Source organism: Chondromyces apiculatus DSM 436 (genome assembly GCF_000601485.1).
GTDB lineage: Bacteria > Myxococcota_A > Polyangia > Polyangiales > Polyangiaceae > Chondromyces > Chondromyces apiculatus.
Window position 1 is genome coordinate 1 of the sequence record NZ_ASRX01000092.1, and the last position, 49,710, is coordinate 49,710.

General features: G+C 71.6%; 38 protein-coding genes. 9 read left to right on the plus strand and 29 right to left on the minus strand.

What is annotated here, in order from left to right:
- The 6 genes from CAP_RS38120 to CAP_RS38140 all read right to left on the minus strand — a co-directional run.
- On the minus strand, window positions 1-5,477 hold a 5,477-nt coding region (locus tag CAP_RS38120), incomplete at its 3' end, for an FG-GAP-like repeat-containing protein (protein WP_052376710.1).
- Between the two features lie 227 nt (window positions 5,478-5,704).
- Window positions 5,705-6,493, minus strand: a complete 789-nt coding sequence (locus CAP_RS38125; RefSeq protein WP_081865697.1) for a phytanoyl-CoA dioxygenase family protein — start codon at window positions 6,491-6,493, stop codon at window positions 5,705-5,707.
- A complete protein-coding gene (locus CAP_RS38130) occupies window positions 6,483-7,463 on the minus strand; it encodes an aldo/keto reductase (protein WP_044250108.1) in 981 nt (326 codons plus the stop codon). The genes CAP_RS38125 and CAP_RS38130 overlap by 11 nt, the downstream gene beginning before the upstream one ends.
- A gap of 35 nt (window positions 7,464-7,498) precedes the next feature.
- A complete protein-coding gene (locus CAP_RS38135; protein WP_044250109.1) occupies window positions 7,499-9,247 on the minus strand; it encodes a proteasome accessory factor PafA2 family protein in 1,749 nt (582 codons plus the stop codon).
- Window positions 9,248-9,257: 10 nt separating this feature from the next.
- Window positions 9,258-9,425 (minus strand): hypothetical protein, encoded by a 168-nt coding sequence (locus tag CAP_RS51440; RefSeq protein ID WP_156041511.1) that lies wholly within the window; start codon window positions 9,423-9,425, stop codon window positions 9,258-9,260.
- A 122-nt stretch (window positions 9,426-9,547) separates the two neighbouring features.
- Window positions 9,548-10,243, minus strand: coding sequence for a glutathione S-transferase family protein (locus CAP_RS38140; RefSeq protein WP_044250110.1), 696 nt, complete (start codon window positions 10,241-10,243; stop codon window positions 9,548-9,550).
- 164 nt (window positions 10,244-10,407) lie between these two features.
- Here CAP_RS38140 and CAP_RS38145 point away from each other — a divergent pair, with 164 nt between their 5' ends.
- From CAP_RS38145 to CAP_RS38160, 4 genes are all read left to right on the plus strand, one after another.
- Window positions 10,408-11,151: a diacylglycerol/polyprenol kinase family protein gene (locus CAP_RS38145; RefSeq protein WP_052376711.1), complete on the plus strand. Its 744-nt coding sequence runs from the start codon at window positions 10,408-10,410 to the stop codon at window positions 11,149-11,151.
- Between the two features lie 379 nt (window positions 11,152-11,530).
- Window positions 11,531-12,310, plus strand: a complete 780-nt coding sequence (locus CAP_RS38150) for a sensor histidine kinase (RefSeq protein WP_197041534.1) — start codon at window positions 11,531-11,533, stop codon at window positions 12,308-12,310.
- Window positions 12,311-12,323: 13 nt separating this feature from the next.
- Window positions 12,324-12,701 carry a response regulator transcription factor gene (locus CAP_RS38155; protein ID WP_044250112.1) on the plus strand — a complete coding sequence of 126 codons (378 nt, stop codon included), beginning with the start codon at window positions 12,324-12,326 and terminating at the stop codon, window positions 12,699-12,701.
- A 5-nt stretch (window positions 12,702-12,706) separates the two neighbouring features.
- Window positions 12,707-13,192, plus strand: coding sequence for a response regulator (locus CAP_RS38160; RefSeq protein ID WP_197041535.1), 486 nt, complete (start codon window positions 12,707-12,709; stop codon window positions 13,190-13,192).
- Here the strand turns inward: CAP_RS38160 and CAP_RS38165 are convergent.
- Window positions 13,155-13,772 (minus strand): glutathione S-transferase family protein, encoded by a 618-nt coding sequence (locus tag CAP_RS38165; RefSeq protein WP_044250113.1) that lies wholly within the window; start codon window positions 13,770-13,772, stop codon window positions 13,155-13,157. The two genes, CAP_RS38160 and CAP_RS38165, sit on opposite strands and share 38 nt — an antisense overlap.
- A 127-nt stretch (window positions 13,773-13,899) precedes the next feature.
- On the opposite strand from CAP_RS38165, the gene CAP_RS38170 reads away from it, so the two are divergent.
- Entirely contained in the window at window positions 13,900-15,294 is a 1,395-nt protein-coding gene (locus CAP_RS38170; RefSeq protein ID WP_044250114.1) for a CehA/McbA family metallohydrolase domain-containing protein, read from the plus strand.
- A gap of 35 nt (window positions 15,295-15,329) precedes the next feature.
- Here the strand turns inward: CAP_RS38170 and CAP_RS38175 are convergent, their stop codons facing one another.
- From CAP_RS38175 to CAP_RS38225, 11 genes are all read right to left on the minus strand, one after another.
- Entirely contained in the window at window positions 15,330-16,751 is a 1,422-nt protein-coding gene (locus CAP_RS38175; RefSeq protein ID WP_044250116.1) for an MATE family efflux transporter, read from the minus strand.
- Between the two features lie 3 nt (window positions 16,752-16,754).
- Complete coding sequence (locus CAP_RS38180) at window positions 16,755-17,615, minus strand: phytanoyl-CoA dioxygenase family protein (RefSeq protein WP_044250117.1); 861 nt, start codon at window positions 17,613-17,615, stop codon at window positions 16,755-16,757.
- Entirely contained in the window at window positions 17,612-18,928 is a 1,317-nt protein-coding gene (locus CAP_RS38185; protein ID WP_044250118.1) for a glycosyltransferase, read from the minus strand. The genes CAP_RS38180 and CAP_RS38185 overlap by 4 nt, the downstream gene beginning before the upstream one ends.
- Window positions 18,925-19,599, minus strand: coding sequence for an HAD family hydrolase (locus tag CAP_RS38190; protein WP_197041536.1), 675 nt, complete (start codon window positions 19,597-19,599; stop codon window positions 18,925-18,927). The genes CAP_RS38185 and CAP_RS38190 overlap by 4 nt, the downstream gene beginning before the upstream one ends.
- Window positions 19,596-20,762 (minus strand): sedoheptulose 7-phosphate cyclase, encoded by a 1,167-nt coding sequence (locus CAP_RS38195; protein ID WP_044250119.1) that lies wholly within the window; start codon window positions 20,760-20,762, stop codon window positions 19,596-19,598. Before CAP_RS38195 ends, CAP_RS38190 begins: the two co-directional genes overlap by 4 nt.
- Window positions 20,759-21,166, minus strand: a complete 408-nt coding sequence (locus CAP_RS38200) for a cupin domain-containing protein (RefSeq protein ID WP_052376712.1) — start codon at window positions 21,164-21,166, stop codon at window positions 20,759-20,761. The genes CAP_RS38195 and CAP_RS38200 overlap by 4 nt, the downstream gene beginning before the upstream one ends.
- The gene (locus CAP_RS38205; protein WP_052376713.1) at window positions 21,163-22,473 is read right to left on the minus strand and encodes a family 4 glycosyl hydrolase; all 1,311 of its coding nucleotides are present in this window, start codon (window positions 22,471-22,473) and stop codon (window positions 21,163-21,165) included. Before CAP_RS38205 ends, CAP_RS38200 begins: the two co-directional genes overlap by 4 nt.
- Window positions 22,473-23,555 carry an ROK family protein gene (locus CAP_RS38210; protein ID WP_052376714.1) on the minus strand — a complete coding sequence of 361 codons (1,083 nt, stop codon included), beginning with the start codon at window positions 23,553-23,555 and terminating at the stop codon, window positions 22,473-22,475. The genes CAP_RS38205 and CAP_RS38210 overlap by 1 nt, the downstream gene beginning before the upstream one ends.
- Window positions 23,556-24,150: 595 nt before the next feature.
- On the minus strand, window positions 24,151-25,971 hold the full coding sequence (locus tag CAP_RS38215) for a fatty acyl-AMP ligase (RefSeq protein ID WP_044250121.1): 1,821 nt from the start codon (window positions 25,969-25,971) through the stop codon (window positions 24,151-24,153).
- Window positions 25,968-26,234, minus strand: coding sequence for an acyl carrier protein (locus CAP_RS38220; RefSeq protein WP_044250122.1), 267 nt, complete (start codon window positions 26,232-26,234; stop codon window positions 25,968-25,970). Before CAP_RS38220 ends, CAP_RS38215 begins: the two co-directional genes overlap by 4 nt.
- Before the next feature lie 115 nt (window positions 26,235-26,349).
- On the minus strand, window positions 26,350-27,315 hold the full coding sequence (locus tag CAP_RS38225; RefSeq protein ID WP_063748820.1) for a helical backbone metal receptor: 966 nt from the start codon (window positions 27,313-27,315) through the stop codon (window positions 26,350-26,352).
- Window positions 27,316-27,490: 175 nt separating this feature from the next.
- Here CAP_RS38225 and CAP_RS38230 point away from each other — a divergent pair, with 175 nt between their 5' ends.
- The 4 genes from CAP_RS38230 (at window position 27,491) to CAP_RS38245 (ending at window position 33,479) form a co-directional block, all read left to right on the plus strand.
- Window positions 27,491-29,170 (plus strand): fumarate hydratase, encoded by a 1,680-nt coding sequence (locus tag CAP_RS38230; RefSeq protein WP_052376715.1) that lies wholly within the window; start codon window positions 27,491-27,493, stop codon window positions 29,168-29,170.
- 63 nt (window positions 29,171-29,233) lie between these two features.
- Entirely contained in the window at window positions 29,234-30,784 is a 1,551-nt protein-coding gene (locus tag CAP_RS38235; protein ID WP_044250123.1) for a PP2C family protein-serine/threonine phosphatase, read from the plus strand.
- Between the two features lie 34 nt (window positions 30,785-30,818).
- The gene (locus CAP_RS38240; RefSeq protein ID WP_044250124.1) at window positions 30,819-32,111 is read left to right on the plus strand and encodes a WD40 repeat domain-containing protein; all 1,293 of its coding nucleotides are present in this window, start codon (window positions 30,819-30,821) and stop codon (window positions 32,109-32,111) included.
- 78 nt (window positions 32,112-32,189) lie between these two features.
- Window positions 32,190-33,479: a serine/threonine-protein kinase gene (locus tag CAP_RS38245; RefSeq protein ID WP_044250126.1), complete on the plus strand. Its 1,290-nt coding sequence runs from the start codon at window positions 32,190-32,192 to the stop codon at window positions 33,477-33,479.
- Between the two features lie 52 nt (window positions 33,480-33,531).
- On the opposite strand, the gene CAP_RS38250 is transcribed toward CAP_RS38245, so the two are convergent.
- The 11 genes from CAP_RS38250 to CAP_RS38305 form a co-directional block, all read right to left on the minus strand.
- On the minus strand, window positions 33,532-34,845 hold the full coding sequence (locus CAP_RS38250; RefSeq protein ID WP_044250128.1) for an ArsB/NhaD family transporter: 1,314 nt from the start codon (window positions 34,843-34,845) through the stop codon (window positions 33,532-33,534).
- 72 nt (window positions 34,846-34,917) lie between these two features.
- Window positions 34,918-35,934 (minus strand): NADP-dependent oxidoreductase, encoded by a 1,017-nt coding sequence (locus tag CAP_RS38255; RefSeq protein ID WP_044250129.1) that lies wholly within the window; start codon window positions 35,932-35,934, stop codon window positions 34,918-34,920.
- 113 nt (window positions 35,935-36,047) lie between these two features.
- Entirely contained in the window at window positions 36,048-37,115 is a 1,068-nt protein-coding gene (locus CAP_RS46500; protein ID WP_052376716.1) for a response regulator, read from the minus strand.
- A gap of 18 nt (window positions 37,116-37,133) precedes the next feature.
- Window positions 37,134-37,787, minus strand: coding sequence for a CheB methylesterase domain-containing protein (locus CAP_RS38265; RefSeq protein ID WP_052376717.1), 654 nt, complete (start codon window positions 37,785-37,787; stop codon window positions 37,134-37,136).
- A complete protein-coding gene (locus CAP_RS38270) occupies window positions 37,784-39,883 on the minus strand; it encodes a hybrid sensor histidine kinase/response regulator (RefSeq protein WP_044250130.1) in 2,100 nt (699 codons plus the stop codon). Before CAP_RS38270 ends, CAP_RS38265 begins: the two co-directional genes overlap by 4 nt.
- On the minus strand, window positions 39,884-41,356 hold the full coding sequence (locus tag CAP_RS38275) for a CHASE3 domain-containing protein (RefSeq protein WP_044250131.1): 1,473 nt from the start codon (window positions 41,354-41,356) through the stop codon (window positions 39,884-39,886). It abuts the gene before it with no gap.
- A gap of 8 nt (window positions 41,357-41,364) precedes the next feature.
- Entirely contained in the window at window positions 41,365-41,904 is a 540-nt protein-coding gene (locus tag CAP_RS46505; protein ID WP_052376719.1) for a chemotaxis protein CheW, read from the minus strand.
- Window positions 41,901-43,427: a CheR family methyltransferase gene (locus CAP_RS38285; RefSeq protein ID WP_156041512.1), complete on the minus strand. Its 1,527-nt coding sequence runs from the start codon at window positions 43,425-43,427 to the stop codon at window positions 41,901-41,903. The genes CAP_RS46505 and CAP_RS38285 overlap by 4 nt, the downstream gene beginning before the upstream one ends.
- Window positions 43,428-43,431: 4 nt before the next feature.
- The gene (locus CAP_RS38290; RefSeq protein ID WP_052376721.1) at window positions 43,432-43,872 is read right to left on the minus strand and encodes a chemotaxis protein CheW; all 441 of its coding nucleotides are present in this window, start codon (window positions 43,870-43,872) and stop codon (window positions 43,432-43,434) included.
- Between the two features lie 200 nt (window positions 43,873-44,072).
- On the minus strand, window positions 44,073-48,740 hold the full coding sequence (locus CAP_RS54525) for a serine/threonine-protein kinase (protein WP_231511943.1): 4,668 nt from the start codon (window positions 48,738-48,740) through the stop codon (window positions 44,073-44,075).
- A 185-nt stretch (window positions 48,741-48,925) separates the two neighbouring features.
- Window positions 48,926-49,507 carry a M48 family metalloprotease gene (locus CAP_RS38305; protein ID WP_044250132.1) on the minus strand — a complete coding sequence of 194 codons (582 nt, stop codon included), beginning with the start codon at window positions 49,505-49,507 and terminating at the stop codon, window positions 48,926-48,928.
- Between the last annotated feature and the right edge of the window lie 203 nt (window positions 49,508-49,710).

Here is a 49,710-nt window from a genome sequence, read left to right on the forward strand (position 1 = left end):
TGGGTGGACCAGGGCTGGGCCACGACCGGATCGGGGGTGAGGAAGCGGCCGAGCTTGGGGTCGTAGATGCGGCCCTTCATGTTCACGAGGCCGAGCTCGTCGTCGTCCTCGTGTCCGGTGAAGCCGAGGTTGGTCAGCCAGGTGAAGGGCGCTGACGTGGTACCCGGGACCTGACGCCGGATGCCGAAGGCGCTGTAGCTGCGTCGCTCCTGCTCCACGCCCGCGTCATCGGTGACCACGTCGACCGAGCCGAGGGCGTCGGTGTGCAGGAAGCGGAGCTGCTCGGGTCCGGTGCTCCTCCGGGTGAGGATGGCGATCACCCGCTCCGAGGAGGAGATCTTGTAACGGTGCTCGACGCCGCCGCTCGGGGTGGCGGTCACCCGTTCGTACAGGTCGCCGACGTAGATCGTCTCCTTGGTGGGCGTGGTCTTGCGAATGCGCTGTCCCAGGCCGTCGTAGGCGAAGCTCACGTTGCCGCCCTGCGCGCGGACGATCGTCTTTGGCAGGTTGAACGCGGTGTAGGTGATGTCCGCGCCTGGGCGCTCGATCTGGTTCCCCACGGCGTCGTAGACGAAGCTGTCGTTGCCGGCAGTGAGGGCGGCGTGTGGCTGGCCTTGCGGGTCGTACGTGATCTCTCCGACCGTCGGGTGATGCAGCAGGTTTCCGCTATCCGAGTAGCGGTAAGGAGCGGTGCAGGTGGGGATCTGGATAAATTGCGCGCACGTCAGCCGATCGAGATCGTCATAGCGGAAGGACTCGGTCGCGCCTTGCCGGTTGTCGATGCGGCGTTCGAGGTTCTGGCGGTCGTCGTACAGGTAAGCGAGCTCCTGCAGCACGCCGCTACCGGCGTCGGTCCTGATGGTCGCGACGCGGTCTCTCTCGTCGTCGTAGGTGCGGGTGGTGGTGGCCACGCCGGAGCCCATGGATTCGATCTCGATGCGCCCCACCTGGTCGACCTGCTCCAGCAGCCAGAACAGGTTGCCTGTCGCGGGCTCGTGCACCGCGAGCAGATGGCCGTAGGCGTCGTACTCGTTCTGCACCGTGAAGCCGCCCAGGCCAGGCGTGCTGGGGTATGTGGTGGTCTTCAGGCGTCCGTAGGCGTCGTAGCCGAAGCCCGTCACGAACTGCTCGCTGCCGACCGTGAGCGTCGTCTGGTCCAGGCGACCGACGGTGTCGTACCGGTACGTGGTCTGGTGCCCGTCCGGGCTCTCGACCTCGGCGAGCTGGCCCTTTCCGTGGGCAGCCGTGTCCCAGCGGAACAGGGTCACGCCATCATCGTCCGTGCGGCGCACCACGCGGCCGAGCGGATCATGCTGCAACTCGATCTCTCGACCGAGCGCGTCGCGCGAGCCAGTCTGATCGCCGAAGCCATTGTAGGAGAAGATCGTCTCGCCGCGATCCGGATCGACGCTGCGGCGCACACGACCGTAAGCATCGCGTTCGGTCGTGGTTTTGTGGCCTTCGGGATCGGTGACGTCCCGCAGGCCACCGAAGGGACCGTAGGCGTAGGTCGTGGTCCCATCCGCATTGTCACGGATCTCCGCAGGCCTACCGAGAGCGTCGTTCCGGGTGATCGTGGTCACGTCACCGGGGCGGGTGACCGTGGTGCGGGAGCCCTCGTACGCGTAGGTCGTCTCCGCCCCCCAGGGCGTGATGTGACGGACCACGCGGCCCGTGCCGTCGTGGAAGTAGGTGTCACCGCTGGGCGGGGGGCCCGGTGGCGCGGGATCCGCGTGAGGGATGCTCTTCCAGGCGACGTTCTCGCCGAAGGCATCGAAGTGGATCTCCTCGAAGATGCGCGGCACGCTGGGCGTGGCGAGCTGGACGCCCTCCTTCCACCAGCGCACGGCGCGCCCCAGGCTGTCGTACTGGACCTTGTCCCTGCGGCGGCCTTGCTCGAAGGTGGTGAGCTCAAGGCTCCACTCGTCGTGCAGAGGTCCGCCACTCTGGACGCGGCTGAGCGTGTACGTGGTGTCGGTGCCATCCGACCGCATCTCACGCGTGAGCCGGCCGAAGCCGTCGCGGATGAAGCGGGTGAGGCGGCCCTCGGCGTCGAGGCGTCCCGTGAGCAGACCCATCTTGTCGACGTTGAACCGGGTCACGTGCTGCGCCGGGTTGCGCTCCACGGCAGGGAACAGACCCTCGGCGTCGTACCTCGTGCACCCTTCACGCACCGTGCCGTCCGCCACCCTCGCCCGCGTGGCCACGATGTTGCCGAAGGAGTCGCGCCAGTAAAGCAGCCTGATCCAGGTCTCCGGGTCGTCATCGGCGCTGCTGGCCACCTGTGCCAGCACGTCTCCCGTGACGGCATTGTGCCACCGAGCGGTTTTGCGGCACTGGGTCATGCTTCCGGCGGTGCTGCACTCCGTGAGGAGCCCGACCTTGCCAATGAGCCATCGCGCATCGTCGTTGGAGACCGTGCGGGTGATCGTCAGCTCCTCCGCTCCAGGCGTGGAGGTGAACTCCGAGAGCACGTTCCCGAAGGCGTCGTAGTCGGTGATTCCACGGCGCGTGAACCCCAGCGCGACCAGGTTTCCTGAGGGCTGGAGCGCGGCGGCTTCAAGGGTCAGGCCACCCGATGCGTTGTACTGATCCTGCGCGCGCTGCTCGGTGCTGAGGGCTGGGACGGTGTAAAAACTCCGCCCCCCGAACGTCGGAGCAGGGAGGCGGAGGACCGTCTTGTGGCGCAGCTCGAGCGCTCCATCGCCGGGGTTCCCGTCGAACGAGAGGCTGGGCGTGTAGCGCACCTCGTTGACGATCTGCCCCGCGAAAGGGAAGGCGTGCAGGCCGCCGTCGTAGGTGCGGTTGTCGTAGGTCTCGACGATGCCGGAGCCTTTGTCGAGATCGCGGACGATGCGCGTGCGGAAGCCGAGGAAGCCAAGACCAAGGCGGTGGTAACGGCCGTCGCGGTAGACGACCTGGAAATGGCGAGGCTCGGCCACGCCAGCGTCGAGCTGGTAACCGGTGACCACCTGCTTCGGACCCACCACGCAGCGGACCGGGTATTCGCAGGGCGCCGACGACGTCCTCCCTGCGAGGTAGCTCCTCGACTCGGCCGGGGGCGCGCTGGTGCTGGATGCCGTCGTCGCGTGGAGGTCGACGAGGCTCCCGTACTCGATGGCCACCCGTGGCCTGAAATCCGGGTCCGTCAGGTTGCGTGGTGCGAGCCCGTCCACGACGCCGACCAGCAGATCCTCGTTGTGGAGCGCGTTCTTGAAGGCGCGGATCTTGTCATTGATGACGAGGAGCAGGTCCTGGACGCCATCGCCGTCGAGGTCCGTGAGCCTGGGGCTGTGCGGATCCCAGAGGGTGGGAGCGGCGCCATCGAAGAGCACGACCTCCGTGGGGAGGTTCGGGTTGAACAGCGAGAACGTGCCATCCCCTCGGGAGCGAAGCACCGTCCAGGAAGGCAGGCCACTCGCGCCCCCCATGGGAATGAGCAGGTCCTGGCGACCATCGACGTCGATGTCGATCGGCACCGCCACGTTGATGTAGCGGTTGGGCTCCACGACGGACGAGGGCAGTCCAAGGGTGGAGGGGAAGCTCGCCACCGGGAGGCTGAAGCCCGCGCCGGTGTTCATGAAGGTATACGGTTGAGAGTCGGTGTAGCCCCCCGCCAGCGCATCGGGGAGGCCGTCGGCGTTCAGGTCAAGAAAGATGAGCCGCCCCTCGCTCGGCGCCGGCAGGTCGAGCTCCATGTGCGACCAGTCATTGCTCCCCGTGTAGCTGAGCGCCTCCAGGTCATTGAGCTGCGCGACATCATCGCTTGTCCGGAGGAGTTCGTGCACCACCAGCTCCACCTTGCCGTCGGCGTCGATGTCGACGGTGTACAGCTCGGTGTTGCACTCGAGTCTCGCCAGATCCGCGATGGTCTGTCCGGTGGTCGAAAATCCCTGCGGGGAGGGTCTCCAGCGGTGGAGGGTCCAGACGTACTCGTTCGTGCCTTCGTCCTTGCACTGAATGAGATCGCTCACGCCGTCACCGTCGACGTCGGCGAGGTGTGCGGACGCCGTCGGATGCACCAGCGACGCGAGCGGGGGAAGGTAGAATGGATGCGCCACTCCGGTGTTCACGCTGGTGAAGCCGCCACTCGGATTCGTGAGCAACACACGCCAGTTGGCGTCGATCGCATACGTGTCATGGACGAGGATGTCCATGAGCCCATCCTGGTTGTAATCGATGGGCGTCCCCAGCTCGGGCTGGATCGGAACCGACGCGCCAGGATGACCGAGCTGGTAGATCTGGCTCCTCGCACCGTAGAATGCTGGAGCGATTTCCTGGCTGACGTTGGGCGCGAAGAGCCAGTTGGTGATGATGTCCTCTGCTGTGGTTCCGGCACCATCCGCGTCGGTCATGAGGATGTCGTCGAGCCCGTCGCCCGTCATGTCCAAGGTCATCACGCTGCCGCCCGGTGAAAGCGGTGCGTCGAGGCCTGTGTTGAGCGGCGTGAAGCTCGGGCTGCCCTCGCTGTGCCAGAAGAAGCGCGTGGGCGGCTTGCACGTCCCACCCGCGCATTCTTCGATGCTCTCGAGCAGCGCCCTGCCGGTGGCCGCTCCTGTCGTGTAGGAGAAGCCGATGGAGCGAACCGGCGTCGGCGCCAGCATGGTGATGCTCTCCAGCCGTCGCTGGCGGTCGAACTTCATCCCGCGCGCGTATCTGGGAGGCTTGTTGAAGGTGTTCTCGTAACTGAAGACGATGGAGCGCGAGGGCGGCGCGTTCGGGTGCCCGGTGTAGTCGATCTTCTCCACCTCATGGGCGATGGTGTAGCCCTCGGTTCCGTGGACGTCGTTGAGGTAGCTGTAGTCGACAGTGTTGCCGTGACGGTCGCTGATGCGGTTGAGCAGCCAGGAGCGCACCACGCCACCGCGCGCGAGCACCTGGCTGTTCGTGGTGCGGCCGTACTCCATGATCAGGCCCGCCTTCGTGTAGGCGGTGAAGGAGCGCGGCCCCTTGTCCAGGGCCCAGCCGTCTTCTCTGCCGACGTCGGTGACGATCTTCGTGAAGGTGTCGGGCCGGGTCCGGTACTCGGCTGCGTAGAGGCCGGCATCTGGATCACCAGGATCCGTCAAGCCCACGAGGCGCACGCCGTCGAGGCAGAGAGGGTCCTCGACCGTGTCCTCCACGCCTTCGACCACGCCATCGAGCTCCATGTTCCGCGGGCATCGGGTGATCGCCGACAGCCCACCGATGGTGAAGCCCATACCCAGCGAGCCCTCCCCGGAGCCGCTGTTGTATTCGATGGAGAGTGTCGGCTGCACTCCGGCGCGACCCGGGGGAATGGGCAGCGGTATGGAGTAGTGGGCCTCGCCCGTCTTCGATGCCGAGAACGTGCCGGCCAGGGTGCCTGCCTCCGCCGTAGCCATCTCGATGTGTTCAGGGAAGAGGCTTTCGTCCACCTCGGGGCACGCCTCCGGGGGAAGCTCGATGGTGGGTTCATCCTCGAGTTTCTGCGCCGATTCGATGGAGGGCTGGTCCATCAAGCTGTCCGAGCAGCTCGCGGCGAGGAGGCACAGCAGGGTGAGGAAAGAGGGGACGCGCCAGAGGTTGGCTGCGGGTGGCGTGGCGGGCCGGCGGTGGCCGGGCGCGGAAGCCGACGTTAACGCACCATGAGACGAACGCGTTGCACGCGAGAGGGGCATGACTGGCTCCGGTGAATGGATTGACGTCTCCTCTACGCCATTGCCTGCTGGAATCGCAAGCGGCTTCAGAACACCGGCGTGAACACCCGCGGCGCGCGCTTCTTGCGCAGGCAGCGCGTCGACGCGCTCATGTAGCAGACCGTGAACGCCCTTCGCGGGCGGCCCGTCTGGCTCGGCGCCGAGCGGTGCCACAGGTGGTTGTGAATGAGCAGCACCTCGCCTGCGCGCGCCGGCATTGCCACCGCCCGCGCCTCGGCTTCCCGGCCCTGCACGTGCCCGGCCGGGATCACCCCGCCGAGCGGTGTCGCCAGCCCGTCCAGGTGGCTGCCCTCCACCACCTCCAGGCAACCGCCGCCCTCGGGGGCGTCGTCGAGCGCGGTCCAGATCTGGAGCACGGGCTCCCGGTCGAGGCCCCAGAAGCTGCCGCCGTCCTGGTGCCAGGGGAGCGGTGAGCCGCCCCAGGCTGGCTTGTTGAACAGCACGGCGCGGTAGATCACCACGTCGTCGGCGATCACGGCGCGCGCGACCTGCTCGAACAGCGGGTTCTGGAGCCACGCGAAGAAGAGCGGGTCCTTCTCCAGCTTCTCGATCTTCCGGTAGTCGAGGGTCGGGCCCTCGTAGCCCTTTCCGTAGGGCAGGTCCTCGTAGCGACCGCTCCCCGCTTCGCGCTGGAAGAACAGGCCGGGGTACACCACCCGGCCGAGCATCAGGTCTTCGGCGCGCGTGCGCAGGGCTGCGAGGCCCTCGTCGGACAGGGCCCGCCCGAGGCGCGCCACGCCACGCGCCTTGAAGTCAGCGAGGGCGCCCTGGAGATCCCTGGTTGCGTCGTCGACGAGCCACGCCTCACCGCGCATACGTCGCGTCGGTCCCGATGTGCTCGGCGTGGATGCCCTCGATGCGGCGCTCCACCTCGTGGGGGAGGTCGCGCTCGCAGGCGTCGACGGCGGCGTCGAGGTGCTCCACCGTGGCGGGGCCGAGGAGGATGGCGTCGACCACCTCGCGGCGCGCGAGCCAGGCGTAGGACAGCTCCAGCAGGCTCATGCCCGACTCCACGGCGACGGCGCGGTAGGCGGCCACCAGCTCCAGCATGCGCTCGGTCCAGTAGCGGCGCTGGTAGAGGCGGTTGCCGCCGAGGCGAGAGCCGGAGGGGGGGACGGGCTGGCCCTCGTAGCGGCCCGTGAGCAGGCCGCCCGCGAGCGGGTTGTAGACTGCGGTGGGCACGGGGTAGCGCTTCGCGAAGGCGGCGTACTCGACGTCGAGCTGACGGATGAGGAGGTTGTAGAGCACCTGGGAGGCCGCCGCGCGCGGGCGGCCCGCGGCGTCCTGGCGCTGGATCATCTCCAGGATCTGCCACGAGGCGAAGTTGCTCACGCCGTAGCTGCGGATCTTGCCCTGATCGAGGAGGGTGTTCAGCGCGTCCAGCGTCTCGTCCACCGGGGTCGTGGGGTCGGGCGCGTGCAGGTAGTAGAGGTCGACGTAGTCCACGCCGAGGCGGGAGAGGCTCTCGTCGGCGGCTTGCAGCACGTGGGCGGGCTTCAGGCCCTCGGCCTTGCCGCGGGAGCGGCGCAGACCCACCTTCGTCGCCAGGTGCACGCCCTCGCGGCGGCCCCGCAGGGTGCGGCCCAGGATGCGCTCGCTCTCCCCGTCGTTGTAGGCGTTCGCGGTGTCGAAGGCGACGAGGCCTCGATCCAGCGCGCGGTTCACGATCCGCTCGGCCTCGGCCTGCGTCGTCCTCCCCCCGAAATTCATGGCCCCCACGATGAGAAGCGGCGGCTCTCCCGGCTGCCGCCGCGCCACCCCCCTGCCTGTTCCTGGCACGTTCATGGCCGCCGAGTGTACACGGCGACCGCGCTGGATGCTCAGCGTTCTGGCCGGATCCGTGGTCGCAAGGGGATGACTTTGCCGCCTATCCGACCTCCCACCCGCACCGAGTCCCACGACACGCGCACCGGCAGCCGCTCTCCCGCCAGCTCGCGCACGAGCTGCCCGCGCAGCCGCGCAGGTGTCGACGCAGGGGGCGTCCGGATCGCGGTCTCGATCTCCTCCTCGCTCACCACGCGCCGCGCCATGCCCGCTTGCTCCAGGCGCGCGAAGTAGCCGCTCCCCAGCTCGTGGTAGCGCAGGTCCACCTTCTTCTGCACCGGGAACGGGGCGTCTCCGGCCGCAGCCTCGATGAGGTAGCGCTTGGTCACCCAGTCGAGCGCCCCCACGAGGCGCGTGGGATCGGCCTCCAGGGCGTCCAGCGCGTCGCCCCACAGGGTGAGGAGCTGGCGCGCCCCGAGCGACATGGCCGGTGCATTCCGCACGAACTCCCGCGCCTTCGCCAGGTACGCGCGCTGGATCGCGAGGGCGCTCATCGGACCCTGGCCCTCGATCGCCACCTCGGCCTTCAGGGTGGGGTCGGCGCAGATCGTCCGCAGCGCGGCGATGGGATCGGCGGGCCTCGGCGCGTCGTCCAGCGCCCCGGCCTCGGCCATGTCCAGCACCAGCGAGGTCACGCCCACCTTGAGGAACTCCGCGGCCTGGGCCACGTTCGCGTCGGAGAGGCCGAGCTGCATCCGCTGCCGCGCCCTGAAGAGCGCGAGGTAGGGGCGCAGCCGGAACCGCGCGGGCGCGAACACGTCCTTCATCAGGTTGCCGGTGTCGAAGAGGGGTCGGTTCGCCGAGCCCGTGCCTCCTCGGGTGAGCTGCTGGATGGCCGGGCCCTTCTCGCTCAGCCCGAACTTCCCGTCGGCCTCCAGCGACCCGGTCCCGGTGAGGATCGGCCGCGATACCAGGAAACCGAGCGCCACCCGCCGCTCTCGCCGGAAGGCGATGGCGCGGATGACGAGCGCGGAGAGCAGCATGCCGGGGGCGCTGATCACCTGGTCGAGCACGTGCCCCACCTTGTTGATCCACCGGTCGCGTGTGGGGTGATCGTCGGCGAGCAGCCTGTCGAGGAGGCTGTGACCGCGGAGCCGGGGGACCACGAGCCCCACCAGCAAGAGCACCACCATCGCCACCGTCAGCAGCGCCACCAGGAGCAGCGCGACGCTCCAGAGCAGCAGCGCCTGCACCACCACGAGCGGGGCTCCGAGCGTGAGCCCCGCCCGGTACACCCAGAGCCAGGCGCCGCGGGCCACCTCGACCTCGTAGTTCTCCTGCGCGCCGTAGATGTGGCCCTCGGCGTCGCGGCAGTTCTTGAGCAGGGCGAGCTCTCCCTCGAACCCCAGGTCGCGCAGCCGCCGCGAGGCGCCGGGGATGGCGCGCAGGAGCAGCGCCTCGATGGCCCGCTGGTGACACACGAGCTGCCCGGCGTCGTCGCACTCGGGCGTGGCCACCTCGACGAGGCCTCCGTCGCGCGCCTGCGGCAGCGCCTCGTAGCAGACCGACGCCCCGCTCTCGGTGAAGAAGCGCGCCTGCTCGACGCCGTGGCTGTCGCCCGGCTGGGTATGGACCAGCTCTCCGACGGCGCCCGAGAGCGCCTCGTAGATCATCCGGTTGCCAGGGTGGGGATACCGCTTCCTGAGCGCCACCAGGGGCGCCGGCAGCGTGTCCAGGTTCTCTCCAGCGTCTGCCGAGGAGAACCGGATGGCGAGCTCCGTCTCCAGCCCGAGGAGGCGGGGCATCGTCTGCGCGTTACTCGCCGCCTTCCGGCACGATGCTGTCTTGCAGGTAGCGCTCCGGCTCCTGCCGCGCGTCCTTCGCGATCTCGCGGAGCAAGGCGTCGTGCAACGCGGTGCGATCGCTCTCGAACGCCTCGCTCGACTCGATCTTCCTCAGGACCTGGATCTTCGCGGACTGCATGAACGAGGAAGCTATCAGAACCCTGCCCCCGAAAGTCGAGCCCCCTGGATCAAGAATGGAGCATGGAGTTGCTGGACCTCCGGATGCGCAAGGTTCCGGTCCCAGCGTCCGGAAAGGCGACCTCAACCCACGAGGGCGTAGGTGGGGCTCGTCCGTCCTGCGCCGCCGTGCAGGTCCCGGAGGCGCTCGAACCAGTCGACCAGCGGGTCGCCCGCTTCGAGCAGCGGGAGCGTCCCGATCGAGGCGACCCAGTGCAGCGCGCCGCCGACGATGTAGTCCGCGTACCCTGCCTGCTCGCCCGAGAGAAACGGCTGCTTCTTGAGCGTCATCCGCGCCGGCTGCAGGCTCGCGCGCGCCGCGTCGCGCTTCTTTTCGCGGCCCGCGCTCGCCTCCTCCAGGGTGTGACCGAACATCTTCTCGCGCTTCGCGCGGAAGTACGCGCGGTCCCGCTCCAGGGTGTGGTCGTGGAGATCGAGCACGTACATGGGGAGGAGGAGGGGAAACACGGCGGTGAACAGCCACGCTTCCGTGAAGCGACACAGCCCTCGTTCTCCAGGGGATCCGAAGAGCGGACGCTCCGGGTAGCGCGCCTCCAGGTCGTCCGCGATGGCCCAGGAGTCGTGCACCGTGCGCTCTCCGTCGTCCAGGATGGGCACCGTCGGGTAGGCGCCACCGTGCAGATCGCGGATGCCCGTGAACGGCACCGGGTTGGTCTGGAAGGGCAGCCCCTTGTGGGCGAGGGCCATCTTGATGCGCCAGCAGAACGGGCTCGGACGCCGGTCCTCCTGGAAGACGAGATCATGAAGAACGAGGCTCATGGGCCGCAGTTCACACCGACCGACCCCTCCGAGGCGAGGTGCAATGCCTGACGCGACGCAGCACCGCGCGCCAGGACGCCGGAACGTCTGGATCCAGCCCAGGACCTGATGAAATGACAGAATCCTGAAGCTCGCCCACCGCCCGGGCGCTAGCTTGCGCGGCCGTGTCGTCGAAGTCCGCCTACGAGTTCTCCGCGCTTGGCACCGACGTGGTTTCTCTGCCCCCGAGCGCGAAGGCCACCCCCGCGACGACGACCACCGCTGCGCCGCACAGCCCATCCCGGCCGGTGCGCGCCGAGAACATCACGCGGAGCCTGTTCCACGTGGCCTCCGGCCTGGTGGCCCTGGCCATGCTCCGGCTCCTCCCCGAGCGCACCTGGCTCGTCGCCGTGAGCGGTAGCCTCGCCACGTGGGCCTGGAGCATGGAGTTCGCCCGCCGCCGCAGCGCCACGGTGAACCGCGTGCTGATGCGCGTCTTCTCGCCCGTCGCGCACCCCCACGAGCGCCACCAGGTGAACTCCTCCACCTGGTATCTCACCGCCCTCGTCGGCCTCTCTCTCCTCGCCCCCACCCGCGCCGCGGAGGTCGGGGTGGTGGTGCTGGCGTTCGCCGATCCCGCCGCCGGCTTCATCGGCCGCCGCTTCGGCCGCACCCGCATCCGGGAGAGCCGCTCCCTGGAGGGCACGCTGGCCTTCGTGGTGGCCGGCGCGCTGGTCGCCCTCGCGACCCTCGCCATCTTCCACGCCGAGGCGCTCTCCCTGCCCGCGATGCTGCTGCTCGCCCTCGCTGGCGCCACCGCCGGCGCCATCGCCGAGCTGGTCTCCACCCGCCTCGACGACAACTTCACCATCCCCGTCTCGGTCGCCGCCGCCGTCTCCGCCGCCAGCCTTGTGCTGCCGGCGGTGTGAGCCGCGACAGGAGACGCTGGTTTCGGGTGATCTCGCGGCCGATGGAGGCGCGAGGGTCACGGTGTGGTCAGGTGGAGTCGGAAGGCTGCGGACGAAGGCACAGGGCGCAGCTTCAGGCAGCTTCATGGAAGGTTTGCGGGCAGGACATGCGCGAGCGTTCACGACGCGCGCATGGCGGCACTCCTCGTCGTGTTGACGTCTGGCGGGATGGCGGCGCGCATAGCATCATCGGCGCTGCTGCATCACGCTCGGGGCGGCAGCACGCTCCCCGCGTGACGCGGCGGTAGAAGCCGACCAAGTGACCCATTCTTCACGTTCAGCGACCACAGCGAGCGAGGGTGGGTCGCCTCGCGCGAGCGGCTCTTCCAGCTCGGCCGTGGTGTCGCTCCTCTCCACGCTGGGGCACGACCTCCGCACGCCGCTCAACTCGATCATCGGGTACAGCGAGCTGCTCCAGGAGGAGCTGCGCGACGCGGGCCACGAGGACTGGGTGGACGACCTGGAGCAGGTCCGCGCGAGCGGCAGGGTGCTCCTCGATCTCATCAACCGCCTCGTCGATCTCGCGAAGGTGGAGGTAGGTCGGATCGCGCTCGCGCCAGTGCCGCTGTCGTTCGCGGCGGTGACTGCCGAGGTGGCGGCGGCGGTCGCGCCAGCGCTCGCGGCGCGGGGGCAGCGGCTGGAGCTGTGGTGCCCTGCCGACGCGGGCAGCGCGGTGCTGGATCCGGCGCGGCTCGCGCAGTGCCTGTCGTGCATGGTGCAGAGCGTGGCGGAGCTGAGCGGGCCCGGGGTCGTGGATCTCCGGGTCACGCCGCCGGAAGGGAGCACGGGCGCGCGGTTCGCCATCCAGATGCTGGCCCAGCCCGAAGGGGCCGCGGAGCCGGGCAGCATCCCGTCCGTGCCGGCGCACCCGTCGGCACAGAGCGCGCAGAACGCGCCGAGCTGGTCGGGCGCGCGCCTCCACGCGGGGGCGCAAGTGGGGCTCTTGCTGGCGCGGGAGCTCTGCGAGCTGCTCGGCGGCGAGTTCCAGGTGCAGGCCGGGGCGACCATCGTCCTCCGGCTTCCAGGCTCTCCTCCCCGCGCGCTGCACGAGGAGGGTGCAGCGCCGGGGAGCGCGGTGATCGAGCCCGAACCTCCGCCCGTGGTCGCGACGGGTGGGTAGCCAGGGAGACTGCATGGCGCGGATTCTCATCGTCGATGACGACCCCTCCTTCGGGCAGATCATGAAGCGCAAGCTGGAGCGCGCCGGGTTCGAGGTGACGATGCGGGATGGGCCGTTCGGGACCATCGGGGAGCTGAAGCGCGGGGGGTACGACGCGCTCCTGCTCGACGTGCTCATGCCGGCGCTCGACGGGGGCACGCTGGTGCAGCTCATCCGGGGCACGGAGAGCATCCGCGCGGTGCGGGTCCTCCTGTGCAGCAGCATGGATGCCCTGGAGCTGAAGGGGCTCGCGGAGAAGCTGCACGTGGAGGGGTACATCCCCAAGTCGACGCCGCTCGACGAGATGGTGGCGACGGTGCGCGCAGTCCTCAACCAGCCGGCGGCGAGCTGAGACCCGTGCACTGGGAGTCCATGCCGCCCTCCGACGGGCCTTGCTCCAGCGAGCCCCGCCCGGGAGACCCACCGCCCGAGGGCGCGGCGCAGCGGCCGTACCGTATCCTGCTCGTCGAGGATCACCTGATGAGCGGGGACATCCTGGTGCGCCGCCTGCGGCGCCGGGGCTACCAGGTGCTGTGGGCACAGGACGGCGCGGAGGGGGTGGCGATGGCCGCGTCGCTCCAGCCCGACCTGGTGCTGATGGACCTGAACCTGCCGGTGCTCGACGGCATCGAGGCGATGGAGCGGCTCAAGGCGATGCCAGCGACGCAGGGCATCCCGGTGATCGCGTTGACGGCGCACGTGACGCCGGAGGCGCAGCGGCGCTGCCTTCAGGCAGGGGCAGAGGCGTGGGAGGGGAAGCCGGTGAACTTCGAGCGGCTACTCGCGCGGATCGTGTCGATCCAGGTCAGCCAGCGACCTTGCGCCACGACGGACGGGAGCTGATCCGCTCCCACCAGGCAGCGACGCCGGGCCGCGAGGTCACGAGGTCGCCGGCCCCGGCGGGGAAGAGGTAGCCCAGGTACGGCATACAGCTCACGTCGGCGAGGGAGAAGCTGTTCCCCGCGAGGAACTCCTGCTTCGAGAGCGTCTGCTCCATGATGTCGAGCGTGCGGACCGTCTCCTTGCGGCCCACCTCGACGATCGCCTCGTCGGTCTGCCCGCCGCGCATGGGGACGAACAGCTTCTGCGCCACGATCTTCATCGCCGGGGGCGAGAGGTACGAGGTCTCGACGCTGATCCACTGCTCCATGAGCGCGCGCTCCTTGGGGTCACTCGGGGTGAGCGAGGTGCCGGAGAGCTTCTGGTCGAGGTAGCGGATGATCGCGCGCGACTCGTAGAGGATGAAGCCGTCGTCGTCGAGCACGGGGATCACCCCGAACGGCTGGAGCTTCAGGAACTCGGGCTTCTTCTGCTCGCCCTTCATCAGGTCGACCAGGACCATCTCGGCTTCGTGGCCCTTCTCGGCGAGGACGGTCAGCACCTTGCGTGCGCAGGTGCTCATGGGGTGTCCGTAAATCTTCATGGGATCTCCTGTGGGTGGTGGACCCTGTGCGCGGATCCGGGGCGGAGGCGTAATCCGGAACGGGCGGCGGGGGAATCGGGTGTCTGTCGTGTCGCGATCCCAGGCTCCGGCCATATACTCGCCGCCCATGCGTGCCCTCGTGACGATCGCCGCGGTGCTGCTCCTCGGGTGTGGGAGCGAGGCAGCGCCGCCCCCCGAAGCCCCCAAGCCGCGCCCCTGGGAGCGGCTCGGGAGCCCGAGCGATGCCCTCCAGGGCGCGCGCGGGCTCCGGCCGTTCCGGGGGATCATCCACAGCCACTCGCCCTACTCGCACGACGCCTGCGACGGGGAGGGGCTCACCGCCGAGGGCAAGCCCAACCCGGGCTGCGCGGCCGACCTGCGGCGGGGGGTGTGCGAGGCGGGGGTGGACTTCGTGTTCCTCACCGATCACCCCGACCACATGGCGGAGCAGCCGTTCGAGGATCTGTTCTTCGTCGGCGCGGGGGACGAGCCGGTCCTGTCCGACGCGGGGACCATCGCAGGCAACCAGCTCGGGTGCGACGACGGGCGGCGGGTGCTGATCACGGTGGGCCACGAGAACGCGCTGATGTCGGCGGGGCTGGAGCGGCACGTGCCCGGTGACGTGGAGGCGCGGCAGGCGATCTACCGCGGCTCCGACGAGGCCTCCGCGCAGGCGATGCGCGACGTGGGGGGGCTGGTGCTCTTGCCCCACACCGAGTCGCACACGCCCGAGCAGGTCACCGCGGCGCCGGTGGACGCCATCGAGGTCTTCAACCTGCACGCCTCGATCGATCCCGACATCCGGGCGGAGTGGCTCGGGCTCGACTCATTCACCGCGGTCGCGGAGGTGCTGGCGTTCAACGCGGGCGGGGAGGAGGGGCCGGAGCCCGACCTGTCATTCCTCGCGTTCTTCGAGGAGCTGCCCCGGTACTTCACGCTGTGGGACGAGCAGCTCGTCACCCGGCGGCTGCCCGGGACCGCGGGGACCGACGTGCACCAGAACGTGCTGGCAGGGACGATGCGCGACGGGGAGCGCGGCGACAGCTTCCGGCGGCTGATGCGGTGGTTCTCGAACGACGTGCTGCTGCCCGTGGAGACGGCGGAGCCCGACCCTTGGCAGATCAAGGACGCGGTGCGGGCGGGGCGGAGCTACGTGGCGTTCGACATCCTCGGGGTGCCTCAGGGCTTCGACTTCCACGCGATGCGCGGCGGCGCGGCGGTGGAGATGGGCGGCGTGGTGCCGGCAGGGTCGTCGCTGCACGCCGTGGCGCCGACGCTGCTCGATCCGGATCCGGTGGCGGACGCGCCGGAGATCACCATGCGCCTCCTGCGGGTGACGGGGGCAGGGACGGAGGTGGTGGCAGAAGGCGCCACCATCGACGTGGCCTCCGCGGAGCCGGGGGCGCACCGTGTGGAGGTGCGCATCGTGCCGCGCCACCTGCGGCCATACCTGGGGACGACGCCCGAGAAGTACATCCGCAACGTGCCGTGGGTGCTCTCGAACCCGATCTACGTGGAGTAGCTGGGTCGGGAGAGCCCGGCCGAGAGTTCCGCGCGCTAGGGCCTCGATGGGAGGGGCGCCGCGCCGAGGTCACGCATCCACCGGCGGGAGCGGAGGCGGTGGGTCCAGAGGAGCATCTTCAAGAACTCCTCGACGAGGGTGCAGGCGAACACCGCCTCGATGGGCAGGCCGAGGGCGAAGGCCGCGCAGGCGAGGGGGAGGCCGAGGAGCCAGGTGCCGCCGGTGTTGAAGAGCAGCATGAAGCGGGTGTCGCCGCCGGCGCGCATCACGCCCAGGCAGGAGATCATGGTGGAGACCTGGATCCAGAGGGTCGCCGCGAACATGAAGAGCATGGTCCGGGCGCCTCCGAGGGCGGCGGGGCCGACGCCGGAGAAGGGGGCGAGGAGGAGGCCCGAGGCGAAGGCGATCACCACGCCTCCGAGGGCGGCGAAGGCGGGACCGACGATGGAGATGCGGACGGCGAGGTCGTAAGCGCGCGCCTCGTTGCCAGCGCCCAGCTCCTGGCCGAGAAGGATGCCGGCGGCGGAGCCGAGGCCGACGAAGACGTCGATGCAGACCCACTGGATGGGGGTGAGCACGCCGATGGCCGCGAGCGGTCCGGTGCCCATGCGGGCGTAGATGGCGACGTAGGCGAAGGTGCCGAGGGCCCAGAGCAGCTCGTTGAGGACGAGGGGCCAGGTGGGCGCGAGGAAGCGGGAGAGGGTGCCGTCGCGAAAGGGGAGGGCCGGGAGGGGGACGGCGCGCGGGGTGGTGCGCGGGCCGAGGTAGAGGGCGCCGACGAGGAGCGCGGCTTCGAGGAGGCGCGAGAGGAGGGCGGCGACGCCGGCGCCGTGCACGCCGAGCGCGGGGAGGCCCAGGCGGCCGAGGACGAGGCCGTAGCTGAGGAGGGTGCTCACGGCGGCGCCGATGCCCGCGGTGACGAGGGGCAAGCGCGGGCGGCCGAGGCTGCGCGCGGCGGCGGAGAAGACGAGGATCACGGCGAGGAGGGGGTACTGCAGGGCGAGGAGCGGGAGGTAGGCGCTGCCCGCTTCGATGACGCCGGGGTCGCTGGAGAGGAGGTGCAGCACCGCGCCCGGGGCAAGCGCGGCAGCGAGGGCGAGGGGCAGGGTGAAGGCGCTGGTGACGAGGAGGCCGGCGCCGAGCACGCGCGCGATGTCGTCACGGTCGCCGCGGGCGCTGTGGTTGCCGCGATCGCCGCGGTCGCTGCGCGCGCCGAGCTGGGCGCAGAACATGCTCACCCCGCCGGCGATGCCGCCCAGCACCAGGCTGGCGATGCCGCCCATCCTCCCCACCAGGGAGACCGCGCCGAGGGCGGCCTCGCCGAGGTGGCTGAGCAGGATGGCGTTCACCAGGTGGAAGAGCGACGAGGTGACCAGTTGCTGGATCGAGATCGGCGCGGCCAGCCCGACGAGGCGCCGCAGGAAATCGCGATCGGTGCAGCGGGCGCGCAGGGACATGGCTCAGCCTTCCGGGAACTGCGGGGCGTGGAAGACGTCCTGGAAGGCGCCGGCGTCCTTGAGGCGCTGGTAGCGCCACTCCCAGGGGGACTCGGCGAGCCGGAGGGGGCCGTTCCTGGCGTCGAAGCCGAGGCCGGCGTCCGCGAGGTAGTGGCTGTAGATCATGAGGCGGCGGGGCCGCCCGGAGACGTTGGGGCGCGAGCTGTGGACCAGCATCGCGTGCCAGAGGATCATCGAGCCCGCGGGGGCGAGCACGTCCTCGCCGCCGTGGAGGTCGAGCAGGTGAGGGAGGACCTGGCGGCCGAAGGGGGTGCGCTCGTGCTCGCGGTGGACGAGGTGACTGCCGGGCCAGACGCGCAAGGGGCCCGAGGCCTCGGTGCAGTCGTCGAGGCACACGGCGGTGGAGATGAGGCCCTTCGGGTAGCCCTGGTCCTTGTAGTAGGCCCAGTCGCTGTGGACGACGAAGCGGTCGTCCATGTCCTCCTCGCAGGGGAGGCCCTGGACGGGCGTGGGGAGCGGCTCCTTGTAGGTGATCTTCTCCTCCATCAGCGCGACCTCGCCGCCGAGCAGGTGCCGGAGCGGGTCGAGCAGGCGCGGGTCGTGGCTGAACTGGTGGAGCGGGAGCGAGAGGTCGATGATGGGCTGGATGCGCCGCACCACCTGGGGGCCGCCGGGGCGCTGGATGATGTTGAGGCGGCCGCTCTTGCGCTGGTTGGCGAGCGAGGAGTTGATGCACAGCTCCAGGATGCGGTCCGCCTCGTCGCGCATGCGGCGGACGTCGTCCGCGCCGAAGCGGCAGGGGAGGACCAGGTAGCCGTGGTCGTGGAAGGACTGCACCTCTGCGTCGGTCGGCTCGAAGCTCATGGTGACCTCCTCGTGGCGAGAGCGGGGGTTTCGGCGAGCGCTTCGGCGAGTGCGTCCCGGTAGAGGGCCTCGTAGCGGCGGGCCATCACCGCGGCGGAGTGCGCCTCGACGCGCGCGGCGGCGGCCTCGCGCAGGGGATCGAGCGCGGTGGGGTCGGCCTCGGCGCGCCGGGCGAGATCGATCATGGCCTGGGCGAGGGCAGCGGTGTCGCCTGGCGGGAAGAGGCGCCCGAAGCCGGAGGGCGTGTCCATCTCGACCATGACCTCGGCGAGGCCGCCGGTGCGGGAGGCGAGGGGGATGGCGCCCATGGCCATGGCTTCGAGCTGGATCAGGCCGAAGGGCTCGTAGCGTGAGGGGATCAGCACCACGTCGATGGCGCCGAGCAGCGCGCGCACCTCGGCAGGGTCGCAATGGCGGTGGATGAAGCGGATGCGGTCCGCGGGGCCGGTGGCGACGGCGGCCTCGACCTGCACCCGCACGGGCTCTTCGCCCTCGCCGACCACGAGCAGGTTGAAGGCGGCCTCGTTGCGGGCGCGCTGCCAGGCGTCGAGGAGGACGTCGAGGCCCTTCTGCTCGCCGTCGAGGCGGCCGATGAAGGCGAAGGTCGGGCGCGGGGGGAGCCCGAGGCGGTCGAGGAGGTGCTGCTTCCGGGCTGGCCTGCCCTGGGTGACGGTCTCGCCGTCCGGCGGGTGCCAGAAGGCGAGGTCGACGCCGTTCGGGATGACGCGGGTGGCGCGCGCGGCGTTGAAGAACCCCGGGTTGTCGGCGAGGTAGGCGTGGCTCACCGTGGTCACGTGGTCCGCGAGGTGGACCGCGCACAGCTCCGCGAACGCGGACGGGGGCTCGTCGTCGTGGAGCCGGTGGATGGTGAGGATGACCGGCTTGCCGAGCTGCCGGGCGGCGAGGATGCACTTGTAGCCGAACACGTCCTGGAGGTGGACGAGGTCGACGTCGAGGCGCGGGAGCAGCTCGGCGATGCGCTCGCCATAGTCGTCGAACTTCTTGATGCAGGCGTAGCTGGCTGGCTCGGGGTAGATCACGCCGTCGTCGAGGCGCTCGCTCGCGAGCAGCCAGATCTCGCAGCCGTCGTGGCGGAACACCTCGGCCTCGCAGTGAGGGCCGGTGACGCGGTCGGCGCGGGGCCAGGGTGGGGTGAGGCCAGAGCGCGGCAGGACGATGACCGGCTCGAAGGACTGCCGGTCGAGGGCGCCGCAGAGCGCGTCCATGGCGGTGGCGAGGCCGCCGTTGCGCAGGGGCCCGTACTCGAAGGAGAGCACGAGGACGCGCACGCGGTTCGAGGCGCGGGGGCTCACGAGGGCACCCCGAGGCCGGCGAGGTAGCCGCGGAGAGGCACGGCGGCGAAGTCGGGGACGACGAGGGCGGCGCCGGCGGCGACGAGCTCCTCGGCCGGGTGGGTGGAGAGGACGCCCACGGTGGCGATGCCAGCGCCGCGCGCGGAGCGGATGCCGGAGGGCGAGTCCTCGAAGGCGATGGCCTCGGCAGGGGCGAGGCGGAGCGTCTCCAGGGCGACGCGGTAAGGGGTGGGGTCGGGCTTGCCGATGGCCACCTCGTCGCCGAGGACGATGCTCGCGAAGGCGTCGGTGAGGCCGAGCGCGGCGAGCATGTGGGTGGCGTTGTCGCGCGGGGCGTTGGTGACCAGGCCGAGGTGGAGGCCGCGGGCGCGGGCGAGGTCGAGGAGCGCGCCGAGGCCAGGCAGGGGCGTGAGCGCGGTGGCGGCGGCGCGGAAGCGGGCTTCCTTGCGGGCGATGAGGGCCTGGGCCTCGGCGTCGGGGAGGGCGGGCAAGAAGCCGCGGACGATGGCGGGGTTCTGGCGGCCGCAGACGCGGGCCTGGTAGCCGGCCTCGTCGAGGGTGACGTCGTGCTCGAGGAGCGTCGCGCGCCACGCCTGGAAGTGCAGGGGGTCGGTGACGGCGAGGGTGCCGTCGAGGTCGAAGAGCAGGCCCCGGATCGGCATGGCGCTCATGACCAGCCCTCCGCGATCTCGGCCGCTGCTTCCTGCGCGAGGCGGGCGACGGCGGCGTCGAGCGCTTCTGGCGGGAGGTCCTCGACGCGCTCCAGGAAGCTGGCCTTGCCGATCGCGACGGGCAAGACGAGGTTCAAGGCGCTGCCGCGGTGGCGCGCGGCCTCGCGCAGGGCCTCGCGGCACAGCTCGGAGGTGAGGAGGCGGGAGGTGGTGGGCAGGCCGCTCTGGCGGAGGAGGCGCACCACGCGGTCACGCTCGGCGCCGGAGAGGACGCCGAGGGCCTCGGCGAGGGTGACGGTGAGGGCGAGGTCGATGGCGACAGCTTGGCCATGGTGCATGGTGAAGTCGCAGGCGGCTTCGAGCAGGGGGCTGAAGGTGTGGCCGAGGTCGACGAGGCGCTGGTAGGTCTGGTCCTCGTAAGGGTTGGTCTGCAGCTCTTCGAGCATGCGCTTCGCCGAGAGCCAGATCACCCGCTCGCCCTCGTGGGGCGGCTCGGCGAAGTTCGAGCGGAGGAGCGCTGAGTGGTGGGCCTCGACCAGCTCGAACAGCTCGCGGTCGCGGACCAGGGCCATCTTGACGATCTCGGCGAGCCCGTAGCGCAGGAAGGCCTGGGGGAGGGTGGCGAGGAAGGCGGGGTCGATGAGCACGGCCTCGGGTGGGTAGAAGCAGCCGAAGAAGCTTTTCTTGCCGGCGAAGTTGACGGCGCCCTTCACGCCGATGCCGGCGTCGATCTGGCCGATGAGGGTGGTGGGGACGCGGATGCAGGCCACGCCGCGGCGGATGGCGGAGGCAGCGACGGAGACCACGTCGGTGCACACGCCGCCGCCGAGGCCCACGAGCACGGCCTTGCGGTCGAGGCCGCGCTGCTGCGCTTCGTGGCAGAGCCGGGCGACGAGGCGGAGGGACTTGTGGTCCTCGCTGCACTCCAGGGTGACGACGTCGGTGTCCGGGGCGTGGCGCGCGAGGTAGCCCTGGAGGGCTTCGCCGTGGAGCCGCGCCACGCTGGGCGTGGTCACGACGAGCGCGCGCCTGCCGCCGATGCGCCGGGCGAGGGCGTCGTTGTCGGGGTCGAGCACGCGGTGGGCGATCTGCACGTCGTAGGATCGCTTCGACGTGCAGCGCATGGTGTGGATGTCGGTGAGCTGCTCCTGGGTGGTGTTCACGGTTCCTCCTGTTGCTGCGGTGTTGGGGGGGACGCGGGGCCTCCGGGCGGGGGGACCCGCACGTCGACCACCACGAGCCGGAGATCGTCCTCGCCGACGTTGACGAGGGAGTGCGTGCCGCCCGGGCGGTTGACCACCACGTGCCCCGGGCCGACCTCGAAGGCGTGGGCGTCGAGGGTCATGCGTCCGCGGCCGGCGAGGATGACGTAGACCTCCTCGTCGCCGTCGCCGTGGGTGTGCAGGCCGATGTCGGCGCCGCGGGGGACGATGACGAGGTCGATCCAGTTGGCCGCGCCGCTGCGCGCGTCCGCCACCCGGTGGAAGAGGATGGGGGCGCCGCCGTGGTGGGCGAGGGCGCGCTGGAAGCCCGGGTCGTCGAAGCTGAAGACACGGGGCCGGGTCATGTCGGCCTCGCGTGCGCCGCGTTCGCTGCGCGCGAGAGCGCCTCGGTGAGCGGTGCGACGGCTGGACCGGGGACGAGGGGGTCGGCCAGGAGCGCGGCCTCGATGCGGGCGCGGTCTGGCGCGAGCGCGGCGTCCAGGGCTGCGCGTTCCTGGGCGGCGAAGGCCTGCAGCCAGGGAGCGGCGCGCGCGGCGCGTGCGGGGTGTCCAAGAGGTGGCTCCGGGAGGGGGTCGAGGCGATCGGGCAGGACGCGGGCCTGCACCTCCCGGACGATGCCGTCCGCGGCCAGGAGGTCGACCACCTCGACGCGCCCGTCGGCTGCGTGGAGGGCCTCCAGGAAAGGCACCACGGCGAGCGGGTACCACTCCATCACCCGCCCGGAGAGGCTGGGAGGGGCGACGCCGGGGGCGCGCTGGATCTCGTCGAGGATGCGCCCGCGCAGCCAGGTGAGGTAGGCGGCGCGCCCGGTCTGCGTCGTCGGGGGCGCAGCCTGGGGCGTCGGGGGCGCGGCGTGGGTGGTCGGGGGCGCGGCGTGGGTGGTCGGGGGCGCGGCGTGCGTCGTGGCGTGCGTCGCGGCACCCGAGCGGAGCAGGCGGAAATACTTGAGGGGGAGTGCGCCGGTCGCTTCGATGTCGGCGGCGGTGATGCCGTCGAGGTCGCCCTGACCGAGCGCGCGGGCGAGATCCGCAAGGCGATCGCGGCCGCCGGCGCGCAGCTCGACCAGGAAGCCGCGGTGGTTCAGGCCGGTGTAGCGGAACGATGCCTGGGCAGGATCGACGCCGAGGCGGGCGCAGGCGTGGCGGAAGGTGGCCACGGGCAGCTCGCAGAGGCCCACAGCCCGCAGGCCGGCCCGCGCGAGGACGGCGGTGGCGATGCTGAGGGGGTTGGTGAGGTTGACGATCCAGGCCCCCGGGCAGGTGCGCCGGGCGGTGTCGGCGAGCGCAATGAGCGCGGGTGTGGCTTGGATGGCGGCCAGCAGCGCGGCTGGGCCCAGGGTCTCGTCCGCAGGGAGGCCGTGGGCCTGCGCCAGCCGCTCTCCCTCGGCGCGCCCCTCCAGGCCTCCGTAACGGACCTGGTGAACCACGAGGTCTGCGTCTTCGAGGGCCTCGACGAGCGCCGTGGTGCTCCGGGCCGTCCAGCCGAGGGGGCCGAGACGGGCTTCGCCGTGGAGGCGCATCGCGTCCAGCGCGCCGGTGTCGCGGCCATGCAGCCAGAGCGCGGCGGGAGGGACGCGGGCGCTGCGGAGGGCCTCGACGAGGCCGGCTGTGAAGGGGGAGCTGCCGCCGAGCACGGTGATCTTCGCGGCCATCACGGAACCTCCTGCTGGGCCTGCGGCGCGGTGGATGCGGCTGGCGTGGTGGATGCGGTGGATGAACCGGCCGCCATGGCGAGCGCGTAGCGGCCGGCGCCGAGGAGGCCGATGGGCTCGTGGGCGTCGCCGAGCGTGACGCGGGCATCCCAGTCTTCGGGGGGGCCCCAGGTGCATGCCGCGGCAGCGCGCGCCACCTCGGCGCGGTAGCGTTCGCCGAGCGCGAGGGCGAAGCCACCCACCAGGACGAAGCGCTCGGTGCCCACGCCGAGGTGGATCGCGGCGAGGGCCTGGCCGAGCGGCTGCGCGGCTGCACACACGACGTCGTGCGCCCAGGGGTCGCCGCCGCGAAAGGCTTCGGCGAGCGCAGGGTTGTCGAGCGCGTCGGGATCGCCGCCGGAGCGCTCCCCGAGCGGTGAGCGCCCGAAGGCGCCCGGATCTCTGCGGGCATGGTGCGCTGCGGCGCGGAGCACGCCGCGCCCGGAGGCGATTGCGGCGAGGTGACCGCGGCCTCCGCAATCGCACAGGGGGGCCTCCGGCGAGAGATCGACGCGCCAGTGTCCGATCTCGCCGCCTCGCCCGGAGGGCCCGAGCGCGGGTCGCCCGGCAATGAAGACCTTGTGCCCGATGCCCGAGCTGACCGTGAGCACGCACAGACTCCCCGCGTCCCCGGCGCCCTCGTCGAGGTAGCGGTAGCCGGCGGCAGTGACGTCGTTGACGACGAAGATCCGGGCCCCTGGCCAGGTGCGCTCCAGGGCCGCGCGGACAGCGAAAGGGCCCTGGTCGAGGTGGCCCCAGATGGTGGGGCAGCCGTGCACGTCGCCCTGGTCGTCGACGGGACCTGGCAGCGCAGCGGAGACGAGCGCGGGGTGGCACTCGCCGAGGAGCGCGCGGCCCATGGCCTCCATCTCCTCCAGAAGCCGCGCACGGAGCTCCTCGGCGCGGAGGCCTGGGAGCGTCCACAGGCTCGGGGTAGCGCGGGTGAGTTCCGCGACGATGCCGCCCGTGGTCGGGTCATGGAGGCCCGCGCGGAGGTTCGTTCCCCCCACGTCGAAGACGAGAGTGCAGCCCTGAACGCTCATGCAATGACCCCCGGTGCGCGAATACACCGTGCATTGGTGCTCGCGCCCCGCATGGCGCTGAAGCGCAGATAGCGCTGAAGCGCGCGTGAATGTCGTGCGCGGCACGCAACGGTGGTCGCGCGGCCTTGCCCGGCAAGGAGCCCCGGGCTCCCGGACGCGGTCACTCTAGGTCGACGATCGCGACGTCACCAGGTGATTTCAATGAAAGCGCGGACAGGGAGTGTCACTGCTGAATGCACGTGTCAACCATTGGATACCGTTGCCATTGGCACGCAATCGATTCTCGCCAATTCGACGGAGGCTGGTCGGACAGTGTCACCGCCGCATGCACGCGTGAACGCACGGGTACCGTTGCTATGGCACGAGAACCATTCTCATGAATTCGACGGGGCACATCACGGCGTGCACGCGTGACCGGCGGGGACACCGTGGCTATGGCGTGTGATTCGGGGACACCCCTGCGGCGTGGCGTAAGCGGGACCCAGGCGGGACCCAGGCGGGAGTGTCAACGCAGGGTTCACGCGGGTCGAGGGGGTCGTGACAGGCGGGGAGGTGCGCAGGGGCCGGATGGCCCCTGGTCCAGCGTGGAGGCAGGTCAGTCGTTCTTGGTGCCGAAGATGGCGTGGCGCAGGAAGCCGAGCTGGCTCTTGGCGAGTTCCTTGGCGAGGTCGAGCTTGTCCACCTCGCGGGCGGAGGTGCGGTCGAGCAGCTCGCCGCTCTCGAAGAGCTCGCGGGTCCTGGCGCGCTGAAGCTTGCCGCTCGACGTCTTGGGGAGGACGCCCGGGGCGAGGGCAACCACGTCGTCGACCGTGAGGCCGAGGGCCTGCTGCACGGCCTTGCGGACCTCGGCCTGGAGGGCCTGCTTCTCGGCGGGCTGGCTGACGGTGGTCTCGAAGGCGATCACCACCCGCTCGCGGTCGTTGTGGGGCTTCATGGTGCCGAAGGCGATGACGTTGCCCTTGCGCACGCCCTGGACCGCGCCGGCCTCCCATTCGAGGTCCTGGGGGTAGTAGTTGCGGCCGTTGACGATGATCACTTCCTTGGAGCGGCCGCAGATGTGGACGAAGCCGTCGGCGAGGTAGCCGAGGTCTCCGGTCCGGAGCCAGCCGCCAGCGAAGGCCTGCTTCGTGATCTCGGGCTCGTTGTAGTAGCCGGGGGTCACGCTCGGGCCGCGCAGGCGCAGCTCGCCCACGTCGCGGTCGGCGAGGGGGCGCGCGCTCTCCTCGTCGTCGGGGGCAAAGACGCCGATCTGGTGGCCCTCGAACGCCTGGCCGCACTGGACGATGGGCACGGCGCCCTCGCTCTCGGCGCCCTCGTCGTCGGCTCGCACCGGCACGGCCTTGCCCTCGGCCCAGAGGGCGTCGCCCTTGACGGTGTCGGTGACGACGCCGGTATTGATCTTGCTGAACGAGATGGCGAGGGTGCTCTCGGCCATGCCGTAGCAGCACACGAAGGCCTTCTCGTCGAAGCCGACGCGCGCGAACTTGTCGGCGAAGGCGCGGAGGTTCTCGGCGCGGATGGGCTCGGCGCCGCAGCCGGCGATGCGCCAGTGCGACAGGTCGAGGCCCTCCATCTCCTGCTCGCGGATGCGCTTGACGCAGAGGGCGTACGCGAAGTTCGGGCCGAAGGAGATGCTGCCCTTGTAGCGGCTCAGGGTCTCCAGCCAGCGCGCGGGGCGCTTGAGGAAGAGGAGCGGGGGCAGGAAGGTGATGGTGTTGACGTGGTAGAGCGGGGCGATGACGAAGCCGATGAGCCCCATGTCGTGGTAGAGCGGCAGCCACGAGACGCCGCTGTCCACGCTGTCGCGCGCGGCGAGGCCGAGCTGCATGATGGCGCGCACGTTCGCGGCGAGGTTCTCGTGGGTGAGGATGACGCCCTTGGGGCGCGAGGTGGAGCCGCTCGTGAACTGGAGGAAGCAGGGATCTGACAGCTCCGCCTTCACCGGGCGGAGGTCCTCGCGGGCGCTGCGGAGGGGCTCGATGGCGACCACCTGTTCGAGCTGCGGAGCCTTGGCCTGGATGGTGCCGAGCATGCGCTTGATCTCGCCGCTGGTGACCAGCACCTTGGCCCCGCTCTTCTCGACGATGTGGAGGGTGTTCTCCAGGTAGCCGGCGAGCTTGCCGAGGCCCGTGGGCGGGTAGATGGGCACGGGGACGATGCCGGCGCGGATGGCGCCGAGGAACGCGAAGACGAAGTCGGCGTTGTCCGGGAGGATGAGGGCGACGCGGTCACCCTTCTTGAGGCCCAGGGCCTGCAAGGCGCCGCCGTAACGGGCGCTGGAGCGCTCGATGCCGGCGTGGGTGAAGAAGGGCTCCACCTCGGTCGACTCTTCGAGGAAGCGGAAGCCGGTCTGGGTGCTGACCGCGGCGTCCTCGAGGGCCTGCGCGACAGTGCGCGGCTTCCAGTCGGCGCTCATGCTTCGAGCCTCCCGTCCTTCTCCAGGCGGCTCGTGATGGCCTTGGCCACGTCGCCCACCGTCTCCACCTCGCCGAGCATGCTGTCGGGGATGGTCAGCTTGAACTTGTCCTCGAGGTCCGCGAGGACCTCCATCACCCCGAGCGAGTCGATGCTCAGGTCACCCACGAGGTGGCTGCTGTCGGTGATCTCCACGTCCACCTGGGCGTGACCCTTGAGCACTTCGATGAGGTCGGCGTTTACTTTGTTCCGTGTCCACATCATGACGCGCCTCTACCGCAACTCGGCGGGCGCGAGTACTGCGTACGCGGGCGCGAAGGGCGCGGGGGGCGCGCGCGAGGCGTGCGTAACGGGCTACGCTTTTTCGACGCGCGCTGGATTACTCCGCGCCGTTTGCGCCGCCCGCGCCGTTCGCGCCGTTCGCGCCGTTCGAGCGCTGCGCGCGACGCGCTGCATCGACGAGCGCACGCAGCCGCGCGATGCCTTCCACGGCGCGCGCGCCGTACCACATGAGGTCCTTGCCGTTGCAGAAGACGATCTGACCGTGCTTTGCAGCGGGTATGGCGAGGGCCCGGAAGACCTCGGCGTCGGCGGCGGTGAAGGGGTGCGGCTCGTCGGGGAGGAGCACGATCTCGGGGGCGCGCGCGACGATCTCGTCGAGGGTGACCCGGGGGTAGCGGGTGTCGCGGTCGCCGACGCGCTCGGGCGAGAGGGCCTTCGCGAGGCCGATGTCGGCGGCGAGCGGGTAACGGCGGGGGCGGTCGGCGAAGACGTTCTGCGCGCCCGCGAGGTCGAGGGCGTCGGAGAGGAAGGTCTCTCCGTTGGCGGTCATGAGCGGGTCCATCCAGATGGGGACGAAGGCGCGGAGCGGGGGCTCCTGGCTGCGGCTCGCCTCGGCCTCGCGGTGGATCCGGTAGATCTCGGCGATGAGGGTGCGCTCCGGGCTGTGGGTGTTGGCGTCGGCGCCGAGCAGGCGCGCCAGGCGGGCAAGGTGGCTGACGCCCTCGGCGACGCGGCGGGGGAAGGAGACGAAGACGCGCACGCCGGCAGACTCGATGCGGGCGATGTCGTGGCGGTTGTTCTCCTCCTGGTTGGCGATGACCACGTCGGGCTCCAGGGCGATGATGCGGTCGACGTCGGCGTCCTTGGTGCCGCCCACGATCTCGATGCGATCGACCTCCCCCTGCGGCTCGAAGCAGTAGCGGGTGCGGCCGACGAGGCGGTCGCCGGCGCCGAGGCGGAGGAGCGAGTAGGTGTCGCTCGGGACGAGCGAGACGATGCGGGCCGGCGGCTCGGGCCAGACGTGCTTGCGGTCGAGGTCGTCGTGGATGCTGATGACGTGCATCGTGGTCGGGCTCTCTAGCGCGGCGCGGGGCCGGGCGCACCGGGTTGGGCGAAGGTTGCCGCTGGCTGCGGCGGACTGCCGCGGGCTGCCGCGGGTGGCCGCGGGTGGCCGCGGGTGAGGGTGGCGAAACGGGCCATCCTCTGGAATGTTAGGCGTCGCTGACGAGGTGCATTCCATGAGCGATTTCCGCCACGAAGACCTGCTGCCCATCGGGAAGGACGAGACGCCGTACCGGCTGCTCACGAAGGAGCACGTCTCCACGTTCGAGGCGGCCGGGCAGACCTTCCTCCGGGTGGAGCCGGAGGCGCTCACCTTGCTGACGCGGGAGGCGATGCGCGACATCGCGCACCTGCTCAGGCCAGGGCACCTCGCGCAGCTCCGCACGATCCTGGACGACCCCGAGGCGTCGGCGAACGACAGGTTCGTGGCCCTCGACCTGCTCAAGAACGCGAACATCGCGGCGGGCGGCGTGCTGCCCATGTGCCAGGACACCGGCACCGCGATCGTGATGGGCAAGAAGGGGCAGCTCGTGTTCACGGGCGGCGGGGACGAAGCGGCCATCGCGCGGGGTGTTTACGACACCTACCGGACGGCGAACCTGCGCTACTCGCAGCTCGCGCCGCTCGACATGTTCACGGAGAAGAACACCGGCAACAACCTGCCGGCGCAGATCGAGATCTTCGCGACGGACGGCGACGCTTACAAGTTTCTGTTCATGGCCAAGGGCGGGGGCTCGGCCAACAAGACGTACCTGTTCCAGGAGACCAAGGCGCTCCTCAACCCGGAGGGGCTCACGGCGTTCCTGGAGAAGAACCTGCGGGCGCTGGGGACCGCGGCGTGCCCGCCCTACCACCTGGCGGTGGTCATCGGCGGGACCTCGGCGGAGCACACGCTGAAGACGGCGAAGCTCGCGTCGGCGCGCTACCTGGACACCCTGCCCACGCAGGGGAGCATGACCGGGCACGGGTTCCGCGACCTGGAGGCGGAGCAGCAGATCCTGGAGCTGACGCGGCGTACGGGCATCGGGGCGCAGTTCGGGGGCAAGTACTTCTGCCACGACGTGCGGGTGATCCGGCTGCCGCGGCACGGGGCGAGCTGCCCGGTGGGCATCGCGGTGTCGTGCTCCGCGGACCGGCAGGCGCTCGGCAAGATCACGAAGGACGGGGTGTTCCTGGAGCAGCTCGAAGCCGATCCGGCGAAGTACCTGCCCGACACGGCCGACGGGGACCTGCCCGGGGAGGTGGTGAAGGTGGACCTCGGGATGCCGATGAGCGAGATCCGCGCGCTCCTGTCGCGGTATCCCATCAAGACGCGGCTGTCGCTCACGGGGCCGATGGTGGTGGCGCGGGACATCGCGCACGCGAAGATCAAGGAGCGGCTGGAGCGCGGCGAGGGGATGCCGCAGTACCTGAAGGACCACTGCGTGTACTACGCGGGGCCGGCGAAGACGCCGGAGGGCTACGCCTCGGGGAGCTTCGGGCCGACGACGGCGGGGCGCATGGACGCCTACGTGGACCAGCTCATGGAAGCGGGCGGGAGCCACGTGATGCTGGCGAAGGGGAACCGGTCGGCGGCGGTGACCGCGGCGTGCAAGAAGCACGGCGGGTTCTACCTGGGATCGATCGGGGGGCCGGCGGCGCGGCTGGCGAAGGACTGCATCAAGAAGGTGGAGGTGCTCGAGTACCCCGAGCTGGGGATGGAGGCCGTCTGGCGGATCGAGGTGGTCGATTTCCCGGCCTTCATCGTGGTGGACGACAAGGGCAACGACTTCTTCGCGGCGCTGACGGGGGCGGGGGCAGGCGCGAAAGGAGCCGGAGGCGCGAAGGACGTCAAGTCGCTGCCCGTGAAGAGCTGATCCGCGCGGGAGGCAGGCTGCGGTGACTTGCGTCCGGGGGGGCGCGCGGGCAGGGGAGCGGGCATGGCGAGCGCGCGCGACACGAGTGATGGCCTCACCCTGGTGGAGAGGCTCGTGGGTCAGTCGAGCGTCCTGCGGTACAAGCTGGCGAGCTTCCTCGGGACGGTGCGCGCGCGGGGGGTGAAGCTCCCCGGAGAGGTGCTGGTGCAGATCGAGGAGATGACCCGGCACCTCGGGGAGTTCCACCGCTTCGCGGCGGAGCAGCACCAGGTGCTCTCGGACGCGGCGACGAGGGAGGCGCGGAGCCGGGCGCTGCTCGAGGTGAGCCGAGCGATCACCTCGTCGCTCGACATGCAGACCGTGCTGCAGCAGGTGCTCGACCAGGTGATCGGGTTGACCGAGGCGGCGCGGGGGTACCTGGTGCTGCTCGACGAGCGCGGCGAGCTGGGGGTGCGCGTCGCGCGGAACCTGGACCAGCGGACGCTCGAAGGGCGGGACTTCGCCTTCAGCACCTCGGTGATCGCGGAGGTGATCAAGACCCAGCGCAGCATCGTGACCAGCGACGCGCGTGAGGACCTGCGCTTCGCCCACCAGAACAGCGTCACCATGCACCGGCTGACGAGCATCATGGCGGCGCCGCTGTCCATCCAGGGGCGGGTGATCGGCGTCCTCTACCTGGACAACCCGGGGGTGGCCGGGCAGTTCTCGGGCGACGACATGGAGCTTCTGGAGGCCTTCGCGGCGCAGGCAGCGATCGCCATCCACAACGCGCAGCTCTTCGGGCAGACCGACGAGGCGCTGAAGGCGCGGGTGAAGGAGCTGGAGGCGGTGCAGGCGGAGCTGGCGGTGGCGCGGGACCAGGCGCTGAAGGGCCTGAAGGCCATCGAGCGCGAGATGCAGGTGGGGCAGCTCATCCAGGCAGAGTTCCTGCCCTACGAGCTGCCGCGGGTCTCGGGGTGGGAGATCGGGGCGCGCTTCCTGCCGGCGCGGCACCTGTCGGGGGACTTCTACGACGTGTTCGCGCTGCCCGGAGAGCGGCTCGCGCTGGTGATCGCCGACGTGTGCGACAAGGGGGTGGCGGCGGCGCTGTTCATGGCCCTGATGCGGGGGCTGATCCGGACCCACGCCGCGCGCGCCAGCGGGGACGTGCTGGCCATCGTGGAGCCGGTGAACGAGTTCGTGGCGGAGCACCACGGCAGGTCGGCGATGTTCACCACGGCATTCGTGGGGATCCTGGACCCGGCGAGCGGAGAGCTTCGCTACGCGAACTGCGGGCACGAGGCGCCGCTTCTGGTGCGCGCGGGCGGGACGCTGGTGCGGCTCGGGGACACGGGGCCGGTGCTCGGGGCGGCGCGGGACGTGGAGTTCACGATGGGGCAGGTGCAGGTCGCGGAGGGGGATGCGCTCGTGGCGTTCACGGACGGCGTGGTGGACGCGCTGAGCGAGACCGAGGAGCGGTTCGGCGAGGAGCGGTTCCTGCAACTCGCGGGGCGGCCCGGGGTGCCCATGGAGAAGGTGCTGGAGAGGCTGGAGGCGGCGCTCCGCGCGCACGTGGCGTCTGCGCCGCCCGCGGACGACGTGACCGTGCTCGGCCTGCGGCGGCTTTCGCGGTGAGCTGGCAGTGCGGTGAGCTGATGGTGAGGGAACGATGAACATCGATCTCAGGTCGGAGCTGGAGCTGCTCGGGCGGCTCGTGGAAGGCGGGAAGCGCAAGGGAGGGCCGCGCCTCGGGGGGACGGGGGCGCGGGTGGGGTGCCTCGGGTTCGACGCGACGGGGCAGTACCTGGCGGTGGGGCTCGCGGAGCACGCGCCGCGGGTGCTGGTGTTCGAGGTGGCGACGGGCAAGCGGCGGGCGTCGTTCAGGCTCGGTCACACCTACGACGGGGTGTTCTTCCAGCAGGACCTGGAGGAGGAGCCCGACGCGGCGTACCTCGGGGTCTTCGCGCCGTTCTCGTGCGCGTTCTCGCCGGACGGGGGGTGGTTCGCGGTGCAGCACGCGAACCAGAACAGCGGCGACGTGGTCGACGTGAACCTGCAGGTGTTCGAGCGAGCCCGCGGGACACTGGCGCTCGGGGTGGGGCCGCGGGACGCGGAGGGGAAGAGCAAGGCGCTCGGGGTGAGCGCGTACGGGTGGATCGGGGGCGGCGCCGGGGTGGCCGTGGCGTCGTTCGACGGGGGGATCTCGGTCTGGCAGCTCGTGCCCAGGGCCACGGTGAAGGTCATCGAGCGGCCCCGGGATCGCGAGGTGCCGCCGGTGCTCGCGATCACCGGCGACGATGCCGGGGGGCGGCTCGCGCTGGTGCGCGCAGGCGCGATCGAGCTGCGCGATTTCGGGGGCAGCGGAGGCGTCGGGGGCAGCGGAGGCGTCGGAAGCGGCGGGGGTAGAGGGGAGGCGCGGAGGATCGCGCTCGGGGTGGACCCGGCGTCGGCGGGGCACGTGGCGATGCGCTTCGTGGGAGACGAGGTGGTGATCGCGTGGGCCGAGGGCGCGCGCGCGACGACGCTGCGGGTGGACGTGGGCTCGGGGGAGGTGCGACGGGAAGACCTCGTGCTCCGGCCGACACGCAGGGAAGCGCGCGGGGAGGCGACCGCGGAGGAGCGCGTGGAAGGGCACGTGGAAGGGCACGTGGAAGGGCACGTGGAAGAGCGCGTGCTCGGGGCGGCGCTCATCGACGCGGAGGGGAAGAGCGTGCTGTGGGAGGTGGAGCGCTCGGAAGCGGGGAGGGTGTCGCGGCGCCTCGTGCGGCAGCGCTTCGGTGAGGCGCGAGGACGCTCGGTGCGGCGCGGGCGCGCGCTGGAAGGGGAGGGGGCGCTGGCGGTGAGCCCGAACGGGCTGCTCGTGGCGCGGGCGCTCTCGCGACGGGTCGTGATCCGCCGGGTACGGGCGCGCTCGGGGGAGGCGCCCGCGCCGGACGCAGCGGGTGACGCGCGGGACGGGTAGCGGTGGGGCGAGACGCATGCGGCGTGCGGTTTAGTTGGCCCAGGGAGCGGAAGGCTGTCAGGAGTGGGCGCGACCGTGATGCGCGACGCTCCTCTGCATGCTCGGGATCTCCGCGAGGGCCAGGCAGGCACTGCCACCGGCTCCCCTCGCACGGGCCGGCGGCTCCCCTGTCGCCTCGGTCGCTACACGCTCTTCGACCGCATCGGTCGGGGCGGGATGGCGGACATCTACCTGGCCCGGGAGGTCACCGACCTCGGGGCGTCGCGGCTGCTCGTGGTGAAGGAGGTCGCCCCGAAGCTCGCCGGCAAGCCGGAGTTCGCGGAGATGCTGGCCGGAGAGGCCAGGCTCGCGGCGAGGCTGCAGCACGCGAGCATTGCGCAGGTGGAGGACCTCGGCCGGGACGAGGAGGCGCTGTTCATCGCGATGGAGTACGTGGAGGGGCTCGACTTGCGCGAGCTGCTCCGGCGCGCGGCGCGGCAGCGGGTACCGGTGCCGGTGGAGTTCTCGCTGTTCGTGGTGGCCGAGACTCTGCGGGCGCTGTCGTACGCGCACCGGATGGGGGTGCTCCACCGGGACGTGTCGCCGTCGAACGTGCTCCTGAGCTTCGAGGGAGAGGTGAAGCTCTGCGACTTCGGCATCGCGCGGGCGCACCAGGAGGTCGCGCGCGAGGCGTCGGGCAACGGCGCCGTCGCGCTGGAGGAGGCGCTGCAGGGCAAGGCGGGGTACATGAGCCCCGAGCACGCGCGGGGCGAGGTGGTCGACGCGCGGGCCGACGTGTTCGCGGCGGGGATCCTGCTCTGGGAGCTGCTCTCGGGCCGGAAGCTCTACCGGGCCGATGGCTTCGAGGCGCTGCTGGAGCTGGCGAAGCGCGCGGACATCGCGCCGCCGCCGCCGCTGCGGTTGCCGGACGAGGCGGTGCTGCACGCGATCACCCTGCGGGCGCTGGAGCCGAGGCGCGACGATCGGTACGGGAGCGCGGCGGAGATGCTGGGGGACCTGACGCGCTACGCGGCGTCGGCGAACCTCGTGGCGAACCCGCTCCGGATGGGCGAGTGGCTGCGGGAGTACTTCAGCGAGGAGATCCTGGCGGTGCGGCGCTCGCGGCAGCGGGCCCTGCGCGCGCTGGACATGGGGCCGCCCGCGGTCATCGAGGCGATCGCGCTGCCGGTGACGCCGACGCCCGCGCCGGTGTCGGGGGTGCAGCTCAGGGCCCGCGCTGCCGAGGCGGGAGCCGACGCGGGAGAGCCGACGGGTTACACGCCCGTGCCGCCGTCGGGAGTGACGACGGAGACGCGGCCGCCGGTGTCGGGATCGCGCCCCTCGCTGCTGCGCCGGGCGCTGGCGCTGGTAGGGATGACGATCGGCTGACGGCTGGAGCTGACGGCCGGAGCTGACGGCCGGAGCTGGCGGGTGAGGCGCGTCAGCGGGTGAGCAGGAGCCACGCGAGGGCCACCGCCAGGGACACCAGGGTGACAGGGATGCCGATCCTGGCGTGGGCGCGGAAGCCGATCTCGGACTGGGCGCCGGCGGTCTCGATGACGATGATGTTGGCGACCGAGCCGAGGATGGTGAGGTTGCCGGCGAGCGTGGTGGCGATCGCCGTGGCGAGCCAGGCCGTGTGGGGATCGGGGAGGGTGCGGATCCAGGGCTCGGCGAGCAGGATGATCGGCACGTTGGAGACGATCTGGGAGGCGATGGTGAGCAGGCCGGAGAGGCTGACCAGGCCGAGGGCAGGGTCCGCGGGGAGGTAGGCGCCGGCGGCGTCGAGGGCGCGCTCGGGGAGGGCGGTCTTCTGGAGGGCGGCGACGACCACGAAGAGCCCGGCGAAGAAGACGAGGACCGTCCACTCGACGCGCGCGAAGAGCGCGGTGGCGTCGCGGCGGCGCAGGAGGATGACGACCGCCCCGGCGCCGAGGGCTGCCCAGGCGAGGTTGGCGCCGAGGATGAAGAGCACCGAAACACCGACGAGGCAGGCGAGGGCGAGCCGGGCGTCGCGCGCGGGGGGCTTCGGGGACGTGTCCGGTCCGGAGGAGGGCGTGGTGTCCGCCGGTGAAGGCGTGGCCGCTGCCGGTGAAAGGGCGGTCTCCGTCAGTGCCGCGGCGGCCGTCGCGCCCTCGCGCAGGCGTCGCGCGAGGAGCAGGTGGAGCGTGCCGGCGGTGGCGAGGAGCGCGAGCAGCGCCGCGGGGCCGGCCTCGCGGAGGTAGCCGCGGTAGGAGATGTCGGCGAGGCGGGAGACGAGCATGTTCTGGGGGTTGCCGGCGACCGTGAGCGCGCTGCCGGCGTTCGCGCCCATGGCGAGCGCGAGCAGGTAGGGGACGCGCGGGAGGCCAGCCTCCTGGGCGACGCGGGCGACGAGCGGCGTGGCCATCACGCACACGGAGTCGTTCACGAGCAGAGCGGAGAGGATGCCGGAGCCGAGGGTGATCACGTAGAGGAGCGCGACGGGGGAGAGCCTTCGGCGGGTGATGGCGGTGGCGAGGCGCTCGAAGAAGCCTGCCTCTTCGAGCGCGGCGGCGAGCAGCATCATCCCGAGGAGCAGGCCGATGGTGTTGGGCTCCACGGCGGCGAACGCCTCCTCGGGACGCAAGCCCCAGGGCGGGTCGAGCGCGCCGAGTGCAACCATGGCGCAGGCCCCGATGAGCGCACCGGCAGGCCGGCCGATGGGAAGAAGGCGGAGGCGGCGCGCCGCGATCAGGATGTACGTCGCGGTGAAGATGAGGAGCACGAGGCCCATGCGGCGCGGATGGGAGCGCTTCGCGCAAGGGGCGTCAACGGCATGGCTCGCAGCGCGCGGAGCCGGACGCGATCAGGCGTCGGCGATCTTCACGAGCTGCTTGCCGATGTTCTTGCCCTCGAACAGGCGTCGCAGCGCAGCGGGGGCCTGGTCGAGGCCCTCGGCGATGTCGATCCGGTCCTTGATCTTGCCCGCCTGCAGCCAGGTGCCGAGGTCCTTCATCGCCTCTCCGACGCGGTCGAAGTAGTCGATGATGATGAACCCCTCCATGCGGCTCCTGGTGAGGACGAGGTTCATGTAGTTCCGCGGGCCCTGCATGCTGAAGGAATCGTTGTAGCCGGAGATGGCGCCGCAGAGCACGACCCGGGCGCGCTGGGCGAGGTGGTCGAGCCCGGCTTCGAGGATGGCGCCGCCCACGTTCTCGAAGAAGACGTTCACGCCCCGGGGCGCGAGTTCCTTGATGCGGGCGGAGACGTCCTCGGCCTTGTAGTCGATGGCAGCGTCGAACCCGAGCTCACCGGTGAGCCACGAGGTCTTCTCCTTGCCGCCAGCGATGCCGATGACGCGGCAGCCCTTGATCTTGGCGATCTGTCCCACGGCCATCCCGGTCGCACCCGCGGCGCCGGAGACCAGCACGGTGTCTCCCTCCTGGGGGCGGCCGATGTCCAGCAAGCCGAAGTACGCGGTCAGGCCGGTGATGCCGAAGAGGCTGAGGGCGTTCTCGACGGGCACGCCGGGCGGCAGCTTGCTGGGCGCCGCGGGGCCCTTGGCGGGGAGCACGACGTGGTCCTGCCAGCCCACCATGCCGCTCACCAGATCGCCAGGAGCGAAGCCGGGATCGCGCGAGGCCACCACGCGGCCGGCGCCGAAGGCGCGCATCACCTCGCCGAGGCCGATCATGGGCATGTAGGTGTCGCGCTCCAGCCAGCCCCGCTGGGTGGGGTCGACGGAGAGGTACAGGTTGCGGACGAGGATCTGCCCATCTCCCTGGAGCTCCGGCTTCGGCTCCTCCTTCAAGGCGAAGTCGCTGTCCTTGACCATGCCCTGAGGGCGGGTGACGAGGCGGTAGACGCGGTTGACGTCGCTCATGCAGTCCTTCTCCCGTTGAGAGTGAGCCGGCACTCTAACGCTCTTCGCTGGTAGCCGGGGAGCGACCATCACGCGCGAGCGCCGCGGCGCCCCTGAGCCAGGACGCACTCTGCCTACTCGCGATCGCGACGGCTGCGCGCGAGCCTGGCGAGGGCGGCGACGGCCTTGATGCGCCAGCGGGCTTCCTCGGGGGTCATGAAGGCGAGAAAGGCGCGCTCGACGGCAGACAGCGCGGCCTCGAGCGTCTCGGGGGTGAGGTTGTGCGACTGGACGCCTGCCTGCATCAGAGCGCGGTCGAGGGTGGCGCGCGCCTGGGTGCTCGGGATGCCGCTCGTGGCGACGAGGCGGGTGAAGAGCGAGTTGTCCCGCGGGACGGGCTGCTCGACGGCGGGGCGCTTGTGGTCGGAGCTGCGCTGCCGGAGCAGCTCGCGCAGCTTCGCGCGCACGGAGGTGAGGTTCGTCGAGCGAGAGGCGACCGCGTCCTGGGGCGACAGCAGCCCGCCGCCGACCACGCTCGCGGGGGGCGCGTCCGAGAGCAGGAGCACGGGGATGGTCGACCACGAGGAGGTGACCTTGAGGCGCCGGCAGACCTCGTCGGCGTCGATGCCCGGGGCCGCGGCGTCGACCACCACGCAGTCGACGCTGGTGAGGGAGAGGAACTGGCTCGCCTCTTCCAGCGAGTAGGTGAGCGTCACGTCGTGCCGGTCGAGGCGGAGGCGCTCGGCGAGCACGGTGAGGTAGGTGGACCGCGCGCCGATCGCCAGGATCTTGCGCTCGCCCACGCCCCGCTCGGGGGTCGGTTGGCCCGTTGGGCTCGGGCCGAGGAAGCGGCGCACACACCGCAGGATGTACGAGGGGTCGTAGGGCTTGCCGACGTACTCGTCCGCGCCGGTCGCCAGGCCGCGCACCCGGCTCTTCACCTCCGACTCGGTGGACAGCACGATCACCCGCATCGCGGCGTGCTCGGGAGCAGCCTTGAGCTCGCGCAGCAGGTCGAGGCCGTCGCCGTCGGGCAGCACCACGTCGAGGATGATCAGCGCGAAGGGTCTGCGATCCAGCTCCTGCTTCGCGGAGACCATGCTGGAGCAAGCAGTGACCCGGTAGCCGGCAGCAGCCAGCGCCGACTGGAGGTCGGTGCGTACGGTCAGGCTGTCGTCGAGAATGAGGATGTCCGGGTACATGATCCTTTTCCAGCTCGCTCACCGACCAGAGATCGCAGAGACGGTGGGCGCGATGTCGGACAGCGCGAGGATACGTCGCGCCGCACCGATGCGAATGGCCTCTCGGGGCATTCCGAACACCGTGGAGCTTGCCTCATCCTGAGCAAGCGTGAGTGCACCGGCTGCGCGCATCGCGAGCAGGCCGCTGGCGCCATCGCGGCCCATTCCGGTCAGCACGCAACCGATGGCCCGCGGCCCGAAGGCACCGGCCACGGAGTGGAAGAGCATATCGACCGAGGGGGTGTAGCCCTGAGGGTCGGGATCCTCGGTCAGCCAGAGGCGTTCATCACGGACGACCAGGTTGCTCCCGGGCGGCGCCAGGATCACCCGCTTCTCCCGCGGCCCTGGGAGGGGCTCGCCGTGCCTGGCCTCGGTCACGGCCGCCGGCACCACGCTGTCGAGCCACCGGGCGAGCGTTCCGCCGAGGGGATGCGAAACGTGGATGACGAGCAAGACGGGGATCGGAATGGGGTGACGGAGATCGCCGAGCACGGCCGCGACTGCGCGTGGGCCGCCCGTCGAGGCGCCCAGTGCGAGGAGGCGCGGCCTCACGGACGTCCGCGGACGCATGTGCGTGTCCCCGGCGTCGGGAGGTGAGGCGCCCGTGAGCGACGTCCTCGCGTCGGGCTTCATGGGCGCCTCGCGAGCAGGTCCCCCACGGTGGTCACGAAGCGGCGCTGGTCGAACTCTCCCTTGACGACGTAGGCCGAGGCGCCGGCGTCGAGGCCACGCTGCCGGTCCTCGGGCGTCGCGAGCGAGGTGACGACGATGACGGGGACGTCACGGAGCGCCTCGTCCGCGCGGGTGATCCGGAGGAAGTCGAGGCCGCTCATGCCAGGCATCTCGATGTCGACGATGAACAGCCCGTAGCGACGCTCTCTCGCTTTCTGGAGGCCCTCCTCTCCGGAGCCCGCGAGGTCGACCGTGTAGCCTGCGCCTTCGAGGATGCCCTGCTCCAGCATCCGGGTGGTGAGCGAGTCGTCGATGATCAGCAGGGGAGGGCGGGGCGGTCCACCAGCGGGAGCGGCGCCGGCCGGCATGCGCGCGATGGCCGGGGCGAGGCCGCGCGGGTCGAGCACGAGCACCGGGTCTCCCTGGGCGTCGAGCGCGGCTCCTGCGACGAGCGGGTGCTCGCCGGCCGCGAGCGGCAGCGGCTTCACCGTCACCTCCGCGCTCCCGAGCAAGCGATCCACCCCGAGCCCCATCAGGGCGCCCTCCACCCGCACGATCACCGCCGTCCAGCGAGGGCGAGGCGGGACCGCCACCCCACCCAGCACCTGCGCGAGCGGCGCGAAGGGGATCATCCGCCCCTCGTGCACCATGCTCTCGCTGCCTCCGTCGCGCAGCACCTCGCTGTCCGCGAGGCGGGCCACGGCGACCACGCTGGTGAGGGGGATCGCGATAGCCATGTCGTCTGCCCGCACGCCGAGCGCCGCGAGCGAGGAGAGCGACAGCGCGACCTCCAGCGTGATCGCCGTCCCCTGGCCCGGGGTGCTGGCGAGGCGCAGCTCGCCGTCGAAGCGCGAGGCGGTCTCGGCGACGACGTCGAGCCCCACGCCGCGCCCCGACAGCTCGGTCACGCCGATGCTCGTGCTCACCCCGGCCCGGAGCGCCAGGCGGAGCGCCGCGGCATCGTCGAGCGCGCCGGCCTCCGTGGGCGAGACGATCCCGCGCACCACGGCCGCGTCCCGCAGCGCGCCGGCGTCCATGCCGCGGCCGTCGTCGGAGCAGACGAACACCGCGCGCCGGCCGTGGCGTGCGACGGTGATCTCCACCCTCCCTGCCGCGGGCTTGCCCAGGCGGAGGCGCTCGTCGGGAGGCTCGATGCCGTGCGCGATGGCGTTCCGCACCAGGTGCAGCAGCGCATCACGGACGGCGGAGAGGATGTGGCCTTCGAGCCGCACCTCCTCCGCCGTGGCCAGGAAGCTCACCTGCACCCCCTGGCTCAGGGCCGCGTCGCGCGCGCTGAGCTCCAGCGATGGCAGGATGGTGCGCGCCGGCAAGAGCCGCAGCGCGCCGAGCTGGCGGTGCACCTCCCCGATCTCCTGGGTCATCCGCTGCAGGCTCGCGCCCAGGGTGTCCTGCGCGGAGGCGAGGGCGCGTTCGAGCGCCTCCAGGCTGACCCTCATCCCGCGCCCGCCGATGGACCCCGCACTGCCCGCGCCGCCCTTGCCGCCCTTCGCTTCGCGGCTGGCCTGCAGGTCTCGGAGCAGGGTCGCGACGATGCGCTGCGCATCCCGCAGGCCCTCCGCGCCGCGCCGCGCCGCGCCGAGCTGGATGTTCACCTCCGAGACCGCCGCGTGCGTGGCGTCGAGGTCCGCGATCTCCACCCGCACCGTCTCCAGCCGCTCCTCGCCGAAGCGCAAGGACGTGGGGCCCTCGCCCTCCGCCGGCGCGCTCCCGCTCTGGCCCGGCACGACCCCCGCCACCTCGTGCTCCAGGGCGCCCACGAGCGCGAGCAGGTCGCTCACGAACGTCGGCTCCAGCACGGCCTCGCCGCCCCGGTGCGGCGCGAGCGCGTCCTCGATGGCGTGGGAGATCTCCGCCACGCGCGGGAATCTCGCGACGCGCGCGGCCCCTTTCAGGGTGTGCGCGAGCCGGAAGCAGCGGTGGACCACGTCGACGCGGGTCGGGTTCTGTTCGAGATCGAGCAGCCCCTCGGCGAGCCCCTCCAGGATCTCGCGCGCCTCGATCCGGAAGGCCCGCAGCAGCTCGGCCGAGCCCGTCATCTACGCGGCGGTCTCCCGCCGGATCAGCGCCGCGAGCTGCCTCGCGAGGGACGTGAGCTGCACCGCTGTCTCCAGCATCTGCGCCGCGCTGGCGTCGGTCTCCCGCGCGGTCTGCGCCACCTCGGCGATCGCGGTGCTCGCCTGCTCCACGGCGGTGCTCTGCTGCCGGGTGGAGAGTTCGATCTCCCGCGAGGCGTCCGCCGTGCTCTCCACCGACCCGGCGATGCGGCTGAAGCTCACGCTCATCTCCACGAACTGCCTGGCGCAGGCATCGGCCGCCTTCGCCCCGTCCTCGGTGGCCATCACCGAGGTGTTGGCCGCGCCGCGCACCTCCTCGATGAGCGAGCGGATGTCCTTGGTCGACCCGCCCACCCGGTCGGCGAGCCTGCGGATCTCGTCGGCGATGACCGCGAAGCGCCGCCCGGCATCACCCGCGCCCGCGGCCTCGATGGTGGCGTTGATGGCGAGGATGTTGGTCTGCTCGGACAGCTCGTTGATGAGATCCACGATGGCGCCGATGTCCTGCGACCGCCTCCCGAGCTCCAGCATGTGTCCCACGATCCGGTCCACCTGCTGCTTCACCGTCTCGATGGCCGTCCGCGCCGCGACCACCGTCTGCTCCCCGGCGCGGGCCGCGGTGGCATTGTCGGTCGCCACGAGCGTCACCCGCTGCGCGCTCTCGGCGATCTGCCGGGCCGTGGCGACCAGCTCGCGCATCGTCGCCGAGGCCTCCACCGAGGACGAGACCTGCCCCTTCGCGCCCCTGGCCTGCTGGGTGGCGGCGGCCTGAAGCTCCGAGGAGGCGCTCTGCAGGCTCTGCACCGAGGAGCCGATCTGCCGGTCCAGGGTGCGCATCACCACCGTCGCGGCGAGGAGGGCCAGCACGATCGTCCCCACCGTCCCGAAGCCGACCACGTTCGAGTGCCAGGCTGCGGCCTGCTCCGCCTCGGTAGCGCGTTCCGCGAGCGCGGCGCGCTCCTCGTCGATCATCTCCCTGGTGATGCGGCGGATCTCGTCCATCCTCCGCTTTCCTTCACCGATAGCCACGAGCTTCGCCGCCACCTCCAGACCGTCGCGCTGGCGCACCGCGATGGGGTCGCCGAGCTTCAGGACCTGCTCGCGGACCAGCCCCTGCAGCACCTCGAAGCGCGCCTGCTGCCGCGGGCTGCTCGCGTAGAGGAGACCCAGCTCGGTCAGCTCCCGGTTCACGTGGTCCACGGCGGTGCGGTAGGGTGTGAGGAACTCGTCGGCGCCCGAGATGATGAAGCCGCGCTGCCCGGTCTCGGCATCCTTCACCAGCGAGAGCACGTCGACGATGTCGGCGATGACCTCGTGGGTGTGGGCGACCCGGCGGGCCGTGTCCACCTGCTGGTGGCTGGTCCGGAAGGAGAAGAGCCCGAGGCCGATGATCAGGAGAATGGGCAGACCGAAGCCCACCGCCAGTTGCTGCCCTATGGTCCATGACCGTCGCATCGAAAGACCTACCTCACGCGCGGTCCGCGCGCCGCGCCCTGTTCTATCGTGGAAAGGAGCGAGCCGATGTCGAGCACGGCGAGCCGCCGCGTGCCCTGCTCGAGCACCCACCCGACGCGCTCCCCCGGGCGCGCCCCCTCGCGGGGGATGATCTCGTCGGCCTGCGCGCGCAGGTGGGCGTCCACCTCGTCGACCGCGAAGGCCACCCCCTCACCGTACCTGGCGAGCAAGAGCCACCTTGGCGCCTCGGCCGCAGACTTCACGCCGAGCAGGTGCCCGAGGTGGTAGACCGCGCGCAGCTTGCCGCGGACCCCCGCGAGCCCGAGCAGCCCTGGCGGACCTCCGGGCAGCCGCGCCACCCAGCCGCTCGGGTGGACGCCCGCGAGGTCCGCGATCTGGACCGCGAACTGGGCGTGCCCCGTGCGTACCCCGAGCAAGAGCACCGCCTGGCTCGTGCGATCGGGCTCCGGCAGCGCGAACCCGTCATCGAAAGCCCGTCCGAGTTCGCGCAGCTTCGCCCGCACCACAGCCACGGATCGCCAGCTCATCGCGAGGTCTCCACGGCGCTCAGCTCCGCGCGGCACATCGCCGTGAGCGCCGCCCGGGAGAAGCCTCCCCCGAACAGCGCCACGTGCTCCTCGGGTCCCACCCGCAGCCCGGCGAGCGCCTCCCGCAGCTCCGTGCGCGCCCCGCGCAGATCCCCCGCTGCCTTGCACTGCAGGCCGAGCCTCAGTCGGGCCATGGCGAAGTGCGGATCGGTGCGGAGCGCGTCCCGGTAGAGCCGCGCCGCCCCCGCCCGATCCCCCGCGTACTCGCGGCACAGCCCGAGCAGGTACTCGGCCCCTGCATGCTCGCCGTGCAGCGCGTTCAGCCGCGCGCACACCCGCTCCAGCTCGCCGACCCTCCCGAGCCCGCTCAGCATGATCGCCTCGAAGAGCTGCAGGTCCGCCCGCCCCTCGCCGAGGAGCGACGCCTGCCGGATCAGCGAGAGCCCCTCGCTGTACCGCTCGGCCGTGATGAGCCGCCGCAGCTCCTGGGCCAGTGGCGGCCCCTCCTCCCCGCCCGCCGCCACGCCAGCCGGCATGCCCACCGCCACGCCAGCCGGCATGCCCACCGCCACGCCAGCCGGCATGCCCACCGCCACGCCCGCTGCGCTGCTCCCCGGCTTCGTCGCGGTGAGCATCTCGACGCGCGCCGAGGCTTGCTGGATGTCCTCCATCCACGCGACGCTCAAGATCCCCGGCGTCACCCGGGTGAGCAGCCCCTCCTCGGAGCGCCGCCGGTGGAGCGCCGTGTCTCCGTGGAACGACAGCTCGAAGTCGTCCGACAGCCCGCGCAGCGTCTCGCTGGCCCCCACGAAGAGGAACCCACCGGGCGCGAGCGCCGCGGCGAAGCGCGCGAAGATCGACCGGATGGCGCGCTCCGAGAAGTACAGGGTGACGTTGCGGCAGAAGATCACGTCGAAGGCTCCCTCCTTCCAGAAGTCGGGATCAGGCTCCAGGAGGTTCCTGCGTTCGAAGCTCACCCGCGCCCGGTGCTCGTCCCGCAGGCGAAAGCGCTCTCCCTCGGCCCTGAAGCACCGGGCGCGGGTGGCCTCGGGCGTGGCCCGGAGCGCCCAGGTGCCGTACACCCCCTCGCGCGCGTGCTCCACCGCCTCCTCGCTGATGTCGACGCCGTGGATCCAGGTGCGCCCGGCGAGGTGCCCGGCGCGCTCCTGGAGGGTGATGGCCAGCGAGTAGGGCTCCTCCCCCGAGGCACACCCCGCCGAGAGCACCCGGAGCGGCCGTCCGGGGGCGCCCACCCTGGCGCGCTCCTGCAGCGCCACATCCACCATCGCCTCGATCTGCCGCTGGTCGCGGAAGAAGTACGTCTCCCGCACCAGGATCTCCGAGACCACCCGCTGCACCTCTTCGGGGGTCACCACGGAGAGCCCCCCCGCCCCGGCCGACGCCGCGCGCTCCCGCCAGCGGGTGACCGCGCGCGCCAGGGCGTCGCGCTGCCAGCCGCTGCAGGAGAGGCCGAACCGCGCTTCGAGCAGATCTTCGAGCTGTGAGAGGTCCTCTGCGGCCATCACATCAGGTGACCGGGAGGAGGCGCGCTGTGTTCAGCACCGCGAACGCCTGGGCATCGAGTGCGGCGAGGCGCTCCACGTGGACGGCGATGGCTTCGGCCAGCAGCGGCGGCGCGCTCTTCCCGGCGGGCTCCTCGCGCGAGACGCCCACCACCTCGTCCACGGCCAGCGCCACCCGGCGATTCCCGGTGCGCACCGTCACGAACCGCCGGGCGTCCGCGGTCTCCGTGCCCCTCAGCAAGAAGCCGAGGTCCACCACCGGGAGGGGCTCGCCGCGGATCACCGAGACGCCCCGCACGAAGGGAGGCGCCTCCCGCACCGGTTCGATCGGCAGGGGGCGCATGGTCTCGACGACATCCTGCACAGGAATCGCACACAGCCATCCTCCGGCACGGATCACGAGCGAGAGCCGTTCCGCTGGCGTCTTCATCGAGCCCGTCTGCATGTCTGAACTCCGCGATCTCACCCTGTGGTACGCGATGGCCCGAAGGACGATCTCGCGAAGCGCGAGGTAGACGGCGGAGCCCGCTACCCACGTACCTCGTCATGAATCCAGAAGCCGTGCGGCGCGGTTTCCGCGTCCGAGCCACAGCTCGCCATCATTCCTCAACCTATGCGGGGCCACGCCACTCATTCAAGCTCAAATCAACCCCGCGCCGCGCGCGCCTGCCGCTCCAGGTGGGCGATGCCGAGGCGCGCGAAGATCTCCTGCGCTTGCCCGAGGTCTCGCTCTCGCTCCACATCGTGGGCTGGCAGACGCCGCATCTCCAGCCGCGCCAGCCCCTCGTGCACCGGCAAGCCCATCCGTGCAGCCTCCGCCGCGCTCTGCTCCCACAGTCCGATGGCGCTCCTGGGCCGCCCCATCAGCCACGCCGCCACGCCGCCGATCCGCAGCGCATCCGGGATGCCCAGCGGGAAGACCCGCGCGTACAGGCGCAGCGCCGCGCAGGCCTGCCGCGCTTCCCGCCCGAAGCGCTCCCGCGCCTCCACCGTGCTCGCCGTCTCCCACGCCTCCAGCAGGACCTCGCCGGTCGCCACGTACCCGTGCAAGCAGTGGAACGCCGCCGGCTTTCCCTGCGCCTTCAAGAGCCCGAGCGTCCTCTCCGCGGTGCGCAGCGCCGCCGCCCGGTCCCCCTGGAGGAGGTGCGCGAGCGCGATCTGCCCGAGCGTGATCTGCTGCGCCCTGTCCCCGCTCTTCTCCGCGGTGACGATCAGCTCTTCCAGCAGCTCCACCGCCTCCGTCCCCTCCCCGAGCAGGATCAGCGTCTGCGCCCGGCCGCTGTGCGCCCACACCAACCCTTGCGCGTTGTTGCTCCGCCGCGCGGAGCTCTGGAGCGCTGCGAACCTCCCCAGCGCCTCTGCCCACGCCCCGTCGAGGTGCGCCGCCGTGCCCAGGAGCGCGATGCACTCCTCCTGCCGCCGCCGGTTCCCGACCCGCTCCGCCTCGTGCTCGGCCTTCTCCAGGAGCCCCCGCGCGTCCCTGCACCGCCCCTCGCCGAGCGCCGTGAGCCCCCGCATGAACGCCACGAACGCCCCGGCCTGCGCGTCGTGCGACGCCGCCGCCGTCTGCTCCGCGCGCCGCGCGTAAGCATCCACCACCGTCTCCCAGGGCACGTACCCGAACGCCACGCTCAGCGTCGCATACCCCCGCGCCAGCGCCGCCGAGGGCCCGAGACCTGCGGCCGCGTTGGTCGCCTCCACCGCCGCCATGAACGCGAAGGCTGCCTGGTTCTGGAACAGGTACGTCTCGGAGAGCAGCTCCGCCGTGAGCGCCGCCTCGGCCAGCCGGTCCCGCTCCTCCCCGCGCGTCGCCCGGGGGATGGCCACGCCGCCGAGGTGCAAGAGCTGCCGCCCGAGCTGCCACGCCGAGAGTGCCGCCGACGTCAGCACCGAGAGCGCCGCCGGCTGCGCGCCGCGCCCCGCGAACACCCGCGCCACCGGCCGCTCCAGGAGCCCCAGCGCCTTCACGCAGTGCAGCTCCGCTTCCCGCAGATCGCCGAGGTTGTAGCTGGCCTCCGCGAGCCGCCGCTCCCACCGTGCCCGCCGCACCTTCGCGGCGCGTGCCTCTTCTGGACGCGCCCCGTCCAGCGCGAGCGCGCGCAGGAAGAGCCCCCGCGCTTCGCCGGAAGCCCCCGTGGTGAGCGCCTGATCTCCGGCCCGCTCCAGGTACTCCAGCGCCTTGTCCGTGGCCCCTGCCATCGCGAAGTGGTGCGCGAGCTGCGGGTACGCGAGCGGCAGATCCGGCGACGCCTCGAAGCGGGCCTCCAGCGCGAGCGCCGCCGCCCGGTGCAGCCGGAGCTTCTCCTCGTCGGCGATCTCGCCGTAGGCGATCTCGCGCAGCTTGTCGTGCACGAAGCGCAGACGCCCTGGCTCCGCCGGCTCCAGCACGTGACGCCGCGACAGCTCGGCGAGCCCCTCCAGCGCGCCGAGGTCGTCCACGCCGGCTGCGCTGACGAGCACCACCTCCTCCAGCTCGCGCCCGAGCACGCTGGCCATGCGCAGGAGCTGCTGCGCCCCCGGGCTCAACCCCGCGAGCCGCCGGGACACCAGCTCCCTCAACGAGCTTGGCAGCGCGAGCGCCGCCCACTCTCTCTCGACAGCCGAGGAGGGCTCTCCTTGCACCGACGCTGGCCCCCGCACCTCCACGGCCGTCGCCATCGCCGCCGCCACCGCTGCCGCGCTTCCCGGCACGACGCTGCCTGGCACGATGCTCCCAGGCACGACGCTGCCTGGCACGATGCTCCCAGGCACGACGCTGCCTGGCACGATGCTCCCAGGCACGACACTTCCCGGCACGATGCTCCCAGGCACGACGCTTCCCGGCGCGACACTCCCCGGCGCGACGCTCCCTGGCATCATGCTCCCAGGAGCGACGCTCGCCGGGACCTCGCTCCTCGGCGTGGCGCTGCCCGGCACGCCGCTCCCTGGCGCGACACTCCCCGGCCCTGCGGGGTCTGTCGTCCTGGCTCCTGCCACCGCGCTCCCCGGCGCCCTGCTCTCCGGTGTCCCACGCGTCCCGCGCGTCCCGCGCGCCCCTCCTGCCACGCTCTCCGGCTTGGCGTGTCCAGCCGTGGTGCTCCCCGCTGCCACGCTCTCCCTCGCCCCGGGCCCGCGGAGCCGCCACGCCCCCAGCCCGTCCCGGTAGAGCAGCCCCTCCTGCACCGCGGCGCGCAGGTACTCCGCCGTGAAGAACGGGTTTCCCTCCGACTGCCGCTGCAGGAAGCCCACGAACGCATCCGGGGGCCGATCCATCGCCAGCATGTCGCTGACCATCCGCGAAAGCCCCCGCCCGTCGAGCCGCCCGATGTGCAGCGCGAGCACCCCGGGCGCCTCGATCAGCGACTCCACCGCGGTCGACGCCTCCTCGGACCGGTACGTACCGAGCACGAGCGCCCGGTTCTCCTCGAAGAACGACGCATCCAGCAGCTCCAGCACCCCGAGCGTGCTGTCGTCGGCCCACTGCAGATCGTCGAGCACGAGAAGCAGCGGCCCCTCTCCCGACAGCGCCGCCAGCGTCTCCATCACCGCGCTGCGCAGCCGGAAGCTCGCCGCGTCGGCTGGTAGCGGCGGCGGATCGGGATACCGCTCGTGCCCCGGGAGCTGCGCGAGCGCCGGCTCGTAGGCCGAGAGGAGGCGCCCCCGCGGCCCGAGCAGCGCATCGTACGTCGCCCTCATCCGCGCCTCGTCCGGCTCCGCGGAGGGCGCCTCCCTGTCGAAGCCCGCGGCCCTGCACCGGTCTGCCACCGCGAGCAGCAGGTGCCGCAGCGGGTGCAGCGGCGCCCCCTTCACCCCGCTCCGCTCCGCCCCGTCGCCCGCGGAGACAGCGATGCACTCTCCCGTCACCACCGCGATCCCGAGGCGCGCCGCCTCCGTCGCCACCTCCATCGCCAGCCGCGTCTTGCCGATCCCGCTCTCCCCCGCCAGGAACGCGATCCCTCCGTGCCCCTCCTGCAGCCGCCTCAGGAGCCCGTGCAGCGTGCGCAGCGCCTCCCCCCGCCCCGCGAGCCCTGGCCGGTACAGGTAGGGCTGCGGCTTCGGCGCCCGCTGCCACGCGGGGGCCGCCACCAGGTCGATGTCGTCGCCCCCGAGCGCCCCCAGCGCCGCGGCCACGTCGTCGGCATAGCCCAGCCGGTCCTCGGGCCGCTTCTGCAGGAGCCGCATCAGCAGCGCGTCCAGCGCCGGCGGCACCCCCTCCACCAGGCTCGATGGCGGGAGCGGCGTCGCGTACAGGTGCATCGACAGCACCAGCGCCGCGTTCGCCGCCATGAACGGCACCGAGCCCGTCACCGCCTCGTACAGCATGCACCCCAGCGCGTAGAGGTCCGCGCGCGCATCCACGAGGTCCCCCCGCACCTGCTCCGGTGCCATGTACGCCGGGCTCCCCATCGGCTTGCCCCCGAACTGCAGCTCCAGCTCCCCCCGCCCCTTCGTCCCCTCGAACTTCACCGCCAGCCCGAAGTCGACGAGCACCGGCGACCCGTCCTCGCGCACGAACACGTTCTCCGGCTTCAGGTCCCGGTGCACCAGCCCGAGCCCATGGATGTACGCGAGCGGCTTGCAGATCGCCCTGAACAGCGTCAGCGCCTGCGGCAGCTCCCCCGACGCCGCCACGGTGAACGTGCGCATCGGCATCTCGCCGCCGCCTGGAGCATCCATCTCCGACCCGCCCGACCCGCCCCGCCTCCCCGACCCCGCCGGTGCTCCCGACGCCGCCGCATGGGCCGCTGGCAGCACCCGCGTGGGTGGCGTGGGCAAGCCCATCGGCCCCGACACCTCCTTCGCCGCCACCTGCAGCCGCTCTCCCCGCGGCGCCGGTGGCACCCCCCGCGTCGGCCCCAGGAGCGGCCCCGTCCTCGCCGGGTCCTCCGGCATCTCGTCCTCGCCGCCAGCCCCCGCCCCGAGCCCTCCCGACCCGAGCCCTTCCGCCCCCGTCAGCGCCACGTCCGTCTCCTGCACCGAGAACCGCGACCCCATCCCGGACAGCAGCGCTTCCACCGTCGTGTGGTTCCGCCACCGCTCGGTGTTGTGATCGCGCAGCGTGCTCCCCCCGAGCAGCTCCATCGCGTACCAGGGCAGCCCTCCCTCCACCCCCTCGCCCACGATGCGCACCACGCCCGGGTGATCGATCCGCCGCAGCGCGTGGATCTCCCGCCGGATGCTCGACAGCAAGCTCGACTCGGTCACCCCCACCGTCTTCAGCGCGACGAGCGCCCCGGTCTCCTCGTGCTCGGCCCGGTACACCACCCCCATCCCACCGCGCCCGAGCGGTGCCAGGAGGCGGTACGGCCCGATCTTCGCCGGAGCGTCAGCCATCGAGGCGCTTCGCGCATCCGATCCGTGCATTCGGGACCGGACCTTACCACGCCCCCTGCACCTCTCGCCGCCTTCAGCCCGCCCTCAGCCCACCTTCAGCCCGCCTTTCGGCCCACCTTCAGCCCGCCTTTCGGCCCACCTTCAGCCCGCCCTCAGCCCGCCCTCAGCCCGCCTTCAGTCCGCCTTCAGCGCGCGCGGTCCGCACCACCCCGCTCGATCTGCGCCAGCGCTTCCGCGATCCACCCCCGCACCACGCCCGGAAAAGGCCACATCCACGCGTAGTCAGGCCCGGTGAAGCGGCGCACGATCTCCTCCCGGAGCTGCGGGCTCCGCGCCGCCTCCATGCCCTCGCTCTCCGCCACCGCCCGCAGCGTCTCCGCGTACGCCTCCATCTCGAACCGCGCCCTGAACCACGACAGCCCGAGCGGCAGCGGCAGCACCCCGTAGAGCAGCACCATCAGCACCCACCCGTACCGCTCGAACTGAGCCACGTGCACCAGCTCGTGCCGCAGGATCTGCCACGCGCGCGTCGGCGACCACCCCTCGAAGTCGTCGGGAACGTAGATGGTCCGCCCGAGCGTGGTCACGTAGTGCGTCAGGTACGTCCGCTGCCCCCCGAACGTCACCACCCGCAGCCCCGCCGCCGCCCACCGCTGGTGCCAGCACGCCCCCTTGCGCACGATCCGGATCGGCCGCGGCCGTCGCCCCATCTCCTCGATGAGCGCCTCCAGCCGCTGCCGCGCCTCCCGCGTATCGATCGCCTTCACGCCTCCGGCCCCCGCCTTCCGCCGCTCACCCGAGCAGCGCCTGCGCCGACGTCAGCACCACCTCACGCAACGCCCGCTCCGCCGTGTGCCGCGCCACCGCCGTCGTGAGCCTCCCGTGCGCCTCCAGCACTCCCTGCGGATCCTCCTCCAGCCCGCCGGCCGTGACCCCCGCCTGCGCTGCCTCCGCGAACACCTCCGCGACG

Excerpts from the sequence above, each read along its gene's own strand:
- CAP_RS38125 (WP_081865697.1), bottom strand. The coding sequence starts at position 6,493 with ATGCGCGGTGAGGCGTGGCTCGTCGACGACGCAACCAGGGATCTCCAG.
- CAP_RS38130 (WP_044250108.1), bottom strand. The coding sequence starts at position 7,463 with ATGAACGTGCCAGGAACAGGCAGGGGGGTGGCGCGGCGGCAGCCGGGA.
- CAP_RS38135 (WP_044250109.1), bottom strand. The coding sequence starts at position 9,247 with ATGCCCCGCCTCCTCGGGCTGGAGACGGAGCTCGCCATCCGGTTCTCC.
- CAP_RS51440 (WP_156041511.1), bottom strand. The coding sequence starts at position 9,425 with ATGCAGTCCGCGAAGATCCAGGTCCTGAGGAAGATCGAGTCGAGCGAG.
- CAP_RS38140 (WP_044250110.1), bottom strand. The coding sequence starts at position 10,243 with ATGAGCCTCGTTCTTCATGATCTCGTCTTCCAGGAGGACCGGCGTCCG.
- CAP_RS38155 (WP_044250112.1), top strand. The coding sequence starts at position 12,324 with ATGGCGCGGATTCTCATCGTCGATGACGACCCCTCCTTCGGGCAGATC.
- CAP_RS38165 (WP_044250113.1), bottom strand. The coding sequence starts at position 13,772 with ATGAAGATTTACGGACACCCCATGAGCACCTGCGCACGCAAGGTGCTG.
- CAP_RS38170 (WP_044250114.1), top strand. The coding sequence starts at position 13,900 with ATGCGTGCCCTCGTGACGATCGCCGCGGTGCTGCTCCTCGGGTGTGGG.
- CAP_RS38175 (WP_044250116.1), bottom strand. The coding sequence starts at position 16,751 with ATGTCCCTGCGCGCCCGCTGCACCGATCGCGATTTCCTGCGGCGCCTC.
- CAP_RS38180 (WP_044250117.1), bottom strand. The coding sequence starts at position 17,615 with ATGAGCTTCGAGCCGACCGACGCAGAGGTGCAGTCCTTCCACGACCAC.
- CAP_RS38190 (WP_197041536.1), bottom strand. The coding sequence starts at position 19,599 with ATGAGCGCCATGCCGATCCGGGGCCTGCTCTTCGACCTCGACGGCACC.
- CAP_RS38200 (WP_052376712.1), bottom strand. The coding sequence starts at position 21,166 with ATGACCCGGCCCCGTGTCTTCAGCTTCGACGACCCGGGCTTCCAGCGC.
- CAP_RS38205 (WP_052376713.1), bottom strand. The coding sequence starts at position 22,473 with ATGGCCGCGAAGATCACCGTGCTCGGCGGCAGCTCCCCCTTCACAGCC.
- CAP_RS38210 (WP_052376714.1), bottom strand. The coding sequence starts at position 23,555 with ATGAGCGTTCAGGGCTGCACTCTCGTCTTCGACGTGGGGGGAACGAAC.
- CAP_RS38215 (WP_044250121.1), bottom strand. The coding sequence starts at position 25,971 with ATGAGCGCCGACTGGAAGCCGCGCACTGTCGCGCAGGCCCTCGAGGAC.
- CAP_RS38220 (WP_044250122.1), bottom strand. The coding sequence starts at position 26,234 with ATGATGTGGACACGGAACAAAGTAAACGCCGACCTCATCGAAGTGCTC.
- CAP_RS38225 (WP_063748820.1), bottom strand. The coding sequence starts at position 27,315 with ATGCACGTCATCAGCATCCACGACGACCTCGACCGCAAGCACGTCTGG.
- CAP_RS38230 (WP_052376715.1), top strand. The coding sequence starts at position 27,491 with ATGAGCGATTTCCGCCACGAAGACCTGCTGCCCATCGGGAAGGACGAG.
- CAP_RS38235 (WP_044250123.1), top strand. The coding sequence starts at position 29,234 with ATGGCGAGCGCGCGCGACACGAGTGATGGCCTCACCCTGGTGGAGAGG.
- CAP_RS38240 (WP_044250124.1), top strand. The coding sequence starts at position 30,819 with ATGAACATCGATCTCAGGTCGGAGCTGGAGCTGCTCGGGCGGCTCGTG.
- CAP_RS38245 (WP_044250126.1), top strand. The coding sequence starts at position 32,190 with ATGCGCGACGCTCCTCTGCATGCTCGGGATCTCCGCGAGGGCCAGGCA.
- CAP_RS38250 (WP_044250128.1), bottom strand. The coding sequence starts at position 34,845 with ATGGGCCTCGTGCTCCTCATCTTCACCGCGACGTACATCCTGATCGCG.
- CAP_RS38255 (WP_044250129.1), bottom strand. The coding sequence starts at position 35,934 with ATGAGCGACGTCAACCGCGTCTACCGCCTCGTCACCCGCCCTCAGGGC.
- CAP_RS46500 (WP_052376716.1), bottom strand. The coding sequence starts at position 37,115 with ATGTACCCGGACATCCTCATTCTCGACGACAGCCTGACCGTACGCACC.
- CAP_RS38265 (WP_052376717.1), bottom strand. The coding sequence starts at position 37,787 with ATGAAGCCCGACGCGAGGACGTCGCTCACGGGCGCCTCACCTCCCGAC.
- CAP_RS38270 (WP_044250130.1), bottom strand. The coding sequence starts at position 39,883 with ATGACGGGCTCGGCCGAGCTGCTGCGGGCCTTCCGGATCGAGGCGCGC.
- CAP_RS38275 (WP_044250131.1), bottom strand. The coding sequence starts at position 41,356 with ATGCGACGGTCATGGACCATAGGGCAGCAACTGGCGGTGGGCTTCGGT.
- CAP_RS46505 (WP_052376719.1), bottom strand. The coding sequence starts at position 41,904 with ATGAGCTGGCGATCCGTGGCTGTGGTGCGGGCGAAGCTGCGCGAACTC.
- CAP_RS38285 (WP_156041512.1), bottom strand. The coding sequence starts at position 43,427 with ATGGCCGCAGAGGACCTCTCACAGCTCGAAGATCTGCTCGAAGCGCGG.
- CAP_RS38290 (WP_052376721.1), bottom strand. The coding sequence starts at position 43,872 with ATGCAGACGGGCTCGATGAAGACGCCAGCGGAACGGCTCTCGCTCGTG.
- CAP_RS54525 (WP_231511943.1), bottom strand. The coding sequence starts at position 48,740 with ATGGCTGACGCTCCGGCGAAGATCGGGCCGTACCGCCTCCTGGCACCG.